This window comes from Thermogemmatispora sp. (assembly GCF_042408735.1).
GTDB lineage: Bacteria > Chloroflexota > Ktedonobacteria > Ktedonobacterales > Ktedonobacteraceae > Thermogemmatispora.
In genome coordinates this window covers 1-52,943 of sequence record NZ_JBHOQV010000176.1, presented here as the reverse complement: position 1 = coordinate 52,943, position 52,943 = coordinate 1, and the positions used below count along the sequence as shown (strand labels likewise).

Below are 52,943 nucleotides of genomic sequence, written 5' to 3'. Positions count from 1 at the left end.
GCTGCAGGCGGCCCAGCCAGCCACGGGGGAGAGCTATGAATTGAATGCCATCGCGGCGGTGGTGTTGGGAGGAACCTCGCTCTTTGGCGGGCGAGGAACCATCCTGGGCAGCATCATCGGCGCGTTTGTGATAGGGGTCCTTAGCGATGGCCTGGTGCTGATCGGGGTCTCCGAATTCTGGCAGATGGTCATCAAAGGGGCCGTCATTGTGCTGGCGGTCATCATCGACCAGCTCCAGCAGCGATGGCAGAAGCGAGCCGCCCTGGTCTGACTTGAGGACCAGAGGCCGGCCAGTGGCAGAAACCAGGCAAGAAGGAGAGGAGGGAAGAAGAAGCGCAGCGCTACCCTCTCCGCCTCTCCGGAAGCGGAAGGGGAAGCACCAGCGCGTGCCGCGCTGCGAGCCGCAGCTCAAGCAAGGCAACGACTAAGGCCGGGAAGAGTGGGCCGTTGAGCGCCCAGCGCAGGCCACATCCTATGCTGGCCTGCCCACAAGCCACTCGCTGCCCGGCCAGCCTACCAGCGACAAGGCCGCTCCGTTCCGTTCTCCCGTGTTCCGGTCCAAGACGGAACGGCGGCCCTGACAAGACCTCTCAAAGAAGAGTGCCGAAAGGAAGGGAAAGGACTATGCTTCGACGGATGCTCTACCTGCTGACAGTGCTGACGCTGCTCAGCCTCGTCCTGGCTGCCTGTGGTAGCTCGGGCCAGTCATCGTCGACAACCTCTGGAAACTCCGGGGGGAAAAAGCTGATCTTCATCATCACCCCGGCCTACGACAATATTTTCTTCAAGGCGGAGGCCGATGCCGCCAACGCGCGCGCGAAGGCCCTGGGCTACGATACCGTGGCCGCCACGCACGACGATGATGTCAACAAGCAGAACCAGCTCATCGATACGGCCATCGCCCGCCATGCGGCGGCCATCATTCTCGACAACGCTGGCGCCGATGCCACCGTGGCCGCCGTGCGCAAGGCCAAGAACGCCGGCATTCCCGTCTTCCTGATCGATCGCGAGATCAACGCCACCGGTGTGGCTGCCGCTCAGATCGTTTCCAATAACTACCAGGGGGCGACCCTGGGCGCTCAGGAGTTCGTCAAGCTGATGGGCGAGGAAGGCAACTACGTTGAGCTGCTCGGCAAGCAGTCAGATACAAACGCCGCTATCCGCTCGCGCGGCTACCACGACGTCATCGACCAGTATCCGCGCATGAAGATGGTGGCCCAGCAGAGCGCCAACTGGGACCAGACTGAGGCCTTCCAGAAGATGCAGACCATTCTGCAGGCTCACCCCGATATCAAGGGCGTCATCGCGGGCAACGATACGATGGCCCTGGGCGCCTGGGCGGCCCTGCAGGCGGCTCACAAGACGAATGTGATCGTCGTGGGTTTTGATGGCAGTCCCGATGTGATTGCCTCAATCAAACAGGGTGGCATCAAAGCCACGGTTCTGCAGCCCGCCGTGCGTATCGCCCAACTCGCCGTCGATGAGGCCGATAAGTACCTCAAGACCGGTTCTACAGGACAACCGGAAAAGCAGTCGATCGACTGTATCCTGGTGACGGCCCAGAACGCCGATCAGTTCGGCGTCTTCGGACCAAAGTAAGCCCTCACTCAGGACGAGGACCTGAAAGGGGGACCGGCAAGCCGCTCTCTGACGAAGGGGGCCTGCTGGCCCCCCCGCTTGCTCTCAGGCTAGGCCCGGGGTGACCGTTAGCGAGGCCAGTGCCTCTGTCGCTCTTCCGCTGGCTGCTGCTGCTGCCAGCGACGGGCGGCGGCCACAAAACGTCTGGCCGCCTCGGGGAAGCCACTGAAAGAAAGGTGCAGATAGCTGGCCAGCAGGTTACCACGAACGAAGCCTTCGAGCTGCCGGTGCTGGCCGTCGGGCGAGCTAAGCACATAGGCCGCCTCCTCGGGAGCTGGCCCCGCATCCAGTCGTGAATAGTGAAACTCGTGTCCACGCACCTGCACCCCGGACGGCAGCAGCAAGCTTTCGCGCTGCACCTGGGCCAGGCGATAGCCGATCTGCAGGCCGGCCCTACCGCCCTCCATGATGCTCTCGCGCTCGATGATGCCGAGCATGGGATAAACTTCGCCGCTGGCCGTGCGCAGGCGACGGCAGAGGTACATCAACCCACCACATTCGGCGTAGCAGGGCAGTCCCGCCGCCAGTAGCTCGGCCAGGTGCTGGCGCAGAGGGCCGTTCGCAGCCAGGGAAGCAGCGTGCTCTTCGGGGAAGCCGCCACCCAGGTAGAGACCGGAGCAGCCCGTCGGGAGCTGCGAATCGCGCAAGGGACTGAAGGGCACCAGCTCAGCCCCAGCCTGGCGCAGCAAGTCGAGGGTATCTGGATAGTAGAAGCTGAAAGCGGCATCGTAGGCCAGGGCCAGGCGCACACGAGAGTCGGCTCCCTCCGTCGCCAGGACGGTCTCGGTCCGATCCTCCAGAGTCAGGGCAGGGGCCTCGCGAGCCAGACTCAGCAGCTGTTCCAGTTCGCAGGACTGGCGGAAGAGCCTGAGCAGGGTGGCCAGACGTTCCCCTCCAAGGGCTAGCTCGCTGGCGGGCAGCAGCCCGAGATGGCGCTCGGGCCAGGGAGCTTCATCCAGGGCAGGAAAGGCGCCCAGCAGCGGCGGAGCCCCGGCTGAGGCCAGGGCTTCACGCAGCAGGCGAGCGTGGCCCGGACCGGCTACCCGGTTGGCGATCACCCCCACCAGGGCCAGCTGAGGCCCAAAGCGCTGGAAACCCAGGGCCACCGCCGCTGCGCTGCGGGCCAGGGCCCAGGCATCCAGGACAAGAAGCACCGGGGCCTGCAGGAGGCGGGCAATCTCCGCGGCGCTGCCCGCCTCGCTGTCGGCCTCGCGCCCGTCGTAGAGGCCCATCATGCCCTCGATGATGGCCAGGTCGGCGTCGCGACAGGCCGAAGCCACGATCGCCTCCAGGCGCTCCGGCGGCATCAGCCAGGTGTCGAGATTATAGCAGGGTCGTCCGGCGGCCTCGGCCAGATGCGAGGCATCCAGATAGTCAGGGCCAACCTTAAATGGCTGGACGCGCCAGCCCCTGGCTCGTAGCTCTGCAATCAGCAGACAGCTAATCAGCGTCTTGCCGACGCCGCTGGCGGTGCCGGCGATCAGTAACCGTGGCAGAGCGATAGCCATCCTGAAACCTCCTTCTTGGCTTCCTGGCAAGAGCGCGCCTGGCCTCGTCCGGACCAGCCCAGAGATTCTGCCCTGCTCGCCTTCGGCTCAGCGCCGCGGCAGGCGGCCATCAGGCCCGTCCCGACTGCCAATGGCTCAACTTATCCCACAATGTAGGAAAATGTACTGATCCCTGTCACCTTCGTCGCGCGCTCTCCGTTGTCCTATTACGTGAAAACAATGGGTACTCTAGCTATGCTGTTGGAAGTGATCGGTCAGTCTCCTCCTGGACGCTGGCTACGGGCTACTGGTGGAGGGCTGCGGCGTCTCCTTTTTGCTCTGGTAGGACTGCTGGAAAGCGATCTTCGCCCTAATACTATCCCGGTCCTCGATGGGGTACGCGCCCTGGCCTGCCTGGCTGTCCTCTTCTTCCATGTCAACTGGACAACCTACCATCAGCATCTCTGGCAGCCGCTGCACCATCCGCTGGCAAGCTCCCTGCTGCTGGTCGGTAGCACAGGAGTGACATTGTTCTTTATCCTGTCGGGCTTTCTGCTCTTTTTGCCCTATGCGAGAGCGCTGCTGGATGAGGGACGGCCCTGGCCCTCGCCCCGTCGCTTCTATCTGCGGCGGGCCTTGCGCATCTGGCCGGCCTATTATGTGTCGCTGGTCCTGTTGATCGTGCTCTGGCAGCCCCAGTATCTGCTGCCGGAGCACTGGCGAGAGCTGCTGCTCTTTGTGACCTTCTTTATGGACTCGACGCCGGAGACCTTTCGTCAGATCAACGGGCCATACTGGACGCTGGCCATCGAGTGGCAGTTTTATTTGCTCCTGCCCTGGTTAGCTCTGGGCTGCTTTCTGCTGTTGAGGCGCCTGCCCTCGCGTCGGCGTTTTCCGCTGATCTGCCTCAGCCTGGGACTGGTCATAGTCTATGCGCTGCTCGTGCGCCACTGGGGCGACTACTACGTTGATCATCCCCAGGCCAGCCTGCCATTGTTGCCGCGGTCCGCTCTGAACGTCGTGCTCTTCTTTAGCTATGGGATGGCCGGCAAGTTTCTGGAAGACTTTGCCGTCGGGATGCTGATTGCCGCCTGCTACACCTATGGGCGCACAGTCAAGCCCGCTGGCCTCTTAATGGCGCTGCTGCGGCGCTGGAGCCTGGCCCTGTGGGGCCTGGGAGGGGGTCTGCTGGTCGGTATGGCCGTCTGGCACCTCAACCATGACCTGGGGGCCTTCTCCTGGCTAAACGGCCTCTTGCCGCTCTACGATAGCCTGAGCGAGTTCGGCTTTGCCCTGGCTTACGGCTCCTGTCTGACGGGCCTGCTCTTCGGACCAGCCCTCCTACGGGCCTGCCTCTCCTGGCGCCTCCTGCGCTGGCTCGGCCTGGTATCCTATAGTCTTTATATCTGGCACCTGCCGCTGATCGCCTACTTCAGCCTGCATATCCAGCCCTGGCTGAGCGGGCTGAATCACTGGCTGGTCTATGGCTGCTACTGGCTCTGGGTGGTGCTGACAGCCCTGCCGCTGGCCCTGCTCTCGTACCTGCTCGTCGAGCGGCCTTTCCTCAAGCTTGGTCAGCGCTGGCTCGGGGGAGGGAGAGGCTCCGCTCCCTCCCCAGGGGCACGACAGGAGCTGGCGTCTGCCAGGAAGCGTTAGGCTGGCTCCTGCCTGGCCCGGGTCCTTCCTGTCCCGTCCTGCCGCCGGCTGGCAGCCAGCAGGACGGGCAGGCGCCTGCCAGCTCGATTTACGTTGACACCGGCGGGAAGGCAAGTTTATAATACTTTACACAACCCATATGATTTGTTGTGGCGAAGTAGTCTGCTTCGCTGTGGAAGCAGCGGCTGCCCGACACGCCGGACGTTGAGCTCCGCCTACTGCTCAAGCGAAGCATACGTCCCCAAAAGGAGCTTCTATGTCTACCACCGAAGGTCTTGAAGATGTCGTTGCCGCTCATACCCGTATCTGTGATCTCGATGGTCAGCGCGGCAAACTGACATATTACGGTGTTGACGTTCACGATCTGGCTGCTCATTCCACCTTTGAAGAAACAGCCTACCTGCTCTGGCACGGGAGGCTGCCGACCCGCGCACAGCTTGAGGCACACAGCGCGGAGCTACGGGCCAACCGGGCCTTGCCAGGACGGCTGATCGACCTGATGCGCCTGCTCCCTCCCTCGACGCCTCCGATGGATGTCCTCCGCACCGCCGTTTCAGCGCTCTCCACTGCCGACCCCGATCTCAGCGATCGCTCCCAGGAAGCCAATCTGCGGCGTGCTGTGCGCCTGACTGCCCAGCTACCCTCGATCGTGGCCGCCTGGGATCACATTCGTAATGGGAGAGAGCCGGTGGCGCCGCTGGAGGAGGGAAGCCTGGCCGAAAACTTCCTCTACATGCTCAAGGGGGAGCGGCCCGATCCATACGATGCCCACGTGCTCGACGTGGCTCTCATCCTGCATGCCGACCACGAGCTGAACGCCTCGACCTTTTCCGCTCGTGTGGCGGCCAGCACTCTCGCCGACATGTACGCGGCGATCACGGCGGCCATCGGCACGCTCTCCGGTCCCCTGCACGGCGGCGCCAACGAACAGGTAATGCGCATGTTCCAGCGCATCGGCGAGGTGAGCCGGGCCCAGGAATATATTCGTGGCCTGCTGGAGCGCAAAGAGCGCGTTATGGGCTTTGGCCATCGCGTCTATCGCACCGAGGACCCGCGCGGCAAACATATGGACGCCTTCGCCGTCGAGCTGAGCCAGCGCAAGGGTGATACGCGCTGGGTGGAGATGTCGCGCGTCATCGAGTCCTACGTCAAGGAGCAGAAGGGCCTGCACGCTAACGTTGATTTCTACTCAGCCACGGTCTACTACCTGCTGGGCATCCCGGTCGACCTGGATACGCCGGTCTTTGCCTGCAGCCGCGTGGTTGGCTGGACCGCCCACGTGATGGAGCAGTATGCCAACAATCGCCTGATCCGCCCGCGCGGCGAGTACGTCGGCCCCAAAGATGTCCCCTATGTACCGATCGAGCAGCGCGAGCAAGCCCAGGTAAGCCAGTAGCGCAGCTCAGGTCTGGCCCAACAAATGCCCAGAGACCTGACTGACTGGCTGGCTGGCCGGCTGGCTGGCCGAACGATTGTTCGCCCGATCAACCCTGCCAGCCAGAGTCAGATCAGAGCAACTTTCTGCCGCACGGACGGCCAGAACTGCTGTGCGGCGACGAGGAGACGAGCGGGAGCAATCGCCACCAGATTGCTCCCTTTTTCTGAGTCGAGGCTGGCACCCCCTCCGCGCTGGCCTCGTCTCGCCCTTGACAGGAGCTTCGTTCCGGAACTAAACTGGTTACAGATAGACTGGCGCTGAAAGGAAGGGCGATCACGCACGAGGGACACACGTCTGGCCGTTGCGGTCCATATTCTGACGCTGCTTGCTCAGCAGGACGACCAGGAGCCGCTCACCTCTGAGCACATCGCTGGCAGCGTGAATACCAATCCCGTCTTTATTCGCCGCATCCTGGGTCTGCTCAGCCGGGCCGGGCTGGTCGCTTCGCAGCCCGGCGTCGGCGGTGGCTGGCGTCTGTTGCGCGATCCGGCCAGCATTAGCCTGCTGGATGTTTATGAGGCCGTCGGGGCTGGCCCTTTGCTGGCCCTGCACCATAGTGTGCCAAACCCCAACTGCCTGATCGGTCGCAATATCCAGCAGACCCTGCTTGGCTACTTCGGCCAGGCCGAGACGGCCTTCAAGCGGGTGCTGGCCCAGCAAACGATTGCCCAGGTGCTGGCCACCGCCCGAGCGGGCGAGCTGTCTTTGCCCTCATAGCGGGCTCGCTTTTTTTACGACCCTATTCGGAACTGTGATGGTTACGGATAGGTCAAGCGTAGTCTCTCTTCTTCTGGCCGGCAAGGAGAGACAGTCCGCCGAGCCGGTCCATTGGTCCAGGCGTATGCTAGAAATGCCATTCTCTGGCTGAAAGGAGCGATCTCTCATGAAACTGATTGTCTTTGGAGCTACTGGCAACATTGGTCAGCGCATCATTCAGGAGGCCCTCAACCGTGGCCATGAAGTCAAGGGGGTGGCGCGCCATCCCGAGCGTCTTGCGCTGAGCCATCCGCGTTTCAGCCTTGAGGCGGGCAATGTGCTTGACCCTGCCGAGGTAGCGCGTCTGGTCAGTGGGTACGACGTTGTCATCAGTGCCATCGGGCCGGCGCGTGAGACCGCCGAGGATCCGCGCGTGGTGGTGCAGGCCGCCCAGGCCCTTATCGAGGGATTGAAGCGGGCTGGTGTCAGGCGTCTGGTGGTGGTTGGTGGGGCTGGCAGTCTGGAGGTAGCGCCCGGGGTTCAGTTGATGGATGCGCCCGGTTTCCCGCCGGCCTGGCGACCCATTGCCACCGCTGCCCGCGAGGCACTGGAGGTCTATCGCCAGCAGGGAGGCGATCTTGACTGGACCTATTTAAGTCCGGCGGCCTTCATCGAGCCAGGCCAGCGCACGGGGCGCTACCGGGTCGGTACCGAGCAGTTGGTGACTGACGAGAAAGGCGAGAGCCGCATCTCGATGGAAGATTACGCGGTGGCCCTCCTTGATGAGGTAGAGCGGCCGCGCTTCGTCCGTCAGCGCTTCACCGTTGCCTACTGACCTGCGTGATGCCGCGGGAGGGCAGCGCGTCGCGGCGGGGCCGGACTTCTAGGGCAGAAGTGGCTTGAGCGCGCGCTGCATCTCCTGGTAGGTCTGGTAGCGGGCGGCAGGCTCCTCTTGCAGGGCCTGGGCCAGAATCGCCTCTAGCTCCGGCGAGACGGCGGGGTTGAGTTGGCGCACCGGGGGATAAACCGGGTAGTGCGGTGGCGCCTGGTTGGTCAGAACATGGTGCATGCTGGCCGCCAGCATGTAGAGGGAGGTACGCCGATCGTAGCGCCGATCCTTGATCGGCAGGTAGGGCGAGAGAGCCAGCTTGCGCGTTGTGCGGTGCAGGCTGCGGCTGCCAGGCGCACTGTCAAGCGGCGGAGGGGGAATCTGGAAGCCGGTGAGCATGGCGCGCCCGCGCTGACGTTCGATGATGATGTTGGCGGGCGAGATATCGAAGTGATAGAGAGGCGGCTGCTGTTGCTCCAGAGCGGCCAGGACATTGAGCAGGCTGTAGAGCCAGACCACCACCTCGCGCTCGGGCAGAGGACGGAGCAGCTTCTGCAAGCGTTCCTCCAGGCTTTCTCCATCGATATAAGTCAGGACCAGATAGTAGTGGCGGCCCTCGGCGAAGCGCTCGCGCACCTGGGGGACAAGCGGATGGCGCAGGCGGGCCAGCCCCTCGCTGGCACGGTCGTAGTAGGCCAGCTCCTGGGCCCGCCGGGTCAGGGGGAAGTCGGTGCATTCCCAGCGCTTGAGCACAACCTCGGCTCCGTTCGCCTGGTTATCGGCGGCCACCATTGTGGTGACCCGCGTCTCTTCGCGGCTTTTCAGGACGCGCCGGATGTCGTAGCGACCCTGGCGAACGCTGATGCCGAGGAGGGGACTGTGGCGGACAAGGTTGGGTGGGATGGTCAGGCGTCCGCAGGCGGAGCAGCAGCGCTGGCCGAAGCGCACGGCGGTGTGGCAGTAGGGACAGGTGCGGTCGTCGTAGTCGGCTCCACAGTTGCTGCAGCGCTGGGCGCCGCTGCGGTTCTGGAAGCCGCAACGCTCGCAGACGTAGCGCTGCAGGGCGATAGAGACGGCCTCCGCGTATGCGCTGGCGAATTGCTGCGTGTCATGGTAGCGCTGGCGATAGTCCTTGGAGAGGGCCCGCAGAAGAACGGCGGCTACCTCGGCCGGCAGGCGTGGGTTCCATTGCTGGGGCGGAGGTGGCGGCTCGTGCAGGTGCGCGCGCCACATCTCTTCGAGGCGACTGAAGCTGAAGGGCAGGCGTCCCGTGAGCAGTTCGTAGCAGCAGATGGCCAGGGCGTACTGATCGCTCTCGCGGCGCGGGTTGCCCTGCCACTGCTCGGGAGCCATATAGGCGGCGGTGCCGGTCACCTCGCCGAGCGAAGCGTGGGTCTGCATGCCCAGGTAGAAGGTGGTGCCAAAGTCCGAAAGCAGAAGCTGCCCGTTGCGTCCGATCAACAGGTTGCCGGGCTTCACGTCCTGATGGATCAGGCCGTTTTGATGGACATAGTAGAGGGCCTGGGCGGCCTGCTGCACGTAAGGCAGTAGCTCTTCCGCAAAGGCTGGGCGTCGGCTGCCGTCGGTCTTGCGAAAGAGATCGTAGATGGTTTGTGGCGCGTATTCCATGACCAGATAGGGGCGCTCATCTTCGAGCTGGCCGAAGCTGTAGACGGGGAGAATATTGGGATGTTGCAGGGTGGCAATGCGTCGCGCCTCGTCAAAGAAGCTGCCCAGAGCCTTGTCGTTGAGCTGGTCGAAGCGCAGCACCTTGAGGGCCAGCGTACGGCTCAGCGGCTCCGATTCGCGCACCTGGTAGACGTGGCCGTAGCTGCCCGAGCCGATGAAGGCCACGACCTGGTAGTTGCCGACGCGCGCTCCCTCGATGAGAAACTCGCAGCGGCGACATGAGACGGCGCTCTCGGGGTTGTCGTGTCCTCCGCGCGGATTGAGACAATGCGTGACCATGCTCCCTTTCGCCCGGGCAGAGTGTGCTGAGCTAAGCTGGCTTGGCCGCAGCCAACAGCCAGGACAGCCCAGGCCGGACCCTCGCTGGTGGGGCGCTAGCACCCCGCCTCTGTCGCCTGCCGGCGGGCTGTCTTCTCTTTTCTTCACTATATATCTACGTCCCCACCCTCTGCAAGTTGCTTCTCCCCAGGTGAGCTGCCTGGCGCTTGCGCCGCACGCGGCTCTAAACCCGCCGGCGGCTGGCCGCAGGGGAACGGAAGGGATGGACCCTTTAGGGGGAATCCTCTCAGTTCGTTGGAAAACCTGTCAGAAAGCAAAGAAACGGGTAGGCGCTGCCAATCTGCTGCAGGCGATAGCGAGGGACACTCTGCGTCTTGAGGATCCTCTCCGCCAGTGGGAGTTGAAGAGCCATGGTCAGGTGGCGGGGCATCTGGTCAGGCTGGCGCCGCAGCCACATTCCCAGGAACAGAGCCTTCGGCGGCGCCACTCCAGCGGGCAGACAAGGGAGGGATGGCACCATGATCGCTCAGCCTGCAAAGTGCCGGCAGCCCAAGACTCCCCACAGGCCGCGGCTCCAGCCTGACGAGCGAGGGACGGAGCCCTGCCCTGCCCTGCGCTCGCCTGGACCCCGGGATCGCCGAGAACGCCCTCCTCGCTGCTCGTCTGCTTCTGCTTCACCCTGGTGAGAGCGAGGCCCTGGTGAGGACCTGAAAAGGCCGTCCTGCTGGCGACAGTTGCGAAGATCGCCCTGGAGACGCCTGGCCGCTTGCTCGCTCTGGCCCATCAGGAGTATAATCTCTGCTCTAGAATGCTCATGGTCAAACGAGGAGTTGAACCTTGCAATTCTGCGTTCATGACGAGATCTTCAATTGGTTTCCGGGCCTGACCCTGGCGGTAGTCATCGCTGAAGGAATCGATAACAGCCGCGTGCCGCCCGAGGTTAGCGAGGAGTGGCGGAAGACCTGGCGGCGGGCGGGGCAGCAAGCCGCGGCCTACGGCAATGCCCAGTCGCATCCGCACGTGCGGCCCTGGCGCGAGCGCCTGCGTGCCCTGGGAGTCGCCAGCAAATTTCCCAGCTCCATCGAGGCCCTGCTGCGGCGGGCCCTCAAAGGAGGAGAACCGTTCAGCATCAATGGACTGGTTGATTTCTACAACACTATCTCCTTGCGCCATGTGGTTCCCGTTGGCGGCTTCGACCTGGAGCAGGTCGGCGGTCCCCTGGAACTGCGCCTGACCCGTGAAGGCGACCATTTCATTGCCCTGGGAGAAGAGGAGCCGCAGCAGGTCCAGGCTGGGGAAGTCGCCTATACCGACGGCAACACCATTCTGACACGCCATTTTGTCTGGCGCCAGGCGCGCCAGGCCCTCATCTTGCCTCAGACGCGCCGCGTCTTTCTCGTCTCAGAATCCCTTGGCGAGGTCGGCCCACAGGTTGCGCAGGCCGTCCTTGAGGACCTTGTCAGCGGCCTGCAACGCTGTTTCGCTGCTCAGGTTCGCCCTTTTCTCCTCTCAGCGTCCAACCCGCAGGCCACCTGGTAGCCGGCAAGCCAGGAAGCTGATCAGCTTCGTCCTGTCCGACCGCCGCATTCCCCTGGAGACCGCTGCTGCGCCTCGAGCGCTGAACGCCAGCAGGCATCTGCCTTCTCATGCATACTAGTGTGTGCTAGTGTGTGAGCGCGCCCCGCCTGAGGCTGGCTGAGCGGCGGTCGGCGGGCGAGTGTGCCGCCTGGCCTATTGGATAGATCGCCGCCCAGATCGTTTATTCTGACCAGGAGAGCTTGAGCAGCGTCAGCGGACGAGCAGCAGATCTGCGATCGCTGTGCCTGAATGAGCCGTGTCGATCCGCGCGGCCCTACGCCTCGCCGCTGGATTGGCGTCACAGAAAAACAACGCGAGGGAAGCGATGAGAGAACCCACCGATTATCATCAGCTAGTCGTTCAACGCTACTGGCTGCGCGAAGGCGAGCCACCGCTTGGCTATGCTATCCATCGCTATATCCTGATCGGTCTGGGAATAGCGTCGGTGCTGTCTGCCTTGGTCATCGTCTGCCTGATCTGGCATCAACAGATCCTGGTGTCTCTGTTTAGCCTGCTGGAGGTGCCTATCTGTATAGCAGCAGTCTCACTGGCAAGGCGCTACAGTGGTCTTTATGAGGTTGACGACCATGGAAGGCCATATGAATTTTTCTCTCATCAAATGCCATCCAGTCTGAAATTCTCCAAAAGCCTGAGCCGCAGACGCTTTCGGCAGTACATTCAGCAGAGACAAAGGTCGGGTGGACCTGACCAATCCTCAGCAACGCTTTGAGATGCGCTGCCGCTGTTTCACTCTCTCGCTCCTGGACCTCTCCTTTAGGCCCGCGGCCCTTCGGCTGAGCCAAAGAGGTGGTCTCGTGTGGTCTTGGCCCTCCTCGTCTTCGCGGATACGAAACTAGTTCGTTCCGAAACTTTGGGGTGGGATAAGGAAACGCTGCGGCTGGGCAGCGACATAAAGAAGCAAGTAAGAAGCTGGTAGGAGCAACTGCAGATTGAGAGGAAGATGGGCAATCTTCTCCTCGCCTGCAGCCGTGGGCAACTCGATTGAACTCTGGCTTTGCGCAAAGAGCGACCTGGGTCGCTCTGCTTCTGCGGGCGGGCGCGCGCGCTCGGGGAGTCTAAGTCGGGTCGAGAGTGGTGAAGGGGCGTGGATAGCTCTCCTCTTCTTGCCGGTGCAGGCCGGCTCTCCGCCGCCTGGGAGGCGGACTTGACGCTTGCTGAGCCACCTACTACAATGGAAGCGAGGGAGGAGCAGCCATCTCATGATCATACCCGAAGCTGAATCCGAGTCTGGGCAACGACGGCCTGGGCGACCACGCAGTGCCCAGGCTCACAGGGCGATCCTCCAGGCCACGCTGGAAGAGCTAGCCGACGAAGGCTATCAAGGCATGACCATCGAGGGCGTTGCGGCTCGTGCTGGTGTCAGCAAAGCCACCATCTACCGCCGCTGGTCCTCCAAAGAGGAGCTGGTCGTCGCTGCCGCTCACCGCATCTATACCGACATCCCCATCATCAATACCGGGCACTTGCGGCGCGATTTCGTGGCCATCTATACCCTGGCCTATCGTGCCGTGCAGCAGAATCCCTTTCTGCAGCGACTGCTCTTCCGAGCAATCGGTGAAGTCCACGCCAACCCAGAGATTTACCGCGTCTTCATCGAGCGTCTCTTTGCCCCGCGGCAGCAGCAATTTGTCGAACTGATCAGGGAGGCGCAGGAGCGGGGGGAGGTTCGCCGCGACCTTGATCCCTGGCTCATCATCGACCTGATTGCCGGTCCCCTCTTCTATCATCTCATGCTGGCCCCGTTAGCGCCCTCGCAGCCTCAGCCCCTCAACGAGGACCTCATCGAGCGCTTGATAGACGCCGTTTTCCTGGGCCTTGCTCCCAGGCCAGCGGTCTCTCAGGGCCGGTCTGGCTGACTTACTGGCCAGAGGTAAGGGGATCGACCGCTCCCCTGCCTGAAAGCGGAGGGAGGAAAGGGAAATAGTCACCTCCGGCTGCGGCTGGCCGCTCAAAGCCTGCTCACGGCCCTGCCAGTAGTTCCTGAGACCCTGGCGAGGGATCCTGGCAGGCCCTCGACCTGCTCAATCTCATCAAAGGCGCCTGAACGCGATCCTTTCTCGAACTTTGGCAAGCTTGCGTGAAGCTTGCAAGCTCAGATGCGGCTCTGCCGGAAGGCCCGCGTGAGAGAGCGAGCGTATTGAACTCCTCCAGAATGGCGAACTCCAGGGCCTTGGACCAGGAGGTTAAAAAAATAGATATACATTAACCCTGTTTCTATAGTCATGAGAGACCTGCTGACGATCATTACGGTCTTTTCCGCCCGGAGTACGGCCAGCGCTCCCAGGAGTTCCGGACAAAAGTCCAAAGGGCCATGAACGTGACGGGAGGTGAGAACGCTGGCGGCGGTCGTCAAGACGATCCGGATCGGGATTCACCAGGAGGTCCATCGGTGCAAGAGAGAGGCGTTAGAGAGGACGAAGGGCATCTGTAAGGCCGTGATCGCCTTTTACATAAACTTTTTGCGGCCCACGTGAACGGGCTGGACGAGCCGGTTCAGACCGAAAGGAGGAAGGAACAGTCCAGAAATATACCCTAATCAACTCTAAGACGAGTATCAACTAAGAAATGCTGACTTTTGCAGAGTTTCATACTTTGACGACCAAAGCCCACCCGAACCCGGGATAGCCGCTTGACGAACACGTTCTGGCGGCTCAGGGAATGCCGACGGAGCTACGCCGGGCGGCGATCAACCAGGCGATTAGCAGGGTGCGGTCCTGGTGGAGTCGCCTGAAAACTGGGAAGGAAACAGCGCCGCAGCGGCGCGGGTGGGTGGAAACCTCAATTGGGCGCACCGAACGAGCCGGTGACGTTTTATGCGGGGATGGTCGAGCACCCCGCATATGACCTGGACCCGCAGAAGGAAAAGCGGCACACCTTCATCCGCCTGGAGCTGCACACGGGGCAGGCGTGGGAAAAGGTATCGCCGTCGGTGGTGGCTCACGCCCAGGCGGAAACGCTTCTCGCCGGGGCCGCCTGGGAGAGAGCGCATGGACCCAGGGAAGGGAGCGTCCAAAGGTGAAACAGGCCGGTTCCAGCGAAGAAAAAGCGCGCCGCATATGGATGGTCCAATCCCTGACGGTGTACGCGAAGCGGGCCAAACGGTATCCGGGCGAGGTGCGGTATGCGCTGCACATCCCGATGGAGAAATCCATCGACAAACCCCGGAAGGCAGAGGAACAGCGCCGGGCAGGCCCACAGATCCCGGCGGGTGGTCACGGTGGACCTGGGCGTCAACCGGCTGGCGGTGATGGGAGCGTTTGTAGCGGGAAAACTGGCGGCTACGAGGTTCGTGGACGGCAGCGCTCTGAACCATCGCCGGCACCGGTTGTCCGCAGCTATCCACCGCAAGCGTGAGCACAGCGGGCGGCTTCAGCCGGGCGTCCAGAACAACGCAAACTTGTGGGCCAGGATCCGGAACCTGGACGAGAATGCGGCCAGGCAGACGGCCGTGACCATTGTCCGGTTCGCGAAGAAGCTTGGCGCAGGGGTGATCGTGTGCGAGCACCTGTGCCGGTACCGGCCGCCGAAAGAGAAGATCAACCGGGGCGGGCGGAAGAACCACAAATGGGCGTACTGGTTGCGCGGACAGATCACGAAGTGGGTCCGGGACCTGGCGTTTCGTGTTACCCTCAAGCCTCATCGAGCGGCTTGGCCGCAGTGAGGACGAGAAGGGCAAACGGCAGCGCCATACAGGAGTACTGGTACCTGACCTGACTATCTGCTCCTGGGGAGGGTCACCCGCATCGCTGTTGGCTCGCTGGCCATTCTCGAAGAAGTTCGGAATCTCCTGCGAGCGGCTGGCTATGTGTTCAGCTCCCCGTTGAGCATGTACCGGAGGGAGCTATTTGATCTGGACAAGGGCGAGCCAGAACAGATGGGCCATCGCCTGCCTGCCCTGGCAGGCGATGGCCCATGAGTAAAAGCTTCTACTATGTGTGGGGCGTGGAAGGCATCAACCGACGCTGCCCGACATCTCCAACTGGATCAGGCGGTTCAGCTCGACGGCGTACTCCATCGGCAGCTCCTTCGTGATCGGCTCGATGAAGCCATTGACGATCAGCGAATAAGCCTCCGACTCATCCAGGCCGCGGCTCATCAGGTAGAAGAGCTGATCCTCGCCGACCTTCGAGACGGTGGCCTCGTGGCCGATTTCCGTCTCATTATTCTCGATGCGCATCGTCGGATAGGTGTCCGTGCGAGCGCGCTCATCGAGCAGCAAGGCATCGCAGCGCACGCTGCACTTCGTATGGTGGGCCTCCGGATTCACGCGCACCAGGCCGCGGTAGGAGGCGCGACCTGTTCCCTTAGAGACCGACTTCGAAAGAATCTGGGAAGTCGTGTAGGGGGCCAGGTGCGTCACCTTAGCGCCAGCATCCTGATGCTGGCCGTCGCCGGCGAAGGCCACCGACAGAATATCGCCGCGGGCGCCAGGCTCCATGAGGAGCACCGCCGGATACTTCATCGTCACCTTCGAGCCCAGGTTCCCATCGACCCACTCCATCGTCGCATCGGCGTAAGCGGCGGCCCGCTTCGTCACCAAGTTATAGACATTCTTTGACCAGTTCTGGATAGTCGTATAGCGCACGCGGGCGCCGCGTTTGACGATAATCTCCACCACGGCGCTGTGGAGGCTATCGGTCGAATAGATCGGAGCCGTGCAGCCCTCCACATAATGAACATAGGAACCAGGTTCAGCAATGATCAACGTGCGCTCGAACTGGCCCATATTCTGCGCATTGATGCGGAAGTACGCCTGGAGAGGAATCTCCACGCGCACGTTCTCCGGCACGTAGACAAAGCTGCCACCGCTCCAGACCGCGCTATTGAGCGAGGCGAACTTGTTGTCGGAGGGCGGGACGATGGTGCCGAAGTACTCCTTCACCAGGTCCGGATAGAGGCGCAGGGCGCTATCCATATCCATAAAGATCACGCCCATCTTCTCCAGGTCCTCGCGGACCTTGTGATAGACGGCCTCGCTCTCGTACTGGGCCGTCACGCCCGCCAGATACTTGCGCTCCGCCTCGGGAATACCCAGGCGATCGAAGGTCTCCTTGATTTCGGGCGGTACCTCGTCCCAAGAGCGGCCCTGCTCCCTGACCGGCTTGATGTAGTAGTAGATATCGTCGAAGTTGATCCCCGAGAGGTCCGCGCCCCAGGTAGGCAGAGGCCGCTTCAGAAAGAGGTCGAGGCTTTTGAGACGGAAGCGGCGCATCCAGTCAGGCTCGCCCTTCATCTCTGAGATCTGCTCAACGACCTCACGGCTCAGCCCCTTCTTCGACTTGAAGGCGTAATTTTCAGGTACATGGAAGCCAGCGGTATATCTCGGCTCGGCTGTACCGAAGATTTCTTGCGTGCTCATGTCACATCACCTCAGCGTGGCGTCGAGACCTCTGCCCCGTACGTGAGGAAACAGCGCCACCTCAATCAATCCTTACTCTAATACTCGGATTTGCTCCTCTAATTATACGGCCCGTCGTGTCGGCCTGTCAAGGCCAGTTGGCTGAGGATAGCAGGCATCAGGGAGCCTTTGCTGTGCCTGGCTCGCCCTGGTCTGCTGTCTTATACAGATAGACCTGGACGGTGCTGGTGGCAAAAGTGCTCAACAGCTGATAACGAGCGAAGAGCCAGGCGGCGCTGGCCCGTGCACGCTGGGCAGCGTCCGCGTCTGGCAGGCGTATAGCTATATAAAGGATTAAAACAATTTAAGTGGTAATATATAATAAAAAATGTGTTGATCTATCAAATAGTCATTTTATCGATCACAGGGGCGCCTGGAGATGTCCGCTCTCAGAGCTGGCACTGGCCCTGGTATATCTCTCCAGTTTTAGAGATATTTTTGCCATCTCTGTTGACGAAATTGAGCGGTTGTGGTAGAATAAAGGCCAAGAACGCCAGCGTTTCCCTCGCCGGGTCGGCCCTGCTGAGGAGCACCAAGAAGGGGGAGCGACCAGGAGCGGCCCGGCGCATGGGCCTGCAGGTGATCTCAGGGAGCTTGGATTAGGAGGCCCGGGGGCGGATCAGTCCCCGGTGAAGAAGAGAGAAGCATGCACAGGCTGATAACCAGAGACCCGGTGAGTGGTGGAGAGCTGATCGTGACGCGCCTGGAGTGCCCCGAGAGCGGCGTCGTGATCGAGGGCCGCTTTAGTCTCGGCTGGATTGGGCGCCTGACCCCCGAGCAGCTTGACTTTGTGGAGCGCCTGGTCAAGAACCGTGGCAATATTCAGAAGCTGGCCAGCGAGCTGGATATCGCCTACAATACAGCCCGCAATCGCCTGGATGAGATTGTGGCCGCGCTTGGGGGGGCGCCCGAGCCTGAGCCTCGTCCCAGCGTCGATCGTCGAGCAATTCTGGATCGTCTGGCCGCGCGCGAGATCAGCGTTGAGGAGGCGATGCGCCTGTTGCGAGGTCAGTCGGATGGCAGTTCCCGCTGAAGAGCGTGACCGCATTCTGCGCCTGGTTGAGGCTGGCCAGATCAGTGCAGTGGAGGCGGCCCGCCTGCTCGATGCCCTTGTCCCTTCTGCTGGGACGCCTTCCGCCCGCGCCAGGCCGCGCCAACGCCTGGTACACATTCGCGTGAGTGATCTGCTCCTCAATCGTCCCCGGACGAGTGTGACGATCCCGGTGGAGCTGCTGGAGGTGGGCTTGCGCCTGGCGACGCGCCTGGCTCCTCAGATTAGCGGCAGCGCCCTGGAGCAGTTGCTACGCGCCATCGCTCAGGCTTCCACTGGGCGCCTCCTCGACTTTCAGGATCTGGAAGAGAATGAGCGCGTGGAAATTTTCCTCGAGGAGCGTTAGCCAGGGCTGACAGGCAGGGACCCAGGCCGAGCCTGCAGGGGACCAGGAAAGAAAGAGCCAGTCTTGCTCGCTCCTGGCTGGCCTATGCCCGGCGCGGCGCTGCGATCAGCGAGACTTCTGTGTTGCACTGGCTTGAGAGACGAAGGGTGATCTGACAGCAACGAGCGCGAGCGGCTGTCGCTGCCAGTCGCTTGGCGGTGGAGAGCGGGCGCTCCGTCCGTTGCAGAACTGAGGGTTTTGTTTTGCCTTCAGGAGGCGGCGTATGCGACAAACGATGAGCCTTGGCCCGCGACCGCGGGTCAGGGTGGGCCGTGTCAGCGGCGATCTGGTCGTTGGTCCTGGCGAGTCTCAGCGTGTCCTGATCGAGAGCGATGCTGCGCTAGAGGCGAGGCTCATGGAGGGCGAAGAGGGTGAATTGCTGCTGGGTGACTGTCAGGGCGATCTGAAACTGTGGCTGCCGGCCGAGGCCACCCTCCACGTGAGCTGGCTCGCCGGCGATGGAATCCTGCGAGGCATTCGTCGCTGCGAGCTGGAGGAGGCTGGCCGCGATCTAGTGGTGGAGCGCGTGAGCGAGGCGCTGGTACTCGGTCGCCTGAGTGGGGATCTGCGCGTCCGGGCTGTTCCTTTGGTGCGCGTGCGCGGCGGAGTCGGCGGCGATGCGCTGGTCAGGGATGTTGAGCGCCTGGAGATCTCTGCGGTCGGCGGCGATCTGGTAGTGGAGGGAGGGGGGACGATCTTGCTCGGCTCGGTCAGCGGTGACCTGCGCTTGCCCGCCGTCGCAAGCTCGCTCCGCTGCGGGCACGTCGGCGGTGAGGCCCAGATTCAAGGTGGAGCCGGGACGGGCGTGGTCCTGGGACAGGTCGCGGGCAACCTGGAGCTGGTTGGAGCGGCTCAGGTTCAGGTGGGCGGCATCGAGAAGGATGCAGTGCTGCGCGATATCGAGGGAGAGGTTGAGATCGGGCGCGTCGGCGGCGACCTGGATTGTCGCGAGGTGGCGGGCCACCTGAAAGTGAGCCAGGTCATGGCGGATGCCGTTTTAAAGCGAATGCATGCTTCTCTGGAGATCGGTTCTGTGGAAGGCGACCTCTCGCTTCAGGCCGATTTTCCGGCAGGCTCCTCAACACGCTTGAACGTCAGCGGCGATGCCGTGCTTTTCCTGCCAGCCCAGGCCAATCTCAGTCTGCGAGCTGTGGTAGGCGGCAGCATCAGCGGCCCCGGCCTTGGCCGTGAACTGGCGGAATCTCGTCTCCTCTCACTGGTCTATGGCCCTGGCGAGGCCCAGGTTGAGCTGAACGTTGGTGGAGATCTGCGCCTCCAGGGGGAGGGCCAGCCCCGCGCCGGCGAGACCGCCTTACACTCCTTGTTCTGGTCCTGGGAAGACTTCGAGCAAGAAATGAAGGATTTTGGACGGACTATGTCAGCTTTGGGCCAGGAGCTGGGGCGCGAGATGTCCCGCCTGGCTCAGGATCTGGCGCGCGAGCTGAGTATGGCTGGCGAGGAATATGGCGCGCGCTGGCGAGAAGAGGTGCTGGCCAGGCTGGAAGAGCAATCGCGGCGCGCGCAAGAGCGAGCCGCGGCCTGGGAACGGCGCTTTGCTCGTTTCTGGCACCAGCCCGGCGGGGCACGGGTGCGCCTGCGCTTCCAGGAACGGGAGTGGCAGATGGATCCGGCGCGCCTCTATCGCATGCTGGATCAGGCTCAGCGGGCGGCGGCGGAGGGAGTGGTAGGAGCGATGGAAGCGGTGGAGCGCGCCCTGCGCAATCTGGGCCTGGCCTCGTCCACTGAAGAACGCTGGCGCGCTTCGCGAGCGGCTGCCGGCTCCCCAGCAAGAGAAGGGCCCACCCCGCGCCCTGAGTCCCCGACTTCTGCCAGGGGGGAGAAGCCCCCTGTACCTGCCTCCGACCAGGCTCCAGAGCAGCCTCAGCCTCAGTCAGCCGCTGTCGAACGCGAGCGCGAGCGCGAGGCGATTTTGCGCATGGTGGCCGAGGGACGCCTCTCCCCCGAGGAAGGCGATATGTTGCTGGAGGCTCTGGGCGCTTGATCGCCAAGATCCTGGTACAAGACTAACGAGGGCGAAGCGAGACTAAGAGCGGCAGCGCGCGAGCAGAGACTACCAGGGAAGGAAGCGGTCCAACTGCGTCCCTGGCCTCAGTAACAAAGGTCCCCAGCTTCTGCGACCGGCTGGCTCGCTCTCTCGCTTCGCTGCCCTCCGACAGCGGCTCCGCCTGCCTCTTTTCACCGTTTAGATAGCCTAAATGCCGCTTTTCGGACCTTGAGTCTGCACAACTATCGTTCTCCACCGGGCAAATTGTGGTATAATTACAACCGCTGTCAATATTTCTGACCACGCGGAGCCGCTGCGAGAGGGGATTGTTTTACCACTGGCACCTTATAACCATATCAGGATCTCGGTTTTTGCTAACGGGCAGGAACGCGATCTGTATCCACCCACTATTTCAAAGGACCAAGGTAGTTAGATGCAACAGAGCCGAAACTGGCGGGAACTGCTGGCAAGCCTCATTAGTGACCCGCGGCAGAAACAGATGCTGGCCAACAAGTTGGGGGTGACACCACTGACCCTGACGCGCTGGGCTGAAGGAGAGTCGCAGCCCCGCCCTCAGAATCTGAGGTTGTTGGCGGAGGCGCTTCCACAGTATCGTGCGGAGCTACAACAGGCCTTCAGTGAAGAGTTTGGCCTCTCCGGTCTTGGGGAGCCGGCCCTGGAACTGGAGGAGGAAGAGATCCCCTCAGCCTTCTATGCTCGTGTCCTCAATACCCATGCCACAGCGCTGGCCATGTTGCGCTTCTGGTCTATTGCCAGCCTGATTCTTCAGCAAGCGATTGGACAGCTTGATCCGCATCAGGTGGGCATTGCAATTACCGTCGTGCAATGTATGCCGCCGTCCGGGCCTGGGGGCAAAGTGCGCAGCCTGCGCAAGCGAGTTGGCATTGGTACTGGCCCCTGGCAGAGCAGCGTCGAGCAGAAAGCGGGCTTTTTGGGAGCCGAGTCGCTGGCTGGCTATACGGTCGCCCAGGGGCGGCTGATCGTCATTCAGGACCTGACGCGAGATCAGGGCTATTATCCTGCGCGCCCCATTGAGGGAGAGGTGGGCTGCGCCATCGCGCCGATTCTGCGCTCTAGCTGTGTGGCCGGGGGCCTGCTGGTCTCCAGCACGCGATCTGACTTCTTCTCACCTGGGCGCAGTCGTCTGGTGCAGGAGTATGCCGATCTCCTCGGGCTGGCCTTTGAGCCGCACGAATTCTATGAGCTGCAGATGATTGATTTGCAAACCATGCCCTCCTCGGAGGTCCAGGAAGAATATTTCAAGCACTTCCAGCGCCGTGTTGCGGCTCTGATGCGCGAGGCAGCTCTGAACGAGCGCCCGCTGAAGGTGACGCAGGCGGAGCAACTGGTCTGGCAGCAGCTAGAGGAGGAGCTGCTCGGGCTGCCCCTGCCAGAGCTACAAGAGTGAGGCTCAGGCCAGGAAGCGTGAAGAGGAATCTGCAGCTGGGCCTGGCCCCTGTTTCCTCCTCCTGCCGTGCCCACCCTCTTCACGCGCTCGCCGCCTGCTTCTGACCCAAGCGCTCGCTTCGCTGACTCTCCCTTCTTGCCTGGCGCCCTGCTCGCCGGCGCCAGGGTCCCAACCAAGGAAGAGATAGCCACTGGACCGCGTAGCGGCCTTCCCCGGCCAATTGCGATCGTCGCCTTGGCTCAGCTCAGGCCGGGCTGTGGGACGTGCGACCCGCTGCAGCCGATCTCTGGCCAGGGTAGCAGGCAGACGAACAGCCGCTTGTGGGGGAGGGGCTGCCCTGTCGATGGGTCTGGGCCTGTCTGAGCAGGCTCTTGCTCCCTGGCTGACTCAGTCTCGTCTGGTGGTCTTCCTGCAAACAAGCTCTCTGCCTGAGTTTGCGCCCCGGGCCTCCTTTGGAATAAGATGAGAAGGCCAGGGGCTGTGAGAGCCTTCTGGGCCTGTACCACACGATCGTTGAGATGGCGAATAGGTTGCGGAAGGAGTGTCTATGCAGAAGCGACGCTTAGGGAACACCGACATGGAGATCACGCCGCTGGGGCTGGGAACCTGGGCGATTGGGGGCGGCAACTGGAGCTTTGGCTGGGGACCGCAGGATGATGCCGAGTCGCTGGCAACGATTCACAAGGCTTTGGACCTGGGCATCAACTGGATCGATACCGCGGCGGCCTACGGCCTGGGACATTCCGAGGAGATTGTCGGGCGCGCCGTGCGCGAGCGCGGTCCTAACGAGCGCCCTTACATTTTTACGAAATGCTCGCTTGTCTGGGATGAGACCAGCAATGGTCAGGTACGCAATGTGCTCAAGGCCGACTCGATTCGGCGCGAGGCTGAGGCCAGTCTGCGCCGGCTCGGCGTCGAGGTGATCGATCTCTACCAGATTCACTGGCCGGTCCCCGATGAGGATATCGAGGAGGGCTGGAGCACGCTGGCTGAGCTGCAGCGTGCGGGCAAGGTGCGCTACATCGGAGTCTCAAACTTCAATGTCGCCCAGATGGAGCGAGCGCGGGCCATTGCTCCCATCAGCTCGCTGCAGCCGCCCTACTCGTTGATCCATCGCGAGATCGAGGCGGAGATCCTACCCTATTGCCAGCAGCATCATATCGGGGTGATTGTCTATTCGCCGATGGCCTCCGGCCTGCTGACGGGGCGCATGACCAGGGAGCGCGTGGCGGCCCTGCCGGATAATGACTGGCGTAAACACCATGCCGATTTCCAGGAGCCGCGTCTCTCGCGCAATCTGGCTCTGGCGAAGCTGCTGGGCGACATCGGCTATCGCTATGGGCGAACCACGGGAGAGGTGGCCATCGCCTGGACCTTGCGCCATCCAGCGGTGACGGGGGCGATCGTGGGGGCGCGTCGGCCCGAGCAGATCAGCGAGCTGATCGGCGCAGCGGAGTTCCGGCTCTCTCCAAGCGAGCTGGAGGAGATCGAAAATTTCCTGCGCGCCAACCCCTGAATGTCCTCTTCTTCGTGTCCATGAGCTGCCTCGCTGGCGGCGAGGCCGATCTGCTTCGGCCTCGTCCGCCGCTGACGGCAATGTATCTCTCTCTCCTGCCTCTCTCCCTCCCCTTCTTTGTCTCTCTTCCCTCGCGGCCGGCCGCGCTTCGCTCGTCTAGCGCTCGAGGCGCATTGAACTGAGCTGGGGTGACTCGCTCTGCTTGCAAACCACAGGACCATTGGTGTCGGTGGGGCTGACGGGTCGTGGCTGGAGCGAGATGAGGGCAACGCTGCCGAGGATGATGAGCATGGCAAGTAATTCCAGGGGCGAGACTTGCTCGCGAGCGAGCAGAGCGCCCAGGAAGACGGCAACCAGCGGATTGACGTAGGCATAGCTGGTTGCCAGGGCAGGGCGGACACGCCGCAGCAGGTAGCCGTAGGCGCAGTAGCCGAGCAGGGAGCCAGCGCCGACAAGATAGATGAGCGCCAGGAGAGCGCTGGGTGCTGGTGGCAGGCTGGGGCGTTCACCCAGCAGCAGGCCGATGGTCAGCTGAGCCAGGCCGCCGGCCAGCATCTGAGTGGCGCTGGCCATCAGGCCAGAGGCCAGGGGCAGGCGCGCGCTCCAGACGGAGCCCAGAGACCAGCAGATTGGGGCGATGAAGAGGGCGATGGCGCCCTGGGGATTGGCTCGCAGGCCGCTCTGCAGATTGAGCAGGATGACACCGCCGAAGCCGATGAGCAGGCCAAACCATTCAACACGCCGTGGCCAGCGCCCACCCAGGCCCGAGAAGAGCGCGGTCCACAGCGGGACAGCGGCCAGAGCGATGGCGGCTAGCCCGCTGGCGACCCATTGTTCGGCAAAGGCTATCAGACCGTTGCTGCCGACAAGCATGAGGATGCCTATGCCAGCACCGGCCAGCCACTGGCGCCGATTGGGCCGCGCTTCTCCGCGCAGGCGCAGCAAGAGATAGAGCAGGGTACCGGCGCAGATGAAGCGCAGGCCACCCATGAGGAATGGGGGAAAACTGGCCAGAGCCTGGCGCATCCCCAGATAAGTGGAACCCCAAATAAGATAGAGAGCCAGCAGGGCCAGGATAATGCCAAGTCGGTCGGCAGGCCGCAGATGGCCTGCGCGCCGGCCTCCAGCGGCAGGGCCTGACTGGGTCTGGGTGCTGGCCGAATCTTGACGATCTCCTCTTACTCTTAATAGGGAAGTAATCTGTTTTCTTTGCATAGCTGCTAGTAGAAAAGATGCTGATACGACAGTAAAGCAGAAAACGTCATAGTGAATCTGTTCGCTGGCGTCACAGGGCGGGACAGGTCGCTCCGTGGCGTGGCTGCTGGTATGGTATGGCTGGATCGGAGGTGAAGGACGGGTGTCCGGATTCGATCAGGATCGCTCGCAGGTGCCCCTTGAAAAATTGTAGCTGCTGGCCAGCGCGTTGGCTACAGCCAATGGTGGGAAAGAAGGGTCAGATTGGCTCTTGCGGCGGGGGACTGGGCAGAAGGGAGGGCTGGCGCTCTGCCCTCTTGCTTTGAGAGGCTCTGAGTGCCAGGAGGGCGGTAGCAGGAACCAGGAAGAGGCGGCGCGTGGTCCAGGGAGGCTATTCTCCTGGGGAGCGCGCCGCTGCTCTGTGCGCTCTGCGCGGAGGACGAACGTCGGTCTGCAGGAGGATCGGCCCTAGCTGGCGGGCGGGATGTTCTGGTTGATGCGGAAGAGATTGGCTGGATCGTAGTGCCGCTTCACCTGACGTAGTCGCTCGTAGTTTTCTCGGTAGGCGGCGCGGATGCGCTCATCCCCCTCTTCCTCCATCATGAAGTTGACGTAGGCCCCGCGCTCCGCGTAGGGGTGCAGTGCGGCCCAGTAGGTACGCGCCCAGGTGGTGATCGTCTCTTTCTGGGCCGGGTCGGGCGTGACCCCCACGATGACCTCTGCCCAGGTTGCATCGCGGTAGCTCCAGGCGGTGGCCTGGCGGGCCACGCGACTGGCAGCGCCATTGACCGGGTAGAGGTGCATGGTTGATTGGGGGGTTGGGAGCTGAGAGCCGTGGTGCATGTGCAGGTCAAGTGCCGCGTCGCTCAGCTCTTTCACAAAGTCCGCCTTCCAATACCACTGTAGCCCGGGAGGATAGAGCGCGTCAAACATGCTCTGGAGCGCTGGGAAAGGTAGCGGGCCAACGAGGTCTAGCGCTGGCTGACGAAACTGGCGGATCGGCTGGAAGGTCCGTTCGGCCTCGGCCAGCGGTCCGGTGTAGCACCAGACGATGCCGCAGAGTTTCTTGTTATGCAGGTGGTCCGGGAAGGGCGGCCCCGCCGGAACGGTCAGGAAGGCGAAGAAGCCGTTGAGTTCGTCGGGGGCTGTCGTGATCAGGCTCTGGTACCAGCGGAGAATCTCGGGCGCCTCTTCTAGTTCCCAGAGCATCGGGCCGGCATAGACCGTATCGACTGGCTGGGTGCGAAAGAGGAAGGAGGTGACGACTCCGAAATTGCCGCCGCCACCACGCAAGGCCCAGAAGAGGTCAGGATGCTGCTGTTCGCTGGTGACTACCAGGCTGCCATCGGCCAAGACGACTGTTGCTTCGAGCAGGTTGTCGATGGCCAGACCGTAGGCACGCGTCAGATGACCCAGGCCGCCGCCTAGGGTCAGGCCGCCGACACCTGTCGTCGAGATGATCCCAGAGGGCACGGCCAGGCCGAAGGCATGGGTTGCATGGTCGACGTCGCCCCAGGTGCTGCCTGCCCCGACGCGCGCTGTCTGCCGGTCGGGATCAACGTGGGTATAGCGCAGCAGGGACAGGTCGATGACCAGGCCATCATCGCAGCTCCCCAGTCCGCCCGCATTGTGCCCCCCGCTGCGAATCGCCAGCGGCAGCCGGTGGGCGCGGGCGAAATTGACGGCGATAATGACGTCGGCCACGTCGGCGCAACGCACGATGAGGGCTGGCCGCTTATCGATCATGCCGTTGTAGAGACGGCGAGCCATCTCATAGGTGGCCTCGCCTCTCTGGATAACTTGCCCGCGCAGATTCGTCTGCAGGGCGCTTGCATTGAACGATGAAGACCTCTCCTCTATTGCCATACTTCTTGGGCTCCTTATCTCTGTTGAGGTCGATGCACTAAAAAAAACACTCTGCTTTCCTGCAGACGTTGCGCAGCTTCGCCGTAAGTAATCCTACTCATCGCTGTGCCATCTGGGCAAGCGCAAGGGTACCTACCTCGTTTGCGTTGTCCCCTGATCGAGGGAGGATCGGGCGAGGGGTGAGCGGACCTGGTGCAGCGCGCCTGTACCCTGAAGGCTTAGGACGAGTGGTCACGGGGCGTTGTGCTGGGTCCCCCATTTGCTGGGGGACCCCACCTCATTGGAGGTACCTCGTTGCCTTCAGCTATCAAGGGCTGGCCAGAGGTGACAAAGTCAACCCTGGCATCTTCTGGCTGCGTGACCATGCTCTCTGGAAGACGCCAGCGAGCTGCCTGTACCCGATGAGATCATTGGCGATATCGTAGAGGACCTGCACTGCAGGCGCTGCTGGAGCAGCTGAGTCTCATCATGGAGGATCTGAATGCCGGCAACGGCAGCAAGAACGGGGAGAAAAGCGTAGAGGCTCCCTCAAAGGCAGAAGAGAGTGGGGTCCCGGTGCTGACCGGTGAATAAGCACGGGGAGAAGGATGCAGGCAAGGAAGGGCTGGCGGGAGCATCTGCAGCGGGGGCTGGCCTGCCTGGTCCTTGCCTGTTCTGTCGTGCGCTCTGGTTCAGTTGGCGGTTCGTAATCTGGCTGGCGCCTTGGCCTCAAACCCCCGAAGAGAGGAAGAGCGCACGGGCAGCCTGGGGATCGAAGATCTCGCTGAGGCGCAGCAGAAGGTCGCCGAGGAGATCAGAATCCTGCAGGGAGCGGATACGTGGCTCCAGCTCGGGGACGAGAGAGGGGAAGCGGCGAGCCAGCAGAGAGAGCACATGCTCTTGGGAGGCAGCGAGGCGGCCTTCGGAGAGGCCCTGAGCCCGACCTTCGGAGAGGCCCTGAGCCCGACCTTCGGCGAGCCATTCCTGTACAGCGGGCGATTGCTGTAGCACATCCAGGAGCATGGTCGACCTCCCAGTCGCTTACTGATCCTGGCCTGAGGAGTCGCTGTCAGTCAGGAAAAGCGCACGGGCAGCCTGGGGATCGAAGATCTCGCTGAGGCGCAGCAGGAGGTCGCCGAGGAGATCAGGGTCCTGCAGGGAGCGGATACGTGGCTCCAGCTCGGGGACGAGAGAGGGGAAGCGGCGAGCCAGCAGAGAGAGCACATGCTCTTGGGAGGCAGCGAGGCGGCCTTCGGAGAGGCCCTGAGCCCGGCCTTCGGAGAGGCCCTGAGCCCGACCTTCGGAGAGGCCCTGAGCCCGACCTTCGGCGAGCCATTCCTGTACAGCGGGCGATTCCCGATAGATTTCTCGAAGCATCTCAAATCTCCTTTGAACACGACTGAAATCCTCGTGACCCTGGAACGTCAGATCAGCCAGTGTCTTGGCATGAACAAGAATATCACGCATTTGCTGTTCTGAGATGCGCTGATGCTCTTTCGCCTGTTCCAGACCCGTGAGTACACGCTCAACGACCTCATAACGCCGACCCCCGCGACAGAGCGGAGCCAGCGGCCAGATGCCAGGCAAATCGAGGCGCAGCAGATCCTCAACGGGCACTTCCCAGAGCTTCACCACGCCATAAGAGAACGAGAGCGTATCGGCCTCGCCCTCATGCAAGCCCGGCCAGCGTAGCGGCGAAGGAGGTGTCTCACCTCCCGCACGCAAATAGATCACCCACGAAAACACCTCCTGATTGTAGAGGCGCCGCGCAACTATATTATACTCCAGCAAACGGTTGGCCATCTGCGCATCGCCCCTGGCCTGGAACTCGATGTGAAACAGGCAGGGACGGCCACCAACCTGGACACGACAGAGTTCATCGGCGCGCAGCTGCAAACTCTGCATCTCACCCGAGAGACGAGACCCCTCCTCACACTCACCGATCAGCTCCACCCCTTCACAGAGCCAGGTCAGCACATCTTTCAAGGCAGCCTGGAGCAGGCCCCGCGAACTGCGGTCCCAGCGCTGTTGTCCCAAACGGCTCATCACACCTCCCGACAGACACTCTATTAAGTGAAGCACATCTATTATAATCACCTCTTGTCTATCAGTCAATATAGGATAGTTTCTCTATAAATAAAAATATCGCTTGCTTGTCTCTTAGAAAGGAAACTGACCGTGTCCAGAGGCTGCGCAGACCGACCAGCAGGCCAGGCCAAGCCAGGGCCCAGCTGGAAAGAACAATCCAACAAGAAGGCCCTCGCCTGGCCAAGGGGTGTAGAGCCTGCAGGCCCACTCTGCTCCAGAGTGCCTCCAGCAAAGTCCCCATTCGATGGCTGCTATCCCTTAAGCTGGCTTTTACATCCCCTTAACATCTCAGTAAAGCTGAGATAATCTCGTGGCGGCATACTGAAAGCGTCTAAAGCAAGTAGGCAGAGTACGATCAACACCAGCGTGCGGCGCCCAGCAGCAGGCCGGAAGAGGCCCAGACGCGCGCTCTGGTGCTCTCCAATGCACGAGGAAGTGAAAACCCTTGCAGCGTCAAACTGGTGGATTCCTCACCTGTGGTCACTGCGGTACCCCGAACGCGCCCAGCGAGCAATTCTGCGTCAACTGCGGTTACACGCTGGCTGGACCTCCGACCGGTGTCTATGCGGCCGTGATCTCCTCGCCGCCGAGCACCGGCGGCAGTCGGCGGATCACCGGTGCCCTTAGTCCTGGCGTCCTGCTCAGCGGACGCTACCGCATCGTGGCTCTCGTTGGCAAAGGCGGTTTTGGAGCCGTCTACAAGGCGCTAGATTTGCGCTTCTCTGCCCGGCGTCAGGTGGCCATCAAAGAAATGGGCGACGCCCTGCTCAGCCCCAGCGAAAAGGCGCGCGCCCTGGCAGACTTCCGGCAAGAGGCCGATCTGCTGGTCCAGCTTCAGCATCCTAATCTCCCCAACGTCAGCGACTTCTTCGAAGAGGCTGGAAAAGCCTATCTGGTCATGGAGTTTATCGAAGGCAAAACCCTGGCGAAAGTCCTGGAAGAAGAGGGGGGCCCCCTTGACGAAGCGACCGTCATGGGCTGGGGCTTGCAGCTATGTGCTGTCCTGCACTACCTCCACACGCGCCCCCAGGTCATCATCTTCCGCGACATGAAGCCTGCCAACGTCATGTTGACGCCGGACGGCCAGCTCAAACTCATCGACTTTGGCATCGCGCGCATTTTTAAAAGCCAGGTCACGCGCGACACAACCCTGCTTGGTTCCCAGGGCTATGCTCCTCTGGAACAGTACGGGCGCGGCCAGAGCGACGCTCGCTCTGACATCTATGCGCTGGGAGCCACCCTCTACGAACTGCTGACCGGCGAATTACCCCTTGATGCCCCGACGAGGCGCGTCAATCCCAGCCTCTTTCAGACCCCGCGCACCCTTAACCCGCGCATCTCTGCGGCCAGCGAGGTCATCATCCTGACAGCTATGGCGGAGGAACCATCCCAGCGTTATCAGTCTGCCGCCGCCATGTACATGGCCATCCTGGCTGCCGGCTTCACCTCCGGAGGCCTGCCCGGAAGCTCTCTCCCCGGTTTGACAGCCGCAACTGCCGCTGGACGGACGGAGGCATCGGCCCCCATCCTGCCGCCTGCGGCCAGCCTGTCGACGCCGGTGACCGCGCCACCAGCAGGACCTGGCCAGAGACCCCAATCCCCAGTTCCTGCACAGGGAGGAAGACGCATATCTCGTCGCCGGTTACTCGCCATAGGCGCGGTCGGCCTTGTGGCCGGCGTTGGCGTGTTCAGTATACCCTTCTTCTTCGCCCGCCGGACCGGCAGCGAAACGACTGGCGCGGGAGAAGAGATCACTCTCAGCTTTGTCTACAGCAGTGAGAAAGAAAGCTGGCTGAGGGCCGCCATTGCAGCCTTTAACCAGCGCGGCCTGACCATCGGGGGCAGACGCATCAGCCTGCCACAGCCTGAAGAACGCGGCTCCCTGGACGCCCGCAACCGCATTCTCAGTGGTCAGCTCCGCCCCATCGCCTGGAGCCCAGCCAGTACCCTGGAGTTAAACCAGCTCGCCGATGCCTGGAAAGCCGCTCACGGTGGCAAAGAGATCCTCGCCTCCTCAGCGGAGCTATCTCCGCGCTCGCTCGTCTTCAGCCCTCTGGTTTTCGCCGTCTGGGAAGAGCGTGCGCAGTTCCTCTTAAAGCGCTACCACAGCATCGACTGGTCAGTCATTCACAGCGCTGTCCTGCTCAAAAACGGCTGGCAGGACCTGGGGGCCTCCGCCTCCTGGGGGCTGGTCAAGCTGGCTCAGACGCGCCCCGACCAGTCGAATAGTGGCCTGCTCAGCATCACCCTGCTGGCCTATGCCTACTTCCGTCAGCAGCGTGGCCTGACCAGAGAGCAGGTGCGCGATCAGGGATTCATGCGCTACCTCGGCGACATTGAGGGAGCGGTCACCCAATTCGGACGCAGCAGCGGCACTTACCTTGAACGCGAAGTTATCCTCAAAGGACCTTCCTCTTACGATATCGCCTTCACCTATGAGAACCTGGTCCTGACCTATCAGAAGGAAGCCCGCCAGCGCCAGAACATGGCCCTGCTACCCTTCTACCCGGCCCTCAACCTGCTAAGCGATCATCCTTTTGCCATCCTGGACGCCGAGTGGGTCACTCCCGAGCAACAGGAAGCAGCGCGCCTCTTTCGCGACTTCCTCCTGGAAGATGAGCAGCAGCGCGAGGCCCTCAAAAGCGGCTTCCGGCCTACCAGTGCTCGGGTCAGCATTCACGAGCGCCTCGCCGGCAATCCTTTTCCTGATCTGGAGCGCAGCCTGAACATAGCACCCCAGCTTGGTCCGCAGGCCCAGCCGCCCTCTGGCGACGTGACGGATGCCTTGCTGCAGGTCTGGCTGAGTGCCTACGGCAGCAGTGCCACGGCTACCAGCTGATCTTCTGAAACCAGGTTACGCTCGAGAAAGATCCAGCGCCTCTGTTATACAACAACTTCTGGTGGTGCAACTTATCGCGCATTTGGCACGAAAGGATAATTGAAGGCTATGGAAAGAGACGGTCGCGGTCTGAACCGGCGGAGGCGGAGAGCGCTATGGATTGGTCTCTTCTGTCTGGTCTGTGTCCTCTTGCTACTCTTCACGCTCCTGATGAGCTGTGTGGGTTCGTGGGGGGCCACTGCTCAGTTGACGCCTACGCCGGCCCCCTATGCGGTGCGCTGTCAGCACCACTCGAGCGATCCAGTGACCCTGGCCCTCTACTACGGCTCCGAGAAGCAAGCCTGGATGCAAGATGTCATCGCTGACTTTAACAACCATCATTATGCTGCCTGCGATGGGGCCATCACCGTCAAAGCCGTTCCCATTGGCTCGGGGACTTCCCTGCAGCAGATCCTCGATGGCAGCCTCAGACCCGATGTCTGGAGTCCCGCCGGCAGCGTCTGGCTTAACCTTCTCAATGCGCGCTGGCACCAGAAGACGGGGCACGACCTTATCGACATGGGAGCCAGCGCCACGCCCTCGCTGGTCAGCAGTCCTGTAGTCATTGCCATGTGGAAACCGCTGGCTGAGGCGCTCGGCTGGCCGCAGCGCTCCATCGGCTGGAGCGACATCGCGCGACTGAGCAAAGACCCACGGGGATGGGCCGCCTATGGGCACCCTGAAGCTGGCAGCTTCAAGTTTGGTCACACCCATCCGGCCTATTCGAATTCTGGGCTTGATGCCATTATCGCTATGAGCTACGCCGCTCTGAGCAAGCAGCGCGGGTTGACTGAGGCGGATATCAGCGACCCTCGCGTGCGTAGCCTTATTGCTGATGTTGAGAGGTCGGTCATTCACTACGGTGAGAGTACCGGCTTCTTCGCCGACGAGATGTTCAACAAAGGACCAGGCTTTCTTAGCGCGGCGGTCATGTACGAGAACCTGGTTGTTGAGGCCAACGACGGCCACAGCTATCCTCATCTGCCCTTGCCCGTGGTAGCCATCTATCCCAAAGAGGGCACCTTCTACAGCGACCACCCTTATGCCATCCTTCAAGGCAGTTGGCTCACGCCAGCTAAAGAAAGTGCTGCTGAGGTCCTGCGTGCCTTCCTCCTGGCTCCACAGCAGCAAGTCAAGGCTCTACGCTACGGCTTTCGTCCCGCCTTACCCTCGGTGCCCGTGAGCGCTCCCCTTGATCAGGCCCATGGCGTTGATCCACAGCAGCCTCGAACCGTCCTGCAGGTCCCCTCGGTTGACGTCGTAGGAGCCATCGAAAGCACCTGGCAGGCCCAGAAACGGCGCGTCGCTGCCATGCTTATTCTGGACATCTCTGGCAGTATGAACGACAGCCTGAACGGTGTCAGCAAGATTGATGCTGCGCGCCAGGGTCTCAGCGATTTTGTCCGCCTTATGAGCGACAATGACCAGCTTGGACTTACCGTCTTCAGCGATCAAGCCGGCGTCATCAGTCCTCTGTCGCCGGTTGGTCCCAAGCGTCAGCAGACCCTTCAGCAGATCGGAGCCATTACAGCGAGCGGAGGTACCCGTCTTTTTGATACGATTGCCCAGCAGGTCCAGGACCTTGGCAGCTTTGTTACCGAAGACATCAAGGCTGTTGTGGTCCTGACTGACGGGCAGGATAATCGCAGTCAGCTCTCATTAGAGGCCCTGCTCCAGCGCATTACGCCGCGCGGAGAAGATGCTGGCAGGGGGATCAGGGTCTTCACCATCGCCTATGGCACAGATGCCGACGTCAAGGCCCTCACATCTATCGCGACAGCCACCGGAGCCCAGGAATATGCCGGAACCCCCCAGAACATTCGCGCCGTCTACAATCAGATCAGCCTCTTCTTCTGAAGGCCCCCCATGCAATGCGGCCAGAGAGGCAGACGGCCTGCTACCGAAAAGAGGAGAGGAGCGTCTCCCATCTTGCCCGCGGTCTCCGCTGCCGCGGCCTATGGGAAGCGCTCCTCATCAGAGAGGACGCCGCTATCTGGGAGAACTGGTAATAGAAGCTTCGATAAGGCGATCCCTCTGGAGATGCGGGGTGAGCGGGGAGATAGGACAGGCGTCGCAGGTGGCGGGCCTCTTTTCCTGGTGTGAGGGCTTTCCCCATTGACCTTCCACAGCAGAGGCCATTTTCTCCCCCAGGCAGAGAGAGCAGTGGCCATCGCATCGGCCAGGCTGGTGGAAGGTTCCCTTTCCCTGTCTGGTCCAGCGCTAAGCTCGGATTGGAGAAGAAGCGAGATCTAGCGCCATCGTTCCCGCTTGACCAGGATATTTGTGCTTGGCGCCCTCCTGCGCTACAATACAGAGCACGAGGAAGCCACCACCGGAGAGCTGCAGAAGCGGAGGAGAAAGAGGCGTGCGAACCAACCGGGACAGCTTTGAGCAAAGCGGCTCTGCGCCGGGAGGCATGGAGCTGCCCATTCTCATCAATCGCTGGATCGTCGCCTTCAATGCCCACGACGTCGACGAGCTAGTTGCCCTCTATGACGGCGGCGCCGAACTCTTTGATACCGGCATGCGCCATGCGCGCCGGGGTCATCAGGAGATTGCGCGCTGGTTCAGCCAGCGCTTCGCCAGTATGCCGACCATTCAATATACACCCACGCGCCGCTTTTTCAGCGATGGGCAGGCGGTCGTCTGCTGGATTGCCTCCGGCAAAACGCCGCGACTCCTGGGTCAGTCCTGGCTCTCCCGTCCCTTTCAAGTCGATGGTGTCAGCGTCTTCCTGGTCAGGAGCGGCCTCATCCTGCGGCAGAGCGACTACTACGATTACTTTTCCATCGTTGAGCAGGTTTTTCCGCCTCTGCGCTGGCTTCCCTTCAGGCTCTGACTGAGACCACGGGCGAGGGAGCCAACCAGGGTGGAGGAACGAACAGGCTGCTCTGCAACCCTCCCCAGGGCAGGCCGAACAATTGGGCCGGCAGCCCCACTAGCATCAACCGTTCTACTCTGGCTGGCAGGCGTGGCCTGGCACTGCCATCGTCTGCCAGCCAGACCAGCGCAGCGGGCTGCCCCGCAGCGGTCTGGCCCGTCCAGCCAGCAAGCCAACCAGCCAGGCTCTTGATGCTCACTTCCCTCTCCGAACAGCAGGCTATCGGTGGCCCTCCTTTTGCTCTCCCGCTCTCTATTGCCCCCTCCCTGCACTCGCTCTCTAGCTGAGTTCTAGCCTGGCCTGGCCTGACCTGACCTGCCAGCATTGCAGCGACCACCCACCTGGATGGCCCCGAGCTTTCCCCCGAGAGCTTTCTTCCCGGCCCTCCCTGCTGTAACAGGTTCCTATCTGCCGGCTCCGATGCCTGGCGAGCCAGGCTGCCCGGGCCATCTCCGGGTGGCAGCGAACCACCTGCCACTGCCCTCTCTTGCTGAGGCTGCATCAAAGTCTCTATTTTACATATTATTAACACTTTGCCATTTAGATCATTGATATCTATTCAATGAAATGCTATACTCTAATTGCACCTCCTTGAAGAGTCGGAAGGAAGGCGACTCGCTCAGGGGGGACCTCCCTGTCAGACGTGCCATCTGACAGGCCAGCAAGCAACATCGGACACCAACCGACGAGGACAGGAAAGCAAGCGGCGGCACTGCTTCATCTTTGGGAGCCTGCAATGGCTGGAGAAGGGTGACCACGTTTGCCCTCTAGCGGCTCTGTCTGCCTGTCTGTCTGTGCTGGAGAGAGGCCGGTTCTCCCGATTCACCCTTTGGAGAGCGGCGCCTGTTGCGCGTTCCAGCGAGTGAGGGCAGGCGAGCCGTAGCTATCCTGTCTCTTCCAGACCAGGTGACCATGCCAACCAGCGGACCTGCAGCGATATAAGGAGGAACCTATGCAGCATCGCATCTGGTCCACACGCAAGGAGGGGCGACCCTCCCCACTGATCGAGATCAGCTGTCTGCTCCTCATCCTCATCAACCTGATCCTGCCGGCGGCCAGGCCTGGCAGGGCTGCCGCGGCGGCCGGTGAAGGAAACGCGACCTGCCATCTCAAGAGTGGCATCGAGCACGTCATCTACATTCAATTTGACAACGTGCATCTCATGAGGGACAACCCTAACGTCCCCTCTGACCTTGAGCAGATGCCGCATCTTCTCAACTTCATCGAGAGCAACGGCGTCATGCTCTCCAATAACCATACGCCGCTCATTGCCCATACCGGGACCAACATCCTCACCTCACTCACTGGCGTCTACCCCGATCGTCACGGAGTAGCGGTCAGCAATAGCTATCGCTATTTCAACCCTGACGGTACCAGCAATCCGGCCTCGGCCTTTGCCTACTGGACCGATCCCATCTATGACCCGACCAATCCGACGCCGACCGACACGACCTACAACATGCTCAATGAGCTGGGAGCCAACGCCCCAGCTCCCTGGGTGCCCTACACGCGAGCCGGGTGCAACGTTGGAGGAGTTGGGGCGGCCAACATAGTCTTGGAGAACACAGGGACCGATATCCCCACCGTCTTCGGGGCCGACTCACCGGAAGCTCGTGAAGTTAAAGCCGATCCGGGCCAGGCCTACGCCGATTTCGTTGGCATCAGCATTCACTGTGCCCTCAACAGTCCGCTCTGCTCTGCCGAACGTGGTGGCAAGCCGGATCGTCTGCCCGATGAGCCTGGGGGCTACGAAGGCTACCAGGCCCTCTTCGGTCACAAATACGTTGTTCCCCAGATCAGCCCTGACGGGCCGCTGACCGATCTCGACGGACATATCATTCAGGATCCCCAGGGGCACATTGGCTTCCCTGGCTTCGATGGGATGGAAGCCAGTGTCAGCCTGGCCTACGTCGCCGCCATGCAAGAGCACGGGGTCCCAGTCACCTATGCCTACATTGCCGACGCCCACGACAGGCATCCCGGAGGACCAGCCTTCGGTCCTGGCCAGGCTGGCTATGTCGCCGCCCTGCGTTCCTACGATCAGGCTTTTGCCCGCTTCTTCCAGCGGCTGGAGCAAGATGGTATCACGCCGGCCAACACCCTTTTCGTGATCACTGCCGATGAGGGGGACCACTTTGTCGGCGGGCCGCCAACCCCTGCGGACTGCGATGGGGTCAACGTTCCCTGTGACTACAGCCTCATTGGCGAGATCAACGTTAACATGACGGGTCTGCTGGCCACCCAGCAGGGCATCACCACCCCCTTTCAGCTCCACGCCGATTCCGCGCCGGCCATCTATATCACCGGCAACCCCGCGCGCACCGATCCGGTGACGCGGGCCTTTGAGCGAGCGACCGGCAAACTCACTGTTGTCAATCCTATTACCGGCAAGAGCGAGCAACTGACGCAGTACATGGCCGATCCCGTCGAAATGAAGCTCTTGCATATGGTCACCGCTGACCCGGCCCGTACTCCCACCTTTGTCTGGTTCGCCAACCCCGACTACTACATCTATGCCGGGCCGGCCAACTGCAACGCGCCATGCGTGCGCGTTGTCCCCACCTATGCCTGGAACCACGGAGACGTTGCTCCCGACATCAACCGAACCTGGCTGGGACTGGTCGGACCTGGCGTGCGCCATCTAGGTCGCAACGACAGCCTCTGGGCTGATCACGCTGACATTCGTCCTACCATGATGGAGCTGCTGGGCCTCAAAGACGACTATCGACATGATGGGCGCGTGCTGATCGAGGTCCTGGACAACAGCGCTCTGCCGCCGGCGGTGCGACGCAGCCGCGGCTTCCTGCTCCAGCTTGGTCAACTGCTCAAGCGGATCAACGCCCCTGTGGGGGACCTCGCCCTGAGCACGCTGCGCATCTCCACTCTCGCCCTAGAGAGCGGCGGCCCCAACAACGACAGTGCCTATACCCGCATGACTTCTCAGATCCAGCTCTTGACTGCGCAGCGCAATTCGCTGGCCGATGAGCTGCTCACGCTGCTGGAAGGGGCCGAGTTTGGAGGCAACGGACAGCAAGCCGCGGCGAAGCTGACCCCATCTCGCACTGCTGTCCTGCTCGCCAAAGGAAACAACCTCCTCCAGCGCGCTCACAGTCTGACAGCCAGGCGCTCGCGTTAGCGCTCTCTGCCGGTTCTCTAGTCGCAATCAGTTGTCTGATGCGGTGGATCGTCAGCTAGCCGGCAACCGGTGACAGAGAACCGGCGGACGGGCAGGTCCTGGGGGCTTGGGGACCCAGCTCCAGATTCGGTCAGGGACGGGAGAGCAGACCTGAGCGTCAGCGAGCGAGGGGGCCAAAGCTGCTCTTCACCGCCAGCTCTGGGGAGTTAGCCAGCGGGCCGGGTCGGGACCACTGCCCGGCCATTGCGGGCGGTAGATGCACGACCAGGCCGAAGCTGGCTGCGCTCTCCTGGTTCAGACGATTCAGGGCCGTCACATAGTAGGTATAGACCGTCCCTCCGCTGTAGGCTAAGTGGTCGACGAAGGTCTGCCAGGCGGTCGCCTGGCGGTGAGGCTGGGTTGCCAACAAGGCAGGAGGAATCTTGAGGGCGCACGGGTCCGGAAGGGCCCGACCGTCCAGGCGATAGATGGCGTAAGAGGACGGCGCGGCCCCAGCGTCGGAGCCAGCCTGCCAGCGCAGCATCAAGGTCCATACGCCTGTCCCTTGGGGCTGCAGTTGCGCCTGCAAAGCCCTTGGGGCCGGCGGCGGACCACCTTCCCCCAGCCAGGGCATCGGCGGGATCAAGGCGGGATGGCGATAAAGCGCGCTGTGCAGCCAGGAAGCGAAGCCCAGAGGGTTGGCCAGGAGTGAACCCAGGCGGAAAAAGATCTCCCCCTTGACAGCCGCCAGGCCCAGATCGAAGCGCAAGTGGCGCGGCATCTCCTCGGCATCCTTCCAGGCGCCGGCGCTTCCGATCTTATAGGCGGCCTGACCGATGTAGAGGTGGACGCGCTGGCCCTGGACCTCATGGACCCACCAGCGCACCAACGTCGCGTAATCGGCGCGGCGAAAGCCGATTGGCCAGTAGAGCTGCGGAGCGATGTAATCCAGCCAGCGATGTCTGATCCAGGTGCGTGTATCGGCGTAAAGCGAATCGTAGCTTGTCACTGCCGCCTCGGTGGCGGATCCCGATGGATCGCTGTGGCGATTGCGCCAGACCCCGAAAGGACTCACGCCGAATTTGACCGAGGGGCGCAGGCGGTGGATCTCCTGGGACAGGCTGGCGATCAGCTCATTCACGTTAGCGCGTCGCCAATCGGCGATCGAGCGATAGCGGCCGGCGCCATACTGGCGGTAGGTCTGCATGTCGGGGAAAGGCAGCTTCCCTACCGGATATGGGTAGAAATAATCGTCCAGGTGAATCCCGTCGACATCGTAGCGCCGCAGCAGCTCCTCAACAGTAGCCGTCAGCAGCCGGCGCACAGCTGGCAGGCCCGGGTTCAGATAGAGAGCTCCGGCGTAGCGTACCACCCAGGCGGGATGCTGGCGAGCGGGATTGCTCGGAGCCAACGCCGCGAGATCGTCGTGAAAGCTCAGGCGGAACGGATTCAGCCAGGCATGGAACTCCAGATTGCGCCGATGGGCCTCACTCAGCAGAAAGCCCAGCGGATCGTAACCAGGATTTCGCCCCTGGACGCCGCTCAAGTAGGCCGACCAGGGAGCGTAGCGCGAGGGATAGAAGGCGTCCCCCATCGGGCGCACCTGAACGAAGACCGCATTGAAGCCCAGCTTCCTTGCCTGGTCGAGCAAGCGCCGTCCCTCTGCCTGCTGAACGGCGGCAGGCAGGCCCGGGCGCGAGGGCCAGTCGAGATTGGCCACCGTGGCGATCCAGACCCCGCGGAGCTGCCGACGGGGAGCACCGCCAGTCGGTGAAGGGGGAAAACATGAGCGCCCGCCGAGGACAGGCCAGCGCTGGCTTGCTGCATCGAAGCGCATGCCGTGCTGGAGCAGGGCCGACGCGAGACCTGCCGCCCCCAGCGCTGGCGTCGACGGCGGCAAGACCGCCAGCCAGACAAGTATCGGCATGACCCAACAGAGGTACCCAGAGATTCCAGAGCCACTACCACGTTTGCCCATCTAGATCTTCTCCCCTGCCACACCGGCATTGATGTAGCCAATAGTGACGATATGCAGGGGTATTGTAGCGCACTCTTTCGGTTCTGTAAAATCAATTTCTTCGATATGATATAGAGATGGTTGTAGATAACCTTCGCTGGCGGCAGAAGTGGAAGAGCGGTAGAGAAAGAAGAGCAACGGCGATGTGAAGAAAGCAGAAGCCAGGGCGGCACCAGGGAGGTGGAGTAATTGGGGCCTCCCTGGTGCCGCCCTGGGCAAGAGGGCTGGCTGGTCGATAAATAAAAGAAGCTCCATCGGTGAGGAGAAGCCAGGGAGCGGGGGCAGAGACTAGAGCAAGGCTTCCACCTCGGCGCGGGTAGGCAAGGAAGGCAGAGCGCCCTTGCGTGTCACCGTGATCGCTCCTGCGGCGTTGGCCCAGCGGAGGGCCTCCTCGAGGGGGGCACCCATTGAGAGGCGGGCTGCCAGTGCTCCGCAGAAAGCGTCGCCGGCGCCGGTAGGATCGACCTGGGGCACATTGAAAGCGCGTTGCCAGCGATGGAAAGGTGGAGCGCCGTTCTCGCCATGAGTACACCACGTTGCGCCCAGCGCGCCCAACGTGATAATCACGTGTTCGGGGCCGCGCTCGAGCAGGCGTTCGGCGGCTGCTTTGGCCGTCATGGCGGTATCGACTGTCAGGCCGGCCAGTAAGCTGGCCTCAACCGCATTCACCACCAAAATATCCAGCAACCTGAACAGCTCGGCGGGGAGCGTCTCCTGAGGGATTGGCGCGGCATTGAGAATCGTCACGAAGCCGGCCTCTCGGGCCTTGAACAGGGCGGTGACGATCGTCTCGACGGGTGTCTCGCACTGGGTCAAAAAAACGCCGGGTCCTGCCATCTCTGAGTCCTGCTCTGAGCTGAGCAGCTCCTCCATTGCGCGGCGCACCGTCTCTGCTGACAGGGTCAGGTTGGCGCGTGGCAGAGCGATAATCGCGTTCTGGCCGATCTCTGTCGCCACCGTCACGCAGCCCACGCCTGTTCCGGTCGACGCATCGCGGCTGACATAGGTGCAGTCGACACCCTCGGCGGCCAGCGCGGGGAAGAAGGCATCGCCGAAGGAATCCTGGCCCACATTGCCGATCAGGCTGGTCTGGGCGCCGAGGCGAGCGGCGGTCACCGCTTGATTGAAGCCTTTGCCGCCGATGAAGATGCCAAACTCCTCGCCGATCAAGGATTCCCCGGGGAAGGGGAAACGAGGCGCACGGGCCACCAGGTCGGTCATCAGGCTGCCGAGAACAATGACTCTACCCATAAGAGGACCCCCTCAACAGAAACTTCGCGGCGGAGTCCCCTGCCTTTAGGCATGGGGAGGAGCCGCGACAACATTTGTCCTTGCCTGTCCGTACACCCATCCGTCACCCCGTTGCAACACCCTGCAATGTTTGTGGTGCACTCCCTGGACAGCCCGCACTCCTTTTACAAACAAATCGAACATCCCGCTCGCACGCACCGCTACCCGGCCTTTCCATACTCCCGCGTATTTCCCCTTTGGTACGTCGGCCAACGCCAGGTCCCCTGTCTGAAAACTATAGTGACTCTTCTTCCGCGACAAATGGCGATCCGGAAAACCATGCGTGTTCGTTCGGCAAAGCTGCCGACTCCCTCGCCCTTTTACCTCCCAGACCTGCACGTGCGCCGGATGATCCCTGAATGCCTCTGGGGCACTCTCCCCCACGCACGCTGCGTCCCAATAGGCTTCCTTCGGGACCCTTGCCCGCTCCCGGTTATACGTCGTCCGACCCCCACTCCCCACTTCCACCGGCAGGCCCAGGGACAGAAGCCGGTGGTACAGCGCCCACCGGGTTGCATTCACGGCCGCGGCGTCTCTCAGCGGTCGCTTCAGTTGCCCCAGTGCCGCCGGCAGATTCGACGCCTGGATCTTGTCCAGTTTCCGGCGGGATCTCCTGAGAGCCTTCAGCCACTCCCCGGGGTGCAAATCCCCCTTGTCCAGGTTGCACGTCCGGCAGGCAATCGCCAGGTTCGACACCCGGTCGGTCCCTCCTCGGGATCGAGGAACCGCGTGCTCCACTGCCAGCACCAGGTCACCCGATTCACCCCCGCAGTACGCACACCGGTGGCCGAATTTCTGGAGCAGGTACTCCTTGACCTCGTAGCCAGACAAATTCCCATGCTGGTACTCGACACCCGAAATCTCCGGGTTCTCCAGCTTCTGCGTGTCGAACCGTACCAACTCCATCGCAATCACTCCCACTGGCACCCGGATCTGCTGGAGAGCGTTCATCACCTGCTCCACCCGCGCCCGAAGCGACGGAGGCAGCCATGTGTTGCGGTTCCCGTTATCCTTCGGCCGTTCTCCGCGCTTGCGGCAGAACCGGCTACCGTGTTTCGCATTCTTCCCGCACCCGGCGCACTTCTCCGAGCGCCGGTTCAGGAAACGGGGCTGCCGGTACCGCGTCTTGCGGTTCCGCCGGCCGTGCCGGAGCACCCGACGTTTCGCCAGTCGATCCTTGATGTCTGTCCGATGATGGATCTCCCCCAGGAACATCACTCCATTGCCCCAGAGCACGGCCACGCCCGTGACCTTTGACCCCGGGTCCAGTTTGACCTGCATCGGCTGAACTTCGGATTCCCCCACCCAACCATTCCCGGCGTCGGGGGCCCCCGGCTTTAGCCGTGGGAAGGAGACGCCGGGGTCATCCCATGCTGTACGCATACCCGTCACCCCGCTGCAAAAGCTTCCAGTATTTCGGGTGCACGTCGAACCCGTGGAGCCTGAAAATCGGCCGATGCCGGCTAGCAAGGCGTCCAACGTGCGTACCCGCATCCTTCCCGCGCGGGATATGAGCCCGCACAAGGTCCCCCGTTCGGAACCCCATGTACGACTTTGCGGCAGGCGTGTGCCGAATGGGAAACCCTGTACTTGTCCGTCCCGCACCGTTGCCGCTTCCCGTGCCCCTTCGCCTCGACCCGCAAAATCCGCATATCCGGGTCAAGTCGCACACACTCTCCCGATTCCCCGCACCAGCCGCGTCGATCCAGTGTTTCTTCGGGTACCCCTGTTCGGTCCGATTGCGCTTCGTCCGGCCGCCCGATCCCAACTCGACGCCATTGTCCTTCGGACTCCGGCGCTGGGGCTGGTCATAGGGGTCGGCCTGCGCTGAAGGCTCTCAGGCACCTTCAGGCACCTTCAAGCCCCACGGCTAAGGCCGTGGGGTCTATGACTCCCTTTGGCCGCTTGTCGAGCTACCTGTCGGTCGAAAGATATCTCTATTATAGGGTACAACAAGAAGAAGAGATATGACTACTCCCCAGGCCAGAAGGCAGGGGGCTTGCTGGCTGCACTGCGATACATGCTGTCTCTGTCGCCTGATGGCAAAGCTAGGCTTCATCGGCATGGGCAGCGACAAGAGAACGATCGTCCTCGATACGCCCGTCGCGCATCGTGATCAGGCGTTGAGCCCGGCGAGCGACCTCCGGTGCGTGCGAGACCCAGACAAAGGTCAGCCCCTGCTCGCGGTTCAGGGAGAGCATCAGGTCGAGAATCTCCTGACTGGCCTCGCTGTCCAAGGCTCCGGTCGGTTCATCGGCCCAGACGATAGCTGGACGAGTGGCCAGAGCGCGGGCAATAGCCACTCGCTGGCATTGCCCGCCGCTCATCTCCGCCGGGCGGTGACGCGCCCAGCGGCTCAGCCCGACCTGCTCAATGCTGTCCAAGGCTCGTTGGCGCGCTTCGCGGGGAGGCACCCCACTCACCAGCAGGGGCAATTCAATGTTCTCCACGGCTGTCAGGACTGGCAATAAATTGTAGTTCTGAAAGATAAAGCCCATAGCGCGGGCGCGGAAGGTTGTCAGCTCGTTATCGGTGAGTTCTTGAATATTCTGGCCGGCTATGCGGATTGTGCCAGAGGTTGCCCGATCCAGGCCGCTGAGGCAGTTAAGCAGGGTGGTCTTACCGCAGCCGCTGGGCCCCATGATAGCCACAACCTCGCCGCGCCGGATTTGGAGGCTGACCCCGCGCAGGGCTTGAACCTTAAGCTCTCCCTCCCCGTAGTCCTTGCGCACGTCGACGGCCTCGACGATCAACTCCTGTTGTCGTGGTAAGCTGGGGATGGCTCTGCTGGACATGCTCCTTTCCCTTCTTGTCTGAAGACGGCTCCCGCTCTTGCCGATCGGATCGCTTGAGGAGTGCGCAGCACCCTCCCTCTGTCAGTGTAGCGCGGGCCAGCCGCAAGCGCAAGGTGAGGCGAAGATGCTTGACTGGTCTACCAACCAGGCCAGGCCCCTGGTTCGGAGCGGCTGGCCTGGCTGCTCAACCGGCGGCAAGGCCGCTCCCGTCGCGTCCGTACTCTCTTGCTTTCTTCCCTCTGGCGGCTGGTCCGCTAAGGGCGAGAAGGCTCTTCGCTGGAAGCGCTCTGACTGGTAGCCTCGCGGGAGGCTGGCACCGAAGATGGAGGGGGTGCTGCCGCTGAGGCTGGACGCAGGGCGCTCTCTGGCAAGGCTCCCAGCGGCGGAGCCTCTCTCTCCAGCTCGGGAACGGTTTCCTGGCCAGGTGTAGCTTGCGAAGCGCCCTGGACGTCGACAGATGGGGGAGCTGTTGCTGTGGTAGGCTCGGGGTTGAAGGGCGCTACGACTGTCGATCCATCGGAGACAGGCATGGCGGACCCGGATGGTGCCGGCTGAACGTAGCTCGCAGGAGGAGCGCCTCCCAGGCTCGCGTTGGGCGCTGGCCCCGGAGGGGCGACCATCGGCGAAGGGTAGGCGATTGGTCCGCTGGCCGGATAGCCAGCCGGGCCTGGAAAGGCTGATGGATAGGACGGGTAGGCCGCCGGTGAAGGGGCGGTGCCGCCGGACGGACTCATGGGCAGAGGGCCGGAGTCCGCCACCGGTAGCTGGCCCTCTTCTTGCCCCTCGCCATGAAGGCGATCCAGCTCCTGCTGTAGTTCTTTGATGTGTTGCTCCAGCGTGGCCAGATTCTGACAGAGGGGCAGTAGCTCGCTTTGGCTGAGTTGCCCGTTGAAATACAGCTCCATGACTTTGTCGGAGAGCGTCCGATGCTCCTGGCTGGCCTTGTAGCTCAGATCATTCAGTATTAGCTGAAGGTGCTGAATACGGGCCAGACGCGCTGCCTGCTGGGCCGCCTTCTCTAAGCCATGTTGAATGCTTTCTAGAATGCTCATCGGCTGCTCCTTTTGCTGCTATCATGCGATAGGTCCGCTCAAGTATGCCATCACCAGCTCCCATTATAGCAGAGGGCCGGCCGGGAGTCGAGTCGCCTGCGGCGGTGGCCAGTTTGACAGGGTGGCGTTCATATGGTATACTGAGGCGTCCATTATGTGGATAGAATTCCACTATGTGGAAAGGAGGCGCTGAAGCGATGCCGTCGGAGGAGGCGCGCGGGACGCGCGTGGGGGTTTTAGACAAGGCGATGGCCATTTTAGGGGCCTTCCCGCGGGGGGAAAGCGCCCTCCTGCCCCAGGAGATTGCCGAGCGGACCGGGCTGCCGCTGCCAACTGTCTACCGTCTGGCCCAGGCCCTGGCCGAGCACGGACTGCTGATGAAGGAAGGCTCGCGCTTTCGTTTAGGGCTGACCCTGCTGCGTCTCGGCTTGCTTGTGGCTGAGAGCATTGACGTACGCAGGCAGGCCCTGCCGCATCTCACCTGGCTGAACGGCCAGACGGGAGAGAACGCGGAGCTGCATATTCGTCAGCACGAGACGCGGGTCGTCATCGAAGTCGTGCGCAGTCCCCACAATTTGCGCCCCTTTGCCGACATCGGAGCCCCGCTGCCGCTGCATCGGGGGGCTGCTGGCAAGGTCTTGCTGGCCTGGCTGCCGGGCGAAGAGCGCCTGGCTCTGGCGCGGGCCAGTCACGAGCGCTTTGATGGCCAGCTTGCCGCCAGGGGGCTGAGCTGGGACGAGGGAGCCTTTCTGGGGGAGCTAGAGAGGGTACGGCGCCAGGGATGGGCCTACAGCGAGGGGGAGCGGGTCGTGGGGGTGGCCGGCCTGGCCGCACCCATCTTTGATAGTGGGGGCCAGGTAGCGGCGGCTCTCACGCTCGTCGCGCCAGCCGCCCGACTTGGGCCGGAGCAGCGGGAGCGAGCTATTCCCCTGGTCTGTGAGGCCGCGCGCCGTGCTTCCTACGACATGGGCTATGCTGTTAGGGCTGCCAGCGCCGAGGGAGTGCAGCGGCAGGGGCAAGAACAGCGCCACCGGCGCCACAACGGTGTCGGCGCTGAGCCGCCGCGCACGCCGTGAGTGAGTGAGTGAGTGAAGGTGTCTGTGAAACCAGCTACTCCCTTGGGGAGTGCTGCCATTGGGAAGGAAGGAGGTCACCAACCATGACGCTCGTTGAAGAGCTAGCGAACTTTGTGGTCCGCAGTAGCTATGAGGATCTCTCGGACGAGGCGCGCCGTGAGCTAAAGATTCGGGTGCTCGACTCGCTGGGGTGTGCCATTGGGGCCCTGGAGGGGCGACCTCTGGCTATTTTACGCGAACAGATCAAGGACTTTGGGGGCAATCCGCTCTCGACCTTGATTGGCGGAGGACGCACGGCTCCGGACCGAGCGGCGTTCTATAACTCCGCCCTGGTGCGCTATCTCGACTACAACGATACCTTTATTGCCAAGGGGGAAAGCTGCCATCCCAGCGATAATCTAGGGGCGGTCCTGGCGGCCAGCGAGTATGCTGATCGCAGCGGTAAGGATCTCCTGACGGCTCTGGCTGTGGCCTATCAGGTGCAATGCCGCCTGTCGGAGGTGGCCCCCGTGCGGGCCAGGGGCTTCGACCATACGGTCGAGGGAACCTATGCCGTGGCGGCCGGCGTCTCACGCGCCCTGGGCCTCGATGCTCAGCGCACGGCTAACGCTATTGCCATCAGCGGAACCGCCTACAATGCCTTGCGCGTCACTCGTACCGGCAGCATCTCCCACTGGAAGGGCCTGGCTTACCCGGCGGTGGCTCATGCGGGCACCCATGCTACTTTTCTGGCGATGCGCGGCCTGACCGGGCCGGCTGAGGTCTTCGAGGGCAACAAGGGGTTCATGGAGAGCATCGCCGGACGCTTTACCCTCGACTGGTCTTCTGAGAATCTGGAGATTGTCCGGCGAACCAGTATTAAGAAGTACAACGCTGAGTTCCATTCTCAGCCGACTCTGGAAGGCATTCTACAATTGCGAGAGCAGTATAAGCTGCAGCCCGAGCAGATTGAGCGCATCGAGATCGATACCTTCGATGTGGCCTATCATATCATCGGCGGCGGAGAGGAGGGCGACAAGCGCATTGTACGTACCAAGGAGGAGGCCGATCATAGTCTCCACTACATGGTGGCTGTAGCCCTGCTCGATGGCAAGGTGACCCCCGAGCAGTACCGCCCGGAGCGTATCGCGGCCAGTGATGTGCAGACCCTGCTGCGCAAAGTCGAGGTGCGGCCTGCCGACGACTTGAGTGCCCGCTTTCCTGCCGAGATGCCCTGTCGCATCCGAATCCTGTTGACCGATGGGCGGCGCTACGATCTGGAGATTGCCGACTATCCGGGCTTCTATAGCCGCCCCTTGAGCTGGGAGCAGGCTCTCGAGAAGTTCGAGAGCCTGGCGGCTCCCTACACCGACGGCGAGCTGCGGCGCGCGATCGCTGAGACTGTTCAGCATCTGGACGAGGTGCCAGTGCGCCAGCTTACTGCTTTGCTGGCCCAGGTACGTCTGCCGGCTGCCGGCGGGCCAGCCCTCTAGTGCCGAAGCGGCCCGGGTCGAGGTGGTTGTGACGGTGGGCAGACAGACAGTCAGGTAGGCCAGCGACAGAAGCCGCGGTCAGAGCGCAAGGCCTCTTCCGGCGCTCTCTCCGCTGGCCTGCCTGCTGTCCTTCCCCCGCGCCGCGCCTGGCCGCTCCTACAGATGGCGCGATGCGCGCGCGGTCCCTCGGCAGCTAACCCCAGGTGTTGTAGTAAGTAAGAGAACGAAAGCAAGAGGCCAGAGTAGAGTAAGGAGGGAAGACAATGGCAGAGCGTGGCTTTACCTTCCTGCGTACCAATGAGCGGCAGAGCAAGCCGCGAACGCGCGGTATCACCGAGATTCGTGGTCCCTACTATACGGCGATGGGGAAGCGCTACCTCGAAGATGTCCTGGAGACGATGGGCGAGTACGTCGACTCGCTCAAGTACGCCGGCGGCTCCTTCACGCTGATGCCGCCCAGGGCTGTGCGCGAGTTAAACGAGACCGCCCACCGCTACAACGTGCTGGTCTCGACCGGCGGCTTTATCGAGTACGTCCTCACTCAGGGCGCTCAGGCGGTTGACCGCTATATTAAGGAGTGCCGCGATCTGGGGTTCGACATTATCGAGATCTCCAGCGGCTTCATTACGATCCCCATCGATGACTGGCTGCGCCTGGTGGAGAAGGTGCAGAAGGAGGGGCTGAAGGCCAAGCCCGAGGTGGGCATTCAGTTCGGTGCCGGAGGGGCGACGAGTGTTGAGGAGCTGGAAGCTGAGGGAACGCGCGATGTCGGCTGGGCCATTGCCCAGGCCAGACGCTTCCTGGAGGCCGGCGCCTACATGATTATGATCGAGTCCGAGGGGATCACTGAGAACGTCAAGACCTGGCGCACCGATGCTGTGGCCAGGATCATCGCCGAGCTGGGCCTGGAAAAGGTGATGTTCGAGGCCGCCGATCCCGAAGTCTTCACCTGGTACATCAAGAACTATGGTCCCGAGGTCAATCTCTTTGTCGATCATAGCCAGATCGTCCAGCTCGAGTGCTTGCGATCGGGCATTTGGGGCACGAAGAGCGTCTGGGGCCGGATCCTCACCTACAAGGGGACTGGCTCCTGAGGCCGGGCTGGCTGGCTTGTCAGCCAGCAGCGGAAGGAATACCTCATGTCGGATCGATCGGTCCTGGCTGTTCAGAGAAGGGGGGAGCTGAAGACTCGCTCTCCCCTCTGCCTGGGTTGCCCGCTCCCTTCGCCGATAAAGGGCCTGATCCCCTGGCCAGGCGGCGCGCTTCTCTCTCGAGCGTTCTGCGCACGGTTGCAAGGAATATCGGCCCGCCCCGCCACTGGGGCAGTGGATTGCCAAAGAGCAAGAGCAGCGCGGCGGCTGCCGATCAGGTGCTCCCGCCAGCCCTCACATCCTCACTCGGACGGGCCATTCCTGCCTCTGGCCACCGTCCGATCCACCGTCGCGTGCTCGGTGAATAGTGCTTCTGGGAGCGCCCAGGCGATGGCGCTGCTTGCTGGTTGGCCTGTTTCCGCGAGCAAGGTTGTTGGATCGCGTCAGATAGCGACCGCTGGCCAGCGAATCTCCCGCGTTCATAGATGAGGAGCCGCTCCCTCCTGGTCGCTTACGGGAAGAGCGCGAGCAGCTCGGCTGGCTGATGGACCAGGTAGGCGGGGTGCTCGGCCAGCAGGCTTTCTGGCGGAAAAATGCCACCCCAGAGAGCTGCAATGGCGGCCATGCCTGCAGCGCGGGCGGCGGCCATATCTCCAGGATGGTCGCCCACATAGGCCAGGGCCTCTGGTGGCGTCTCCGCCGCAATCAAGCCGGCGGCGATAAGCTTTTCATGGGCCTTCAGGAGTGGGGCGGGATGAGGCTTGCGCTCCCTGGTATCCTGGGAGGTCACCGTGACCGGCACCAGTGCCCTCAGTTCCAGGTGCAGCAGGTCGACCGAGAGGCGCTCTGGTCCTGTGTTGGTCACTACCGCTAAGGGATAGCCGCGCCGGCGCAGCTCCTCTAGAAGGGCGCGCACACCAGGGTAGAGGCGGGTCGAGCGGTAGCCTTCATGCGTATAGTACCAGAGGTAGGAGGCGGCTACCTCGGCGGCCTGTTGACCGGCGTAGCGGGCCGTGCTTTCGGCCAGGCGCAGCGGCGAAATCTCGCGGAATTCTTCCATGTTGCGCGGGAAGACGCGCCCTGTGTGTTGCTTATAGGCAAACTGCATGGCGGCCATCATACCCTGGGTTGAGTCAGCGATCGTTCCATCCCAGTCGAAAAGCACGGCCTGGAAAGGGCGGCTCGCCCCGGCCTCCCTGGTCATCGTCACGCGCCTGTCTCTCCTTCCTGGCTGTTCTTATTTGTCTTCCTGCCTGACGTTGCCGCACGCCCGGCAAGGCTTTCATCATTATCGGAGGCTATTATAGCGCATACCTGGCGGTCCCGGCAGGGCAGAGCCTGCCCCATCCGATTCCCCAGGCGACAAAAAAGAGCGACAGGCAAGACATTATTCCAGGGCATTACCGCTTTCGCCCTGAAGCCAGAGAAAAGAAAAGAGAGCCGAGCGGGCGACCTGGCAGGAGAGGAGGGCCGGACGGTCCTCCTCGTCGCCCGCTCCCTCCATCTTTAGCCTGGCCGGTTCGGTTCCTCACTCTGGGGACCGTCGAGGGACCATAGCCTCCGGACGAACTGGCAAGAAAAGCGGTAAGACCAGCGCCACCAGAGCGGCGCAGCCCAGGGCCAGGGCGCTGGCCGCTGGTTTCCCCAGCAGCCAGACCGCCGGCCAGCCGGCAAGCTCTGCGCCCGCCATCGCCAGACCGGAAAGCAAGAGCCAGGCGCGCCAGCCAGCCTGGCGCCAGCCGACGTGACCCAGACAGCCAAGCAAGCCACAGAGCAGCCCCACCAGCAGCCACAGACCCGTCAGTTCCAGAGCCGACAAAGGAATCATTGCTGCAAGCCTCCCTCTCTGTGCCTGGAGAAGGCACCTTACGAGCCGACGAGTGTAATCTTCCAGACAATGGTGGCCAGGCGGCTGCTATCGCCGAGCAACTGTAGCGGGCTGAGGCCACTCCGTACCTCGACGTGCTGGAAAATCCCGAATTCTGCCAGATCGTAGGGATGATGCAGGCGCTCAAGGGCGGCGGCGAACGCCAGCGTTTCCGTAAATGGAACATAAGCATCGCTGCGATCATGGAGCAAGAAAACAGGGGCAGCAATCGCGGCTACCACCCTCGCCGGAGAAAGTTGAGTCAGCAAGGCGCGCATCTGGGGAGAGAGGGCCGCCAGATTAGCCGCCACCCGCTGGGGCTGGTCGCCGGCGAGCAGATGGTAGGCGGCGCGCGTGCTGGGAGCAAGCTGACTCAGCTCCGCGGCTGTCAGCGGCCTGCCGTTCTGGGCAAAGGCCGCACGCAGAAGGGCCGCCTCGTGGGGCGGCAGAATGGTGCTCAGCGTATGGGCTAGGGCCTGAAGGGGCACGTAATAAGGCGTCCAGGACTGTTTCCGTCCATCGACCTCTAACTGATGGGTAGCAATGGCTGCCAGCAGCGTCGTTGCCTCAAAAAAGCCGCCGAAGGAAAGCACGAAGGCCACCTGGTGGCGGATGCGCGGATCGGCGGCCGCGAAGCAAGCGAGAGCGTTGCCGGCGCTGAAGCCAACCAGGCCGATGTGGGCAGGATCAACATCGGGGCGGCGAGCCAGCAGCTCGAAGACCTGTACTACCGCCGCGCTATCCTCACGACGCAGGACAAAGTCGAAGAGAGCCGGCGTGCCAACAATGGCCACCACCATGCCATCGCCCGCCAGCGAGCGCGCAAAGTTCACCAGTTGACTATCGGCGCGGTTATCACCCAGACCGGCGATCACCACCAGGGCCTGACGGCGTCCCGGAATCAAAGGCGCGGAGTTCTCTGGCGCATACAGGTCCAGGTAGATAGAGCCACTGACTGGAGAAGGGAGCGTCGTACGTCTAAACGAGATCGGCTCGCCAAAGAGCGTGAAGGCAGGTCCCTGAGAAACGCTCAGCAGTGCCGGCAGCAGCAGTCCGGTTCGCAAGCCGGCCCGTCCCCAGGGAGTCAGAGAAAGCCCCAGGCCGAGCAGGGTCAGCAGGGTCAGCGCGCCCTGAGCCAGGAAGGCCGCTCGACGATGGGCTGGTCGGGATCGTCGGGCAGAGTGAGCAGACGGCCCAGCTCCCTGGGCGACGCTCCCAGTCGGAGAAGAGGCTGCTTGAGTTGGCACACTGCCGGGAGGTGTGGGAGTAGAAGAGGCCTCAGATTGGAAGCAGACCGTCTCATCCGCCGGCGCCAGCGGCCCCGCCTGGCGCCTTGCCTTCGCGGAGAGAAACCAACCTGCTGACCGGATGAAAGCCAGTGGCGGTCGCCGCTGGCCAGAGGAGGGAGAAAAAAGAAGATGGCAACGGCCCACAAGCCGGAGTGGGAGCCAGGGCAGTAGGCGACAGCTAAGCGGCTGCGGGCGTAGTGGGAGCCTTACATACATAGCCGCCTCCCTCGGGGGCAGAAGCAGGAACAACAGCGTACTTCACTGTCCCAAACGAAAGAGGCAGCCCATCAGCAACGGCTCACAAGACTCCGATCGGGGAGCCAGAAGACCAAAGAATCAGAGGATGAGCAAATGGCAACGGAGCAAGAACGCAAAAGGGCAGCCACGCGTGCCGGGCCAGAGCCTTGCCGGAGGCAGCGACTGCCAGGCGCGGGCTGTCCCTCCAGGGAGGCAGCTGTGAGGAAGCCGCCTTCATTCCTTCGCAGACTTGGGACAAGTCCAGGTCTGATCTGATTGCCCTCAGTCGGCGGCGGCCTCCACCACCACGGGACCGCTAATCACCTCCTGCGACACGAGCACCACAGAGCTACCGAGGGTCCCCATCCAGGTAGAGGCCACCTCGTCGGCCTCGCGGAGCTGGCGCGGATCGGCAGAGAGGTTGATCGTCACGAGCTGATCCTCGCGGTTGAGGACATAGAAGCCCATGAAGCCGGGCAGGCGACGCACCAGAGGAACAAGATCCTCCTGAATGCGCTGAATCACCGTAATCACCTTGCCACTATCAACGCGATACTTACGAATCGTGCCTTGCATCGCAGTTATCTTCCTTTCACCAGGTCCAGCAGAAATGGAAGCGAGAGAAGAGAAAATAAGAACGGAAGCCATCCCTCGCCGCGCTGGGCGGACCGAGCGGCGAGAGCTGGCCTTCACATAGCGCAATGATCCCGCAAGCCCGGCCTTGCTACCTGGAGAAGAGCCGCCGCGCCGGAATAGCCATCAGACGTCGCTCCGCTGCAGAAACCGGAGGAGGTAGACGTCGAAGCTGGAAAGTCCGCGCACAGGAGCGGCCCCATGCCTTTGGCAGGACACTGGACCGGGCAACAGGAGCTTTCCAATGCCGGGACCTCGCGAGAGCCGCTTGACCTGCGGCGCAAGCCGAGGCAAAAAGCCCGCCTGGCCTGTACCGCCTCGCCCTCGCCAGACGGCTCCAAGGTGCGTCTCCCGCGTATCGGGCGGGGAATTCCAACTCCATCCTGGCGCTACAGCAGGTACCTGGGATACAGGCGCCTGCCTCTAGCCGCGCGCCCTGCTGCCGTCCGAGGTCCGCCAACCTCTTTCAGCGGTTGCGCGAGCGGGCTTAGCGGCGGACGCTGCCTCTGCCTCAGCAAGCCGTTGCAGACTTATTCGGTCCGACATACTCGATTAGTAGACATCCCGAGCGATTTGCATGCTAGCTTGCTCGTAAAGGCAGTATACAGCATCGAACCAAATACTGTCAAACATCCAGCTTCCCACCCGTCTTCCAGATTGCGAGCAACTCGATCTCGCTGGCAGCGAGACGAGACAGAGGGGCAGGTGGCGCCTGCCCATCAAGGAGCCAGGTTGCAGGGGGGCGAGTAAGGAACGCTCCGCTGCTGTAACTGGTCGCAGGGCTGCGTACAATATTTCAGGAGGAAGGCCAGGGGCATCGGGCGGGAGTAGCAAGCAAGCAGAGAAGAAGAGGACAAGAAGGGTTGGGGAGAGCTTTCCTACTCTTAGCTGAATAGTGGACGCTTCTATATGTGCTAATCCCGCTCCGGTGTGATATGCTTAATGGTGGCAAGCTGGTTAAGAATCGGCATTGTGTGGAGATAGGCATGGACCTGAGTGTTGATGGCAAGTCAGAGCGTATTCCATAC

At 62.3% G+C, this 52,943-nt stretch carries 37 protein-coding genes and 1 pseudogene; 22 read left to right on the top strand and 16 right to left on the bottom strand.

Going from position 1 to position 52,943, the window contains the following annotated elements; genetic code table 11:
- Together ACFMO7_RS19050 and ACFMO7_RS19045 are read left to right on the top strand one after the other, a co-directional pair.
- Window positions 1-271 (top strand): annotated as a pseudogene (locus ACFMO7_RS19050) (ABC transporter permease); the annotation flags it as partial.
- 353 nt (window positions 272-624) lie between these two features.
- Entirely contained in the window at window positions 625-1,599 is a 975-nt protein-coding gene (locus ACFMO7_RS19045) for a D-ribose ABC transporter substrate-binding protein (RefSeq protein WP_376797072.1), read from the top strand.
- Between the two features lie 107 nt (window positions 1,600-1,706).
- Here the strand turns inward: ACFMO7_RS19045 and ACFMO7_RS19040 are convergent, their stop codons facing one another.
- Entirely contained in the window at window positions 1,707-3,146 is a 1,440-nt protein-coding gene (locus ACFMO7_RS19040; RefSeq protein WP_376797071.1) for a cobyrinate a,c-diamide synthase, read from the bottom strand.
- A 234-nt stretch (window positions 3,147-3,380) separates the two neighbouring features.
- Here ACFMO7_RS19040 and ACFMO7_RS19035 point away from each other — a divergent pair, with 234 nt between their 5' ends.
- From ACFMO7_RS19035 to ACFMO7_RS19020, 4 genes are all read left to right on the top strand, one after another.
- Window positions 3,381-4,781 (top strand): acyltransferase family protein, encoded by a 1,401-nt coding sequence (locus ACFMO7_RS19035; protein WP_376797070.1) that lies wholly within the window; start codon window positions 3,381-3,383, stop codon window positions 4,779-4,781.
- Window positions 4,782-5,037: 256 nt separating this feature from the next.
- Window positions 5,038-6,177 carry a citrate/2-methylcitrate synthase gene (locus tag ACFMO7_RS19030; protein ID WP_376797069.1) on the top strand — a complete coding sequence of 380 codons (1,140 nt, stop codon included), beginning with the start codon at window positions 5,038-5,040 and terminating at the stop codon, window positions 6,175-6,177.
- A 336-nt stretch (window positions 6,178-6,513) separates the two neighbouring features.
- Entirely contained in the window at window positions 6,514-6,936 is a 423-nt protein-coding gene (locus ACFMO7_RS19025; protein WP_376797074.1) for an Rrf2 family transcriptional regulator, read from the top strand.
- Window positions 6,937-7,102: 166 nt separating this feature from the next.
- Window positions 7,103-7,750 (top strand): NAD(P)-dependent oxidoreductase, encoded by a 648-nt coding sequence (locus ACFMO7_RS19020; RefSeq protein ID WP_376797068.1) that lies wholly within the window; start codon window positions 7,103-7,105, stop codon window positions 7,748-7,750.
- A gap of 48 nt (window positions 7,751-7,798) precedes the next feature.
- On the opposite strand, the gene ACFMO7_RS19015 is transcribed toward ACFMO7_RS19020, so the two are convergent.
- Window positions 7,799-9,712, bottom strand: a complete 1,914-nt coding sequence (locus ACFMO7_RS19015) for a protein kinase (RefSeq protein WP_376797067.1) — start codon at window positions 9,710-9,712, stop codon at window positions 7,799-7,801.
- A gap of 837 nt (window positions 9,713-10,549) precedes the next feature.
- Between ACFMO7_RS19015 and ACFMO7_RS19010 the strand changes: the two genes are divergently transcribed.
- From ACFMO7_RS19010 to ACFMO7_RS18995, 4 genes are all read left to right on the top strand, one after another.
- A complete protein-coding gene (locus ACFMO7_RS19010; protein WP_376797066.1) occupies window positions 10,550-11,251 on the top strand; it encodes a B3/4 domain-containing protein in 702 nt (233 codons plus the stop codon).
- A 364-nt stretch (window positions 11,252-11,615) separates the two neighbouring features.
- Window positions 11,616-12,020 carry a hypothetical protein gene (locus ACFMO7_RS19005; RefSeq protein WP_376797065.1) on the top strand — a complete coding sequence of 135 codons (405 nt, stop codon included), beginning with the start codon at window positions 11,616-11,618 and terminating at the stop codon, window positions 12,018-12,020.
- Window positions 12,021-12,510: 490 nt separating this feature from the next.
- Window positions 12,511-13,167 carry a TetR/AcrR family transcriptional regulator gene (locus ACFMO7_RS19000; protein ID WP_376797064.1) on the top strand — a complete coding sequence of 219 codons (657 nt, stop codon included), beginning with the start codon at window positions 12,511-12,513 and terminating at the stop codon, window positions 13,165-13,167.
- A gap of 1,352 nt (window positions 13,168-14,519) precedes the next feature.
- Window positions 14,520-14,972 (top strand): hypothetical protein, encoded by a 453-nt coding sequence (locus tag ACFMO7_RS18995; RefSeq protein WP_376797063.1) that lies wholly within the window; start codon window positions 14,520-14,522, stop codon window positions 14,970-14,972.
- A 291-nt stretch (window positions 14,973-15,263) separates the two neighbouring features.
- On the opposite strand, the gene sufB is transcribed toward ACFMO7_RS18995, so the two are convergent.
- Window positions 15,264-16,670: a Fe-S cluster assembly protein SufB gene (gene sufB, locus ACFMO7_RS18990; RefSeq protein ID WP_376797062.1), complete on the bottom strand. Its 1,407-nt coding sequence runs from the start codon at window positions 16,668-16,670 to the stop codon at window positions 15,264-15,266.
- 685 nt (window positions 16,671-17,355) lie between these two features.
- Here sufB and ACFMO7_RS18985 point away from each other — a divergent pair.
- The 5 genes from ACFMO7_RS18985 (at window position 17,356) to ACFMO7_RS18965 (ending at window position 23,095) form a co-directional block, all read left to right on the top strand.
- Window positions 17,356-17,742 carry a DUF2089 domain-containing protein gene (locus ACFMO7_RS18985; protein ID WP_376797061.1) on the top strand — a complete coding sequence of 129 codons (387 nt, stop codon included), beginning with the start codon at window positions 17,356-17,358 and terminating at the stop codon, window positions 17,740-17,742.
- Window positions 17,726-18,106 carry a hypothetical protein gene (locus ACFMO7_RS18980; protein ID WP_376797060.1) on the top strand — a complete coding sequence of 127 codons (381 nt, stop codon included), beginning with the start codon at window positions 17,726-17,728 and terminating at the stop codon, window positions 18,104-18,106. The genes ACFMO7_RS18985 and ACFMO7_RS18980 overlap by 17 nt, the downstream gene beginning before the upstream one ends.
- 262 nt (window positions 18,107-18,368) lie before the next feature.
- Window positions 18,369-20,147, top strand: coding sequence for a hypothetical protein (locus ACFMO7_RS18975; protein ID WP_376797059.1), 1,779 nt, complete (start codon window positions 18,369-18,371; stop codon window positions 20,145-20,147).
- Window positions 20,148-20,583: 436 nt separating this feature from the next.
- On the top strand, window positions 20,584-21,579 hold the full coding sequence (locus ACFMO7_RS18970) for a helix-turn-helix domain-containing protein (protein WP_376797058.1): 996 nt from the start codon (window positions 20,584-20,586) through the stop codon (window positions 21,577-21,579).
- A gap of 547 nt (window positions 21,580-22,126) precedes the next feature.
- Window positions 22,127-23,095 (top strand): aldo/keto reductase, encoded by a 969-nt coding sequence (locus ACFMO7_RS18965; RefSeq protein WP_376797057.1) that lies wholly within the window; start codon window positions 22,127-22,129, stop codon window positions 23,093-23,095.
- A gap of 156 nt (window positions 23,096-23,251) precedes the next feature.
- On the opposite strand, the gene yedA is transcribed toward ACFMO7_RS18965, so the two are convergent.
- The 4 genes from yedA to ACFMO7_RS18945 all read right to left on the bottom strand — a co-directional run bounded on the left by yedA (window position 23,252) and on the right by ACFMO7_RS18945 (window position 28,180).
- Window positions 23,252-24,310: a drug/metabolite exporter YedA gene (yedA, locus tag ACFMO7_RS18960; RefSeq protein WP_376797056.1), complete on the bottom strand. Its 1,059-nt coding sequence runs from the start codon at window positions 24,308-24,310 to the stop codon at window positions 23,252-23,254.
- Between the two features lie 447 nt (window positions 24,311-24,757).
- A complete protein-coding gene (locus ACFMO7_RS18955; RefSeq protein ID WP_376797055.1) occupies window positions 24,758-26,155 on the bottom strand; it encodes an FAD-binding oxidoreductase in 1,398 nt (465 codons plus the stop codon).
- Between the two features lie 708 nt (window positions 26,156-26,863).
- A complete protein-coding gene (locus ACFMO7_RS18950) occupies window positions 26,864-27,157 on the bottom strand; it encodes a hypothetical protein (RefSeq protein ID WP_376797054.1) in 294 nt (97 codons plus the stop codon).
- An 18-nt stretch (window positions 27,158-27,175) separates the two neighbouring features.
- Window positions 27,176-28,180 carry an Rpn family recombination-promoting nuclease/putative transposase gene (locus ACFMO7_RS18945; RefSeq protein ID WP_376797053.1) on the bottom strand — a complete coding sequence of 335 codons (1,005 nt, stop codon included), beginning with the start codon at window positions 28,178-28,180 and terminating at the stop codon, window positions 27,176-27,178.
- Window positions 28,181-28,667: 487 nt separating this feature from the next.
- Between ACFMO7_RS18945 and ACFMO7_RS18940 the strand changes: the two genes are divergently transcribed.
- From ACFMO7_RS18940 to ACFMO7_RS18925, 4 genes are all read left to right on the top strand, one after another.
- The gene (locus ACFMO7_RS18940; RefSeq protein WP_376797052.1) at window positions 28,668-31,061 is read left to right on the top strand and encodes a protein kinase; all 2,394 of its coding nucleotides are present in this window, start codon (window positions 28,668-28,670) and stop codon (window positions 31,059-31,061) included.
- Window positions 31,062-31,169: 108 nt separating this feature from the next.
- Window positions 31,170-32,957: an extracellular solute-binding protein gene (locus ACFMO7_RS18935; RefSeq protein ID WP_376797051.1), complete on the top strand. Its 1,788-nt coding sequence runs from the start codon at window positions 31,170-31,172 to the stop codon at window positions 32,955-32,957.
- Window positions 32,958-33,465: 508 nt separating this feature from the next.
- Window positions 33,466-33,939 (top strand): nuclear transport factor 2 family protein, encoded by a 474-nt coding sequence (locus ACFMO7_RS18930; RefSeq protein WP_376797050.1) that lies wholly within the window; start codon window positions 33,466-33,468, stop codon window positions 33,937-33,939.
- A gap of 994 nt (window positions 33,940-34,933) precedes the next feature.
- Window positions 34,934-37,117, top strand: coding sequence for an alkaline phosphatase family protein (locus ACFMO7_RS18925; protein ID WP_376797049.1), 2,184 nt, complete (start codon window positions 34,934-34,936; stop codon window positions 37,115-37,117).
- 157 nt (window positions 37,118-37,274) lie between these two features.
- On the opposite strand, the gene ACFMO7_RS18920 is transcribed toward ACFMO7_RS18925, so the two are convergent.
- From ACFMO7_RS18920 to ACFMO7_RS18900, 5 genes are all read right to left on the bottom strand, one after another.
- Complete coding sequence (locus ACFMO7_RS18920) at window positions 37,275-39,023, bottom strand: family 10 glycosylhydrolase (protein WP_376797048.1); 1,749 nt, start codon at window positions 39,021-39,023, stop codon at window positions 37,275-37,277.
- 378 nt (window positions 39,024-39,401) lie between these two features.
- Window positions 39,402-40,364, bottom strand: a complete 963-nt coding sequence (locus ACFMO7_RS18915) for a ribokinase (protein WP_376797047.1) — start codon at window positions 40,362-40,364, stop codon at window positions 39,402-39,404.
- Between the two features lie 45 nt (window positions 40,365-40,409).
- Window positions 40,410-41,786, bottom strand: a complete 1,377-nt coding sequence (iscB, locus tag ACFMO7_RS18910) for an RNA-guided endonuclease IscB (RefSeq protein WP_376797046.1) — start codon at window positions 41,784-41,786, stop codon at window positions 40,410-40,412.
- 665 nt (window positions 41,787-42,451) lie between these two features.
- Window positions 42,452-43,198, bottom strand: coding sequence for an ABC transporter ATP-binding protein (locus ACFMO7_RS18905; protein WP_376797045.1), 747 nt, complete (start codon window positions 43,196-43,198; stop codon window positions 42,452-42,454).
- A 254-nt stretch (window positions 43,199-43,452) separates the two neighbouring features.
- Window positions 43,453-44,250, bottom strand: coding sequence for a hypothetical protein (locus tag ACFMO7_RS18900; protein WP_376797044.1), 798 nt, complete (start codon window positions 44,248-44,250; stop codon window positions 43,453-43,455).
- 197 nt (window positions 44,251-44,447) lie between these two features.
- On the opposite strand from ACFMO7_RS18900, the gene ACFMO7_RS18895 reads away from it, so the two are divergent.
- From ACFMO7_RS18895 to ACFMO7_RS18885, 3 genes are all read left to right on the top strand, one after another.
- Complete coding sequence (locus ACFMO7_RS18895; protein ID WP_376797043.1) at window positions 44,448-45,326, top strand: IclR family transcriptional regulator; 879 nt, start codon at window positions 44,448-44,450, stop codon at window positions 45,324-45,326.
- An 83-nt stretch (window positions 45,327-45,409) separates the two neighbouring features.
- Window positions 45,410-46,798: an MmgE/PrpD family protein gene (locus tag ACFMO7_RS18890; RefSeq protein WP_376797042.1), complete on the top strand. Its 1,389-nt coding sequence runs from the start codon at window positions 45,410-45,412 to the stop codon at window positions 46,796-46,798.
- A 263-nt stretch (window positions 46,799-47,061) separates the two neighbouring features.
- Window positions 47,062-47,892, top strand: coding sequence for a phosphosulfolactate synthase (locus tag ACFMO7_RS18885; protein WP_376797041.1), 831 nt, complete (start codon window positions 47,062-47,064; stop codon window positions 47,890-47,892).
- 508 nt (window positions 47,893-48,400) lie between these two features.
- On the opposite strand, the gene ACFMO7_RS18880 is transcribed toward ACFMO7_RS18885, so the two are convergent.
- From ACFMO7_RS18880 to ACFMO7_RS18865, 4 genes are all read right to left on the bottom strand, one after another.
- A complete protein-coding gene (locus ACFMO7_RS18880) occupies window positions 48,401-49,093 on the bottom strand; it encodes an HAD family hydrolase (protein ID WP_376797073.1) in 693 nt (230 codons plus the stop codon).
- A gap of 324 nt (window positions 49,094-49,417) precedes the next feature.
- Window positions 49,418-49,717, bottom strand: a complete 300-nt coding sequence (locus ACFMO7_RS18875) for a hypothetical protein (protein ID WP_376797040.1) — start codon at window positions 49,715-49,717, stop codon at window positions 49,418-49,420.
- A gap of 38 nt (window positions 49,718-49,755) precedes the next feature.
- A complete protein-coding gene (locus tag ACFMO7_RS18870; RefSeq protein WP_376797039.1) occupies window positions 49,756-51,003 on the bottom strand; it encodes an alpha/beta hydrolase family protein in 1,248 nt (415 codons plus the stop codon).
- Window positions 51,004-51,564: 561 nt separating this feature from the next.
- Window positions 51,565-51,858, bottom strand: coding sequence for a hypothetical protein (locus tag ACFMO7_RS18865; RefSeq protein ID WP_376797038.1), 294 nt, complete (start codon window positions 51,856-51,858; stop codon window positions 51,565-51,567).
- Between the last annotated feature and the right edge of the window lie 1,085 nt (window positions 51,859-52,943).

Coding starts and splice junctions, on each gene's coding strand:
- ACFMO7_RS18980 (WP_376797060.1), top strand. CDS start 17,726: ATGGCAGTTCCCGCTGAAGAGCGTGACCGCATTCTGCGCCTGGTTGAG.
- ACFMO7_RS19035 (WP_376797070.1), top strand. CDS start 3,381: ATGCTGTTGGAAGTGATCGGTCAGTCTCCTCCTGGACGCTGGCTACGG.
- ACFMO7_RS19020 (WP_376797068.1), top strand. CDS start 7,103: ATGAAACTGATTGTCTTTGGAGCTACTGGCAACATTGGTCAGCGCATC.
- ACFMO7_RS18880 (WP_376797073.1), bottom strand. CDS start 49,093: ATGACCAGGGAGGCCGGGGCGAGCCGCCCTTTCCAGGCCGTGCTTTTC.
- ACFMO7_RS18900 (WP_376797044.1), bottom strand. CDS start 44,250: ATGAGCATTCTAGAAAGCATTCAACATGGCTTAGAGAAGGCGGCCCAG.
- ACFMO7_RS18875 (WP_376797040.1), bottom strand. CDS start 49,717: ATGATTCCTTTGTCGGCTCTGGAACTGACGGGTCTGTGGCTGCTGGTG.
- ACFMO7_RS18935 (WP_376797051.1), top strand. CDS start 31,170: ATGGAAAGAGACGGTCGCGGTCTGAACCGGCGGAGGCGGAGAGCGCTA.
- ACFMO7_RS18975 (WP_376797059.1), top strand. CDS start 18,369: ATGCGACAAACGATGAGCCTTGGCCCGCGACCGCGGGTCAGGGTGGGC.
- ACFMO7_RS18895 (WP_376797043.1), top strand. CDS start 44,448: ATGCCGTCGGAGGAGGCGCGCGGGACGCGCGTGGGGGTTTTAGACAAG.
- ACFMO7_RS18950 (WP_376797054.1), bottom strand. CDS start 27,157: ATGCTCCTGGATGTGCTACAGCAATCGCCCGCTGTACAGGAATGGCTC.
- ACFMO7_RS18970 (WP_376797058.1), top strand. CDS start 20,584: ATGCAACAGAGCCGAAACTGGCGGGAACTGCTGGCAAGCCTCATTAGT.
- ACFMO7_RS18890 (WP_376797042.1), top strand. CDS start 45,410: ATGACGCTCGTTGAAGAGCTAGCGAACTTTGTGGTCCGCAGTAGCTAT.
- yedA (WP_376797056.1), bottom strand. CDS start 24,310: ATGCAAAGAAAACAGATTACTTCCCTATTAAGAGTAAGAGGAGATCGT.
- ACFMO7_RS18945 (WP_376797053.1), bottom strand. CDS start 28,180: ATGAGCCGTTTGGGACAACAGCGCTGGGACCGCAGTTCGCGGGGCCTG.
- iscB (WP_376797046.1), bottom strand. CDS start 41,786: ATGCGTACAGCATGGGATGACCCCGGCGTCTCCTTCCCACGGCTAAAG.
- ACFMO7_RS19000 (WP_376797064.1), top strand. CDS start 12,511: ATGATCATACCCGAAGCTGAATCCGAGTCTGGGCAACGACGGCCTGGG.
- ACFMO7_RS18925 (WP_376797049.1), top strand. CDS start 34,934: ATGCAGCATCGCATCTGGTCCACACGCAAGGAGGGGCGACCCTCCCCA.
- ACFMO7_RS18955 (WP_376797055.1), bottom strand. CDS start 26,155: ATGGCAATAGAGGAGAGGTCTTCATCGTTCAATGCAAGCGCCCTGCAG.
- ACFMO7_RS19005 (WP_376797065.1), top strand. CDS start 11,616: ATGAGAGAACCCACCGATTATCATCAGCTAGTCGTTCAACGCTACTGG.
- ACFMO7_RS19040 (WP_376797071.1), bottom strand. CDS start 3,146: ATGGCTATCGCTCTGCCACGGTTACTGATCGCCGGCACCGCCAGCGGC.
- ACFMO7_RS19030 (WP_376797069.1), top strand. CDS start 5,038: ATGTCTACCACCGAAGGTCTTGAAGATGTCGTTGCCGCTCATACCCGT.
- sufB (WP_376797062.1), bottom strand. CDS start 16,670: ATGAGCACGCAAGAAATCTTCGGTACAGCCGAGCCGAGATATACCGCT.
- ACFMO7_RS18885 (WP_376797041.1), top strand. CDS start 47,062: ATGGCAGAGCGTGGCTTTACCTTCCTGCGTACCAATGAGCGGCAGAGC.
- ACFMO7_RS18920 (WP_376797048.1), bottom strand. CDS start 39,023: ATGCCGATACTTGTCTGGCTGGCGGTCTTGCCGCCGTCGACGCCAGCG.
- ACFMO7_RS18915 (WP_376797047.1), bottom strand. CDS start 40,364: ATGGGTAGAGTCATTGTTCTCGGCAGCCTGATGACCGACCTGGTGGCC.
- ACFMO7_RS19045 (WP_376797072.1), top strand. CDS start 625: ATGCTTCGACGGATGCTCTACCTGCTGACAGTGCTGACGCTGCTCAGC.
- ACFMO7_RS18905 (WP_376797045.1), bottom strand. CDS start 43,198: ATGTCCAGCAGAGCCATCCCCAGCTTACCACGACAACAGGAGTTGATC.
- ACFMO7_RS19015 (WP_376797067.1), bottom strand. CDS start 9,712: ATGGTCACGCATTGTCTCAATCCGCGCGGAGGACACGACAACCCCGAG.
- ACFMO7_RS18865 (WP_376797038.1), bottom strand. CDS start 51,858: ATGCAAGGCACGATTCGTAAGTATCGCGTTGATAGTGGCAAGGTGATT.
- ACFMO7_RS18985 (WP_376797061.1), top strand. CDS start 17,356: ATGCACAGGCTGATAACCAGAGACCCGGTGAGTGGTGGAGAGCTGATC.
- ACFMO7_RS18965 (WP_376797057.1), top strand. CDS start 22,127: ATGCAGAAGCGACGCTTAGGGAACACCGACATGGAGATCACGCCGCTG.